The organism is Actinomadura chibensis NBRC 106107 (genome assembly GCF_001552135.1).
In the GTDB taxonomy this organism is placed as follows: Bacteria; Actinomycetota; Actinomycetes; order Streptosporangiales; family Streptosporangiaceae; genus Spirillospora; species Spirillospora chibensis.
Map to the genome: position 1 here is coordinate 55,139 of NZ_BCQP01000041.1, position 57,134 is coordinate 112,272.

Annotated in this window: 51 protein-coding genes and 1 tRNA gene (2 of these 52 running past the window's edge); 45 read left to right on the forward strand and 7 right to left on the reverse strand. The window is 72.1% G+C overall.

Going from position 1 to position 57,134, the window contains the following annotated elements; genetic code table 11:
* Together ACH01S_RS23865 and ACH01S_RS23870 are read right to left on the reverse strand one after the other, a co-directional pair.
* Positions 1-304, reverse strand: partial view of a permease gene (locus ACH01S_RS23865; RefSeq protein ID WP_370671584.1) — the beginning only. It extends 725 nt beyond the left edge of the window; 304 of the gene's 1,029 nt are visible here — the first part of the coding sequence; its start codon is at positions 302-304; the stop codon falls past the left edge of the window.
* Positions 305-405: 101 nt separating this feature from the next.
* The gene (locus ACH01S_RS23870) at positions 406-789 is read right to left on the reverse strand and encodes a Fur family transcriptional regulator (RefSeq protein ID WP_246236471.1); all 384 of its coding nucleotides are present in this window, start codon (positions 787-789) and stop codon (positions 406-408) included.
* 426 nt (positions 790-1,215) lie between these two features.
* Between ACH01S_RS23870 and ACH01S_RS23875 the strand changes: the two genes are divergently transcribed.
* From ACH01S_RS23875 to ACH01S_RS23970, 20 genes are all read left to right on the forward strand, one after another.
* On the forward strand, positions 1,216-2,124 hold the full coding sequence (locus tag ACH01S_RS23875; protein WP_246236470.1) for a metal ABC transporter substrate-binding protein: 909 nt from the start codon (positions 1,216-1,218) through the stop codon (positions 2,122-2,124).
* A 2-nt stretch (positions 2,125-2,126) separates the two neighbouring features.
* Positions 2,127-2,888, forward strand: coding sequence for a metal ABC transporter ATP-binding protein (locus tag ACH01S_RS23880; protein ID WP_067895490.1), 762 nt, complete (start codon positions 2,127-2,129; stop codon positions 2,886-2,888).
* 9 nt (positions 2,889-2,897) lie between these two features.
* A complete protein-coding gene (locus ACH01S_RS23885) occupies positions 2,898-3,776 on the forward strand; it encodes a metal ABC transporter permease (protein WP_246236469.1) in 879 nt (292 codons plus the stop codon).
* Complete coding sequence (locus ACH01S_RS23890; protein WP_067895679.1) at positions 3,773-4,603, forward strand: metal ABC transporter permease; 831 nt, start codon at positions 3,773-3,775, stop codon at positions 4,601-4,603. Before ACH01S_RS23885 ends, ACH01S_RS23890 begins: the two co-directional genes overlap by 4 nt.
* A gap of 84 nt (positions 4,604-4,687) precedes the next feature.
* A complete protein-coding gene (locus ACH01S_RS23895; RefSeq protein WP_083981055.1) occupies positions 4,688-5,467 on the forward strand; it encodes a polysaccharide deacetylase family protein in 780 nt (259 codons plus the stop codon).
* 70 nt (positions 5,468-5,537) lie between these two features.
* Positions 5,538-5,918 (forward strand): VOC family protein, encoded by a 381-nt coding sequence (locus ACH01S_RS23900; RefSeq protein WP_067895492.1) that lies wholly within the window; start codon positions 5,538-5,540, stop codon positions 5,916-5,918.
* A 72-nt stretch (positions 5,919-5,990) separates the two neighbouring features.
* Complete coding sequence (locus ACH01S_RS23905; RefSeq protein ID WP_067895494.1) at positions 5,991-7,181, forward strand: ROK family transcriptional regulator; 1,191 nt, start codon at positions 5,991-5,993, stop codon at positions 7,179-7,181.
* A 157-nt stretch (positions 7,182-7,338) separates the two neighbouring features.
* Positions 7,339-8,943, forward strand: coding sequence for an ABC transporter substrate-binding protein (locus ACH01S_RS23910; RefSeq protein WP_169809341.1), 1,605 nt, complete (start codon positions 7,339-7,341; stop codon positions 8,941-8,943).
* Positions 8,943-9,884, forward strand: a complete 942-nt coding sequence (locus ACH01S_RS23915) for an ABC transporter permease (RefSeq protein ID WP_067895498.1) — start codon at positions 8,943-8,945, stop codon at positions 9,882-9,884. The genes ACH01S_RS23910 and ACH01S_RS23915 overlap by 1 nt, the downstream gene beginning before the upstream one ends.
* A complete protein-coding gene (locus tag ACH01S_RS23920) occupies positions 9,881-11,833 on the forward strand; it encodes a dipeptide/oligopeptide/nickel ABC transporter permease/ATP-binding protein (protein WP_083981057.1) in 1,953 nt (650 codons plus the stop codon). The genes ACH01S_RS23915 and ACH01S_RS23920 overlap by 4 nt, the downstream gene beginning before the upstream one ends.
* Positions 11,830-12,648, forward strand: coding sequence for an ABC transporter ATP-binding protein (locus ACH01S_RS23925; RefSeq protein ID WP_067895500.1), 819 nt, complete (start codon positions 11,830-11,832; stop codon positions 12,646-12,648). The genes ACH01S_RS23920 and ACH01S_RS23925 overlap by 4 nt, the downstream gene beginning before the upstream one ends.
* Positions 12,630-14,225: a carboxylesterase/lipase family protein gene (locus ACH01S_RS23930; protein ID WP_067895503.1), complete on the forward strand. Its 1,596-nt coding sequence runs from the start codon at positions 12,630-12,632 to the stop codon at positions 14,223-14,225. The genes ACH01S_RS23925 and ACH01S_RS23930 overlap by 19 nt, the downstream gene beginning before the upstream one ends.
* Positions 14,222-15,190, forward strand: a complete 969-nt coding sequence (locus tag ACH01S_RS23935; protein WP_083981058.1) for an alpha/beta hydrolase — start codon at positions 14,222-14,224, stop codon at positions 15,188-15,190. Before ACH01S_RS23930 ends, ACH01S_RS23935 begins: the two co-directional genes overlap by 4 nt.
* Positions 15,191-15,243: 53 nt before the next feature.
* Positions 15,244-16,683: a CocE/NonD family hydrolase gene (locus tag ACH01S_RS23940; RefSeq protein WP_067895692.1), complete on the forward strand. Its 1,440-nt coding sequence runs from the start codon at positions 15,244-15,246 to the stop codon at positions 16,681-16,683.
* A gap of 106 nt (positions 16,684-16,789) precedes the next feature.
* On the forward strand, positions 16,790-17,461 hold the full coding sequence (locus tag ACH01S_RS23945) for a GntR family transcriptional regulator (RefSeq protein WP_067895508.1): 672 nt from the start codon (positions 16,790-16,792) through the stop codon (positions 17,459-17,461).
* The gene (locus ACH01S_RS23950) at positions 17,458-18,273 is read left to right on the forward strand and encodes a nitrilase-related carbon-nitrogen hydrolase (protein WP_067895511.1); all 816 of its coding nucleotides are present in this window, start codon (positions 17,458-17,460) and stop codon (positions 18,271-18,273) included. Before ACH01S_RS23945 ends, ACH01S_RS23950 begins: the two co-directional genes overlap by 4 nt.
* Positions 18,270-18,920, forward strand: coding sequence for a DUF2848 family protein (locus tag ACH01S_RS23955; protein WP_067895513.1), 651 nt, complete (start codon positions 18,270-18,272; stop codon positions 18,918-18,920). Before ACH01S_RS23950 ends, ACH01S_RS23955 begins: the two co-directional genes overlap by 4 nt.
* Before the next feature lie 2 nt (positions 18,921-18,922).
* Positions 18,923-20,374, forward strand: a complete 1,452-nt coding sequence (locus tag ACH01S_RS23960) for a 4-hydroxyphenylacetate 3-hydroxylase family protein (RefSeq protein ID WP_067895515.1) — start codon at positions 18,923-18,925, stop codon at positions 20,372-20,374.
* A gap of 17 nt (positions 20,375-20,391) precedes the next feature.
* Complete coding sequence (locus ACH01S_RS23965) at positions 20,392-20,739, forward strand: cupin domain-containing protein (RefSeq protein WP_067895518.1); 348 nt, start codon at positions 20,392-20,394, stop codon at positions 20,737-20,739.
* Between the two features lie 56 nt (positions 20,740-20,795).
* The gene (locus ACH01S_RS23970; RefSeq protein WP_218010370.1) at positions 20,796-21,281 is read left to right on the forward strand and encodes a flavin reductase family protein; all 486 of its coding nucleotides are present in this window, start codon (positions 20,796-20,798) and stop codon (positions 21,279-21,281) included.
* Positions 21,282-21,414: 133 nt separating this feature from the next.
* Here ACH01S_RS23970 and ACH01S_RS23975 read toward each other — a convergent pair whose 3' ends face one another.
* Positions 21,415-21,987, reverse strand: a complete 573-nt coding sequence (locus ACH01S_RS23975) for an HD domain-containing protein (RefSeq protein ID WP_067895523.1) — start codon at positions 21,985-21,987, stop codon at positions 21,415-21,417.
* Positions 21,988-22,558: 571 nt separating this feature from the next.
* On the opposite strand from ACH01S_RS23975, the gene ACH01S_RS23980 reads away from it, so the two are divergent.
* From ACH01S_RS23980 to ACH01S_RS24070, 19 genes are all read left to right on the forward strand, one after another.
* Positions 22,559-23,965, forward strand: a complete 1,407-nt coding sequence (locus tag ACH01S_RS23980) for an ABC transporter substrate-binding protein (protein ID WP_067895526.1) — start codon at positions 22,559-22,561, stop codon at positions 23,963-23,965.
* Positions 23,962-24,951 (forward strand): ABC transporter permease, encoded by a 990-nt coding sequence (locus ACH01S_RS23985; protein WP_067895529.1) that lies wholly within the window; start codon positions 23,962-23,964, stop codon positions 24,949-24,951. Before ACH01S_RS23980 ends, ACH01S_RS23985 begins: the two co-directional genes overlap by 4 nt.
* Entirely contained in the window at positions 24,948-26,870 is a 1,923-nt protein-coding gene (locus ACH01S_RS23990; protein ID WP_067895532.1) for a dipeptide/oligopeptide/nickel ABC transporter permease/ATP-binding protein, read from the forward strand. Before ACH01S_RS23985 ends, ACH01S_RS23990 begins: the two co-directional genes overlap by 4 nt.
* Entirely contained in the window at positions 26,867-27,661 is a 795-nt protein-coding gene (locus ACH01S_RS23995; RefSeq protein ID WP_067895535.1) for an ABC transporter ATP-binding protein, read from the forward strand. The genes ACH01S_RS23990 and ACH01S_RS23995 overlap by 4 nt, the downstream gene beginning before the upstream one ends.
* A complete protein-coding gene (locus ACH01S_RS24000) occupies positions 27,661-28,875 on the forward strand; it encodes an acetyl-CoA C-acetyltransferase (RefSeq protein WP_067895538.1) in 1,215 nt (404 codons plus the stop codon). Before ACH01S_RS23995 ends, ACH01S_RS24000 begins: the two co-directional genes overlap by 1 nt.
* 66 nt (positions 28,876-28,941) lie before the next feature.
* Entirely contained in the window at positions 28,942-29,664 is a 723-nt protein-coding gene (locus tag ACH01S_RS24005) for a TetR/AcrR family transcriptional regulator (protein WP_067895540.1), read from the forward strand.
* Between the two features lie 137 nt (positions 29,665-29,801).
* Positions 29,802-31,904 (forward strand): hydantoinase/oxoprolinase family protein, encoded by a 2,103-nt coding sequence (locus ACH01S_RS24010; protein ID WP_067895543.1) that lies wholly within the window; start codon positions 29,802-29,804, stop codon positions 31,902-31,904.
* A gap of 38 nt (positions 31,905-31,942) precedes the next feature.
* Positions 31,943-34,237 (forward strand): hydantoinase B/oxoprolinase family protein, encoded by a 2,295-nt coding sequence (locus ACH01S_RS24015; protein WP_067895546.1) that lies wholly within the window; start codon positions 31,943-31,945, stop codon positions 34,235-34,237.
* A gap of 36 nt (positions 34,238-34,273) precedes the next feature.
* Positions 34,274-35,983, forward strand: a complete 1,710-nt coding sequence (locus ACH01S_RS24020; RefSeq protein WP_067895549.1) for a (2,3-dihydroxybenzoyl)adenylate synthase — start codon at positions 34,274-34,276, stop codon at positions 35,981-35,983.
* A gap of 118 nt (positions 35,984-36,101) precedes the next feature.
* Positions 36,102-36,689, forward strand: coding sequence for a VOC family protein (locus tag ACH01S_RS24025; protein ID WP_067895552.1), 588 nt, complete (start codon positions 36,102-36,104; stop codon positions 36,687-36,689).
* A gap of 1 nt (position 36,690) precedes the next feature.
* Positions 36,691-36,942 carry a hypothetical protein gene (locus ACH01S_RS24030; protein ID WP_067895555.1) on the forward strand — a complete coding sequence of 84 codons (252 nt, stop codon included), beginning with the start codon at positions 36,691-36,693 and terminating at the stop codon, positions 36,940-36,942.
* On the forward strand, positions 36,939-38,180 hold the full coding sequence (locus tag ACH01S_RS24035) for an alpha/beta fold hydrolase (protein ID WP_067895558.1): 1,242 nt from the start codon (positions 36,939-36,941) through the stop codon (positions 38,178-38,180). Before ACH01S_RS24030 ends, ACH01S_RS24035 begins: the two co-directional genes overlap by 4 nt.
* Positions 38,181-38,205: 25 nt before the next feature.
* Positions 38,206-39,111, forward strand: coding sequence for an SDR family NAD(P)-dependent oxidoreductase (locus tag ACH01S_RS24040; protein WP_067895561.1), 906 nt, complete (start codon positions 38,206-38,208; stop codon positions 39,109-39,111).
* The gene (locus ACH01S_RS24045) at positions 39,108-40,331 is read left to right on the forward strand and encodes a metal-dependent hydrolase family protein (RefSeq protein ID WP_067895563.1); all 1,224 of its coding nucleotides are present in this window, start codon (positions 39,108-39,110) and stop codon (positions 40,329-40,331) included. Before ACH01S_RS24040 ends, ACH01S_RS24045 begins: the two co-directional genes overlap by 4 nt.
* Before the next feature lie 23 nt (positions 40,332-40,354).
* Positions 40,355-41,515, forward strand: a complete 1,161-nt coding sequence (locus ACH01S_RS24050; RefSeq protein ID WP_246236468.1) for an acetyl-CoA acetyltransferase — start codon at positions 40,355-40,357, stop codon at positions 41,513-41,515.
* A complete protein-coding gene (locus ACH01S_RS24055) occupies positions 41,512-41,907 on the forward strand; it encodes a Zn-ribbon domain-containing OB-fold protein (RefSeq protein WP_067895569.1) in 396 nt (131 codons plus the stop codon). The genes ACH01S_RS24050 and ACH01S_RS24055 overlap by 4 nt, the downstream gene beginning before the upstream one ends.
* A gap of 13 nt (positions 41,908-41,920) precedes the next feature.
* On the forward strand, positions 41,921-42,124 hold the full coding sequence (locus ACH01S_RS24060; RefSeq protein WP_067895572.1) for a hypothetical protein: 204 nt from the start codon (positions 41,921-41,923) through the stop codon (positions 42,122-42,124).
* Complete coding sequence (locus tag ACH01S_RS24065) at positions 42,121-42,873, forward strand: maleate cis-trans isomerase family protein (protein WP_067895574.1); 753 nt, start codon at positions 42,121-42,123, stop codon at positions 42,871-42,873. The genes ACH01S_RS24060 and ACH01S_RS24065 overlap by 4 nt, the downstream gene beginning before the upstream one ends.
* Before the next feature lie 47 nt (positions 42,874-42,920).
* Positions 42,921-44,849 (forward strand): FAD-dependent monooxygenase, encoded by a 1,929-nt coding sequence (locus tag ACH01S_RS24070; RefSeq protein ID WP_148344125.1) that lies wholly within the window; start codon positions 42,921-42,923, stop codon positions 44,847-44,849.
* Positions 44,850-44,912: 63 nt separating this feature from the next.
* Here the strand turns inward: ACH01S_RS24070 and ACH01S_RS24075 are convergent, their stop codons facing one another.
* Positions 44,913-45,758, reverse strand: coding sequence for a PaaX family transcriptional regulator C-terminal domain-containing protein (locus tag ACH01S_RS24075; RefSeq protein WP_067895580.1), 846 nt, complete (start codon positions 45,756-45,758; stop codon positions 44,913-44,915).
* Between the two features lie 65 nt (positions 45,759-45,823).
* On the opposite strand from ACH01S_RS24075, the gene ACH01S_RS24080 reads away from it, so the two are divergent.
* The gene (locus ACH01S_RS24080; protein ID WP_174564907.1) at positions 45,824-46,837 is read left to right on the forward strand and encodes an alpha/beta hydrolase family protein; all 1,014 of its coding nucleotides are present in this window, start codon (positions 45,824-45,826) and stop codon (positions 46,835-46,837) included.
* Here ACH01S_RS24080 and ACH01S_RS43760 read toward each other — a convergent pair.
* Positions 46,740-47,246, reverse strand: coding sequence for a hypothetical protein (locus tag ACH01S_RS43760; protein ID WP_148344123.1), 507 nt, complete (start codon positions 47,244-47,246; stop codon positions 46,740-46,742). The genes ACH01S_RS24080 and ACH01S_RS43760 overlap by 98 nt on opposite strands.
* Positions 47,247-47,298: 52 nt before the next feature.
* On the opposite strand from ACH01S_RS43760, the gene ACH01S_RS24085 reads away from it, so the two are divergent.
* Positions 47,299-48,483: a saccharopine dehydrogenase family protein gene (locus ACH01S_RS24085; RefSeq protein ID WP_083981066.1), complete on the forward strand. Its 1,185-nt coding sequence runs from the start codon at positions 47,299-47,301 to the stop codon at positions 48,481-48,483.
* 574 nt (positions 48,484-49,057) lie between these two features.
* On the opposite strand, the gene ACH01S_RS24090 is transcribed toward ACH01S_RS24085, so the two are convergent.
* A tRNA-Leu gene (locus ACH01S_RS24090) sits at positions 49,058-49,143 on the reverse strand.
* 111 nt (positions 49,144-49,254) lie between these two features.
* On the opposite strand from ACH01S_RS24090, the gene ACH01S_RS24095 reads away from it, so the two are divergent.
* The 3 genes from ACH01S_RS24095 (at position 49,255) to ACH01S_RS24105 (ending at position 53,395) form a co-directional block, all read left to right on the forward strand.
* On the forward strand, positions 49,255-50,571 hold the full coding sequence (locus ACH01S_RS24095) for a M20/M25/M40 family metallo-hydrolase (protein WP_067895583.1): 1,317 nt from the start codon (positions 49,255-49,257) through the stop codon (positions 50,569-50,571).
* 134 nt (positions 50,572-50,705) lie between these two features.
* Positions 50,706-51,395, forward strand: coding sequence for a hypothetical protein (locus ACH01S_RS24100; protein WP_067895587.1), 690 nt, complete (start codon positions 50,706-50,708; stop codon positions 51,393-51,395).
* Positions 51,396-51,532: 137 nt separating this feature from the next.
* Entirely contained in the window at positions 51,533-53,395 is a 1,863-nt protein-coding gene (locus ACH01S_RS24105) for a chaplin (RefSeq protein ID WP_083981061.1), read from the forward strand.
* 902 nt (positions 53,396-54,297) lie between these two features.
* Here ACH01S_RS24105 and ACH01S_RS24110 read toward each other — a convergent pair.
* On the reverse strand, positions 54,298-54,483 hold the full coding sequence (locus tag ACH01S_RS24110; protein ID WP_067895592.1) for a DUF5703 family protein: 186 nt from the start codon (positions 54,481-54,483) through the stop codon (positions 54,298-54,300).
* 243 nt (positions 54,484-54,726) lie between these two features.
* Between ACH01S_RS24110 and topA the strand changes: the two genes are divergently transcribed.
* Positions 54,727-57,134, forward strand: the 5' portion of a protein-coding gene (topA, locus tag ACH01S_RS24115) for a type I DNA topoisomerase (RefSeq protein WP_067895595.1). It continues 289 nt past the right edge of the window; the window shows 2,408 of its 2,697 coding nt (coding positions 1-2,408); its start codon is at positions 54,727-54,729; its stop codon lies beyond the right edge, outside the window.

Here is a 57,134-nt window from a genome sequence, read left to right on the forward strand (position 1 = left end):
GCGGCAGCACCCGGCGCCACACCGACGCCGGGACGAACGTGGTGATCGTGGCCGACAGCGCGACCCCGAACACCAGGAACGGCAGCGCCTGCACGCACACCGCCACGAAGATCGTCGCCCACGCGTCCAGCTCGCGTGCGCCGACGGCCGGAGCGACCCAGACCCGGCCGGCCGCCAGCCCGGCCGCCAGGAGACCGAACGCCCACGCGGCACGGGTGCCGGGCGCGGCCGGACCGCGTCGTCCCCAGTCCGTGGGCGGGAGCAGGTCGTCCTCGGCCGCGCGAAGGCCGACATGGTCGCTCATGCCGGTCATCGTTCCAGAGGGATGCCAGGAGACTCCGGCGCCTGCGACCATTCGTGATCGCTCCCGTGTGGCCGACCCGCCGTGCCGGCCGGCGAGGTCGGCTAGGTCGACGCGCAGTCGCGGCACCGGCCGAAGATCTCCACGGTGTGGTTGATCTCGGTGAAGCCCGCCTCGGCGGCGACGTGCTCGGCCCAGCGTTCGATCGCGGGTCCTTCCACCTCGACGCTGTGCCCGCATGAGCGGCAGGTCACGTGGTGGTGATGGGTGCTGGTCCGGCAGCGCCGGTAGAGGGTCTCGCCGGACTCGTCGCGGAGCGCGTCGACCACGCCGTCCTGGCTGAGCACCTGGAGATGGCGGTAGACGGTGGTCAGCCCGATGCCCTCACCGCGGCGTCGCAGCTCACTGTGGATGTCCGTGGCGCTGCGGAACTCGGACAGGTCCGCCAGCACCCGGGAGAGGGCGGCGGCCTGCTGCGTGCCCCGCACCCGCGTTCCGCCGCGGGACGCAGGGGCGGCCTGCCGTGTCGGGTGGCGGGAAGCATGGGAAGTCATGGGAGCTGCTCCGGCCGATTGACGGTCCGATCTTCACTTTTTCACATGGTACCAACCGGTTGGATCATCGCTTCGGCCCCGCGGGCGGCGGCCGCACAGACCGTGCGGTTCGATCCGGCCCGGAATCGGACGTGGCCCGGCGGCGAGGTGCTCCCGGACGTCGCCGCATCGGCGGCGCACCAGGTGGCGGGCCCCGCCGTCGCGGACGAAGACGTGCAGGAGCCCGGTATGGGCACATGTCGGGATTGACAATCATTTCCGATAAGACGAACATGGGATCGGTTTTCATTTCTGATCAACCCGCGGGGGGACACGTTGCGTATCCGAGCAGTCGGCCCTGCCCTGCCTGCCCTGGCGGGCGTGCTGGCCGTCGTGCTGGTCGCGGGCACCGGCTGCGGCGGTTCCAGCTCCGCCGACAACGGCGACGGCGGCGGCGCGAAGAAGGTGAAGGTGGTCGCCACGACCACGCAGGTGGCCGACTTCGCCCGCAACATCGGCGGTGACAGGGTCGCGGTCACCCAGATCCTCAAGCCCAACGTGGACCCGCACGACTACGAGCCGTCCCCGGCGGACATCCAGGCCATCGCCGACGCCGACCTGGTGGTGAAGGGCGGCGTCGGCCTGGAGAAGTGGCTGGACCAGACGATCAAGTCCGCCGGCTTCGACGGCCCGGTGGTCGACACCAGCAAGGGCGTGGCCATCCGCAAAGGCACCGGGGAGGAGGCGGACGGCGACCCGCACATCTGGCACAACCCCAGGAACGTCGAGATCATGAGCCGCGACATCGCCGCCGCGTTCGAGGCCGCGGATCCCGCCGACAAGGCGGCCTACGAGGCGAACCTGCGGACCTACACCGGCAAGCTCAGGCAACTCGACGCCTGGATCGCCGGACAGATCGACTCGCTGCCCGCCGACCAGCGCAAGCTGGTCACCAACCACGACGCGTTCGGGTACTACGTCGACCGCTACCGCCTGACGTTCGTCGGCTCGATCATCCCGAGCTTCGACACCTCGGCCGAGCTGTCGGGCAAGCAGCTCAACTCGCTCGTCGCCAAGATCAGGTCGACCGGCGTGAAGGCGGTCTTCTCCGAGTCCTCGCTGCCGCCCAAGACCGCCGAGGCCATCGGCCGCGAGGCCGGAGTGAAGGTCGAGGCGGGCGAGGACTCCCTCTACGGGGACACGCTCGGCCCGGCGGGCTCGGCGGGCGCCACATACCTGGAGATGGAGCGGCACAACACCACCACCATCGTCACGGCGCTCAGGGGCTGACGATGGGCACTCAGGAAAAGGCGCTGCGGCTGGAGAAGGTCAGCGTCGCCTACGGCCCGGCCCTGGCTCTAGAGGAGATCGACGGCGGGGTCGCGCCGGGTGAGGCCGTCGCGCTGATCGGCCCGAACGGCGCGGGCAAATCGACCCTCATCAAGGCGGTCCTCGGTCTGGTGCCCCTGGCCGCGGGACGGATCACCGTGCTGGACGCCTCGCCCGCCCAGGCGCGCCGCGACGTCGCCTACGTCCCGCAGGCCGACACGCTCGATCCGGAGTTCCCGATCTCGGTCGGCCAGGTGGTCCTGATGGGGCGCTACCGGCGGATCGGCTGGCTGCGCCGCCCGAAGGCCGCCGACAAGCAGGCCGCCCACCGCGCCCTGGAGCGGGTCGGCCTGGCCGACCGCGCCCGGCACCGGTTCGGGACGCTGTCGGGCGGGCAGCGCCAGCGCGTCCTGCTGGCCCGCGCGATCGCCGCCGAACCCCGCCTGCTGCTGCTGGACGAGCCGTTCAACGGCGTCGACGCCGTCAGCGAGCAGGCGCTGCTGGACGCGATCGCCGCGCTGAAGAAGCAGGGCGCGGCCGTGGTCGTCGCCACCCACGACCTGGCGCTGGCCCATCTGGCGTGCGAGGGGGTGTGCCTGATCAACCGCCGGCAGTTCGGCTTCGGGCCGACCCGCGCCACGCTCACCCCCGACCGGCTGCGCGCCACCTACGGTGGCCACGCGCTCGAACTGCGCGGCGACCGTGTCATCGTCGCCCACTCCTAGGCGGCGGCCGTGTACCAGTTCTTCGTCGAGCCGTTCACGTTCCCGTTCATGGGCCGGGCGCTGGCCGTGATGATGGTCCTGGGCGCGCTGGCCGGGACCGTCGGCGTGCTGATCCTGCTGCGCCGCCTGGCGTTCATCACCGACGCGCTGACCCATACGGTCTTCCCCGGCGTCGTCATCGGCCACCTGCTCAGCGGGGACGGCGGCATCTTCTGGGGCGCGCTGGCCGCGGGCGCCGCGACCGCCGCGCTGCTCACCCTGCTCACCCGGCACCGCGCCGTCACCGAGGACACCGCCCTGGCGGTCCTGCTGACCACCTTCTTCGCCGTCGGGGTCGTGCTCGTCTCCCGGCAGTCGGGCTACACCGCCGATCTGACCGCCTTCCTGTTCGGCCGGGTCCTCACGGTCACCGGGCAGCAGTTGGCGCAGACCATGGCGGTCGCCGTCCTGGTCATCGCCGCGCTGGCGCTGCTGCGGCGGCCGCTGATCGCCCGCGCGTTCGACCCGCACGGCGCCCGGGCCGCCGGATACCGGATCGGCATGCTGGACCTGGTCACCAACACCATCGTCGCCCTCGTCGTGGTCGCCTCGGTCCGGGCGGTCGGGACGGTCCTGGTCATCGCGCTGCTGATCGTGCCCGCCGCCGCGGCGCGGGCGATGTCGGACCGGCTCGCGCTGATCGTGCCGCTCGCCGCCGCCCTCGGCGCGCTGGCCGGCTGGACGGGCCTGGCGATCAGCTACGACGCCTCGATCCACCACGGGCTGCGGCTCGCCTCCGGCGGCACCGTCGTGCTCGTCCTCATCGCCTGCTACGCGGGCGCCCTCGCTGCGGGAACGATCCGGCGGCGGTGGCGCGTCCGCCGACCCATTCCGGGGAACGCGGCATGACGGCGGTCGACCGGGCGCTCCTCGAAGCCGTCCTCCTCGGCGTGGTCGGCGGATTGATCAGCGTGCAGATCGTGCTGCGCCGGCTGCCGTTCTTCACCCTGGCCATGACCCACGCCACCTTCCCCGGCGTCGTCCTGGCCGCGGTCGCGGGCATCGACCTGTACGCGGGCGGCGGCCTGTTCGGCGTGCTGATCGTGCTGGGGGTGCTGGCCCTGTCCCGGCGACCGGCGCAGGCCATGAGCACCGCGATCGGGATCATGCTGTCGGCCGGGTTCGCGCTCGGCGTCGTCCTGCTGTCGGCGCGCGACGGCTTCTCCAAGGACCTGACCGCCTACACCGTCGGCCAGATCCTCACCGTCGGAACCGGCGACCTGATCGCCGTGACGGTGGTCGGCGGCATCGTCGCCGCCCTCCTCCTCGGCGCGGGCAGGCAACTCACCTTCCGCGCCTTCGACCCCGGCGGGTACGCCGCCGCCGGCTACCGCCCGGCCCTGACCGACCTCGCGCTGCTGCTGACGGTCGAGGCGGTGATCGTGGTCGCCGTGCCCGCCGCCGGCGCGATCCTGTCGGTGGCCGTCCTGGTCGGCCCGGCCGCCGTCGCCCGCCTGTGGACCCACAACATCCCGGCCATGACCGCCATCGCCGTCGCCGCGGGCGCGGCCAGCGGGCTGATCGGCGTGCGGATCTCCACCCACTACGACGTCGCCGCGGGCGGCGCCATCACCCTCGTCACCGGAACCCTGTTCGTCTCGTCCCTGGCCGCGACCACGGCATGGAACGCGGCGGCCACCCGCCACCGGCGCCGTCAGCCCGCACCCTGCTCATGAAGCGATTCGGCGCGGAAGCGGCAAACCCGCCGGGTTCCTGGGCAGCCTTACAGGGCACGCCCCTCGGACGATAAGGACACCGGAATGGACCGTCGCCAGGTGCTCACCATGCTCGCCGCCGCCACGGCAGGAGTCGCGGCCGGGGCGACCCCCGAACTGTGGCGTCGCGGAGGGCATCGGTCCGCGCACGCGGCGGGGGCGGGGCGGACGCCGCCCCCACCGCCCGATCCAGGGTTCGTCCCCGCCGGGAAGCTGAGAGCGGTCACCAATCCGATCCGCTCCCTGCACGACCTGACTCCGGCCGCCCCACCGAACGCGGTGGCCCTGACCATCGACGACGGGCCGCACCCGTACTGGACGCCCAAGATCCTGGACGTCCTCGCCGAGCATGACGTACCCGCGACCTTCAACATGATCGGGATGCAGGTGCCGGGGAACGCCCGGGTCGTCCAGCGGATCGTCGCGGCGGGGCACCAGATCGCCGATCACACGCTCAACCACCCGCTCGACCTTCCGGCGTTACCCGTGCCGCGCATCCGGCAGGAGATCGCCGAGGCGCACGACCGGATCGCCCAGGCCGCCTCGGCGGCCCCGCGGTTCTTCCGCGCCCCGGGCGGCGCCTGGTCGCGGCAGGTCGTGGACATCGCGACCTCGCTGGAAATGATCTGCGTCGGCTGGGGAGTCGACCCGCGCGACTGGGCCCGTCCCGGAGTCCCCCACATCACCGCCGACCTCGAAACGGCCAAGCCGGGCGACATCCTGCTGTGCCACGACGGTGGCGGCGACCGCTCCCAGACCGTCACGGCACTGCGCACCGTCCTGCCCGCCCTCAAGCAGCGCGGCCTGACCTTCGTCGCACTCTGAGACACCCCCACCAACGGGGCAGCCGTGCCGAGGTCGTCAGTTCGGTGCCCGTGCTGGCAGGTTGGTGGGCATGGACATCAACTGCGTGATCGTCGACTCCACCGATCCGGAGCGGCTGGCGGCCTTCTGGAGCGAGTTGCTCGACCGGCCGGTCGCCGGGCGGACCGGGCCGTACGTCTGGCTCGAACGCGGGAACGGGCTGGGCGTGGGATTCCAGCGCGCCGACGGCTCCAAGGCCGGGAAGAACCGGCTCCACCTGGATCTGGAGTCGGAGGACCCGGCCGCCGAGCAGGCCAGGGTGGAGGCGCTGGGCGGGCGGCGGCTGACCGAGTACGACCCCGGCGGCTTCCTCGTCATGGCCGATCCCGAGGGAAACGAGTTCTGCGTCATCCCCAAGGGCTCGGTCGAACTGGACGACGAGGGCCGCGCCCACTACCTGCCAACCGACTAGCGCTCGTCGAACCTGGCACCGGGGCTACCCTTTCAGTTCAAAGCCTGTGGACATGAGCGAAGGGTTTGCGGCATGGTGCCATCTGGCGGGGCGCTCGCCGAGCTGCGGCGGACGAACCTGGAGAAGGTCGTTTCCGCACTGCGGCAGGGCGGTACGTTGTCGCAGTCGGAGCTGGCGAGGGTGACGGGGCTGTCGGAGGCCACCGTCTCGAATCTCGTCCGTGTACTCGTCGAGGACGATCGGGTCAAACTCTCGAAGGGACGGCGGAACGGCCGGAGCGTGAACCTGGTCGAGCTGGACGCGGCGGCCGGGGAACTGGCGCTGGCGGTCGCGGTCGGGCGCGAGGCGATCACCGCGGCGGCGGTCGACCACGAAGGCTCGGTCCTGGTCGAACGGTCGCGCCCGCGGGTCCCGGAGTCCCCCTACGGCGAAGAGCGGGCGACGATCGTGGAGCTGGTCGAGGCCGTGCGCGCCGCGGACGGGGTGTCGTCGCGGCCGCTCGCCGGTGTGGGGCTGGCGCTGTGCGTGTCCATCGATCCCGTCTCGGACACCGTCCCGGCGGGGTTCGGCGGGCAACTGCCGGCGTTCGATCCGTCCTGGTACGGCGCCGACGTGACGGGCGAGCTGGGCGAGGAGACCGGCCTTCCCGTCCGGCTGATCAACGACTGCGACGCCGCCCTGCTGGCCGAGGTGCGGTGGGGCGCCGCGCGCGGCTGCCGGGACGTGCTCTACCTGCATCTGAGCTCGGGGGTCGGCGGCGCGATGCTGCTCGGCGGGCTGCTGTACCGCGGCGGGGCGGGCGGGATCGGGGAGCTCGGGCACTCGTCCACCGACACGAGCGGCAGGCTCTGCCTCTGCGGGAACCGCGGCTGCCTGGAGACGAAGGTCGGCGGCGAGGCCCTGCTGAGCCATGTGGCGGACCTCCACGGAGACGACCTCACGCTCGACCGGCTCGCCGAGCTGGCCCGCTCGGGCGACCCCGGCTGCGCCCGGATCGTCACGGACGCGGCGCAGGACATCGTCACCGGGCTGGCGAACGTCGTCGCGGTGCTCGCGCCCGAGCGCTTCGTCCTGGGCGGTGCGCTGGCGGCCGCCGGTCCCGCGCTGCTGGACCCGGTCAGCCGCGGGATGCGGCGGATGGCGAGCCCGCGCAACTGGCGCGGGAGCGTCGTCCTGGCCGAACTGGGCGGCCATGCCATCGCGCGCGGGGCGGCGCGGTACGCCTTCGACGGCGCCGACCTTTGCCTTCAATCTTTGAAGTGATTTCCTAGTTCAAACTCTTTATCCATTTAGAGCTTGCGGTTTCTGCCGCACGCGCCTTACGGTGTGCGAACAGTGAGTTTGGCGCGCTGCCAGCCGTATTTGTGCTGGTCATGCGCGCATGGCAACTCATCGACTGCCTTCAAAGTATGGAGAGATCGTGGTCGGTACACCGAAGACCCACCGACGCGCCGCGCCGCGCCCTAATCGCCCGGCGGGCGTGCTGGGCGGCGCGCTGCTCGTGGCCGCGCTGGCGACCGCCTGCGGGGGAGCGGGCGGCGGATCCGCGGGCACGCCCGCGCGGCAGAATCCCGAGACGCTGACCATCGCGGTCGCGGCCCCGCCGCAAAGCCTGAATCCCGCGCTGGCGGGCAACGGCGACCCACTGATCATCCCGGTGGAACTGGCGTACGACCCGCTGATCTACCTCAAGTCCGACGGAAGCCTCGCCCCCGGTCTGGCGACCGCGTGGAAATTCGTCGGCTCCGGCAACAAGGTGTTCGAACTGACGCTGCGCCCGGACGTGAAGTTCGCCGACGGATCGAGCCTGACCGCGCAAGGGGTGGCGGACTACTTCGCCTATTTCGCCAAGGCGGGAGGTCTCGGCGCGTCCCGCGTCCAGAACTTCGAGAAGGTCACCGTCACCGGACTGCTCGGCCTGCGGATCGAGCTGAAATCGGCGAATCCCGAACTGCCCTACATCCTCACCCAGGGTTTCGCGATCGGCGACGTGATCAGCCCGCTCGGGCTCAAGGACCCGAACAGACTCGGCACCTCGACCGCCGGAGCCGGGCAGTACGTGCTCGACACCGCCGGAAGCGTCACCAACCAGACGTACGTGTTCACCCCGAACCCGAATTACTGGAACCGCGCGGCGATCAATTGGAAGAAGGTCGTCGTCAAGGTCATCCCCGACTCCAACGCCGCCCTCGGCGCGATGCGCACCGGGCAGGTCGACTACATGATCAGCGACACCAAGGGCGCCGACGCCGCGAAACGGGCGGGCTTCGACGTCACCACCTGGCCGTACCTGTTCGGCCACATCCAGCTCCTCGATCGCGGCGGGACTCAGGTCAAGGCGCTCGGCGACGTCCGCGTCCGGCAGGCGCTGAACTACGCCGTCGACCGGAAGGCGCTGGCGAAGGCGCTTTTCGGGAAGTACGCCGCCCCGAGCGACCAGATCCTCCTGCCCGAGGCGGACGGATACGACCCGTCCCTGAACGGCCGCTACCCCTACGATCCCGCCAAGGCGAAGAGCCTCCTCAAGGAGGCGGGATATCCGAGCGGATTCTCGATGGTCATGGCGGCCTACAACCTCCAGCCCGGCGAGACCGACGCGGCCCAAGCCGTCGCCGGCTACTGGGCGAAGATAGGCGTCAAAGCCAAGATCGACGTCCCGGTCAGCATCAGCGCCTACACGAGCGGGCTCACCGGCAAGAAATACCAGGCGCAGATGTTCGAGTACGGCGGACTGCCGATGTATCTGGTGGCCGACCAGTTGCTCAACACCGGCAGCCTTTTCAACCCGTTCGGCAACTCCCACCCCGAAATCACCAAGCTGATGCGCGAGGGAGCGGCCGCGGACGACGAGTCGCGTCCGGCGATCTACAAGCGGCTGCAGAAGGTGCTGGTCGAGCAGGCGTGGTTCGTTCCGTTCGCGAGCATCGACAAGGTCACGGTCGCCCGTCCCGGACTCCAGGGCGTCACGACCGCGCCGCGGGCCCTCGACCCGAACCCGGTGTTCTTCACCGCGGCCAGGCGATGATGAAACGCCTTCTGATGCGCAGACTCCTGCTGTCCGTGCCGTTGCTGTTCGTGGTGTCGGTCGTGGTCTTCGTCCTCCAGTCGCTGATTCCCGGAGACGCCGCGAGCCAGCTCGCGGGGCTGCAGGCGACGCAGGAGGACGTCCTGCGGCTGCGGCGGCAACTCGACCTCGACGAGCCGATTTGGGCGCAGTACTGGCATTGGCTCGACGGCGTCTTCCACGGTTCGCTCGGCACCTCGCTGACGAACAAGGAGCCGGTCACGACCGCGCTGGGCACGCGGCTGCCGGTGACGCTCTCCCTCGTGCTCGGCGCGACCGTCCTCGCCACCGTGCTCGGCGTCGTCCTCGGTGTCGCCAGCAGCCGGGCGGGCTCCCTCGCCGGACGCGCGGTCGACCTGCTCAGCGTCGGCGGCCTCGCGGTCCCGAGCTTCTGGCTCGGCCTGCTGCTGATCTCGCTGCTGAGCGTCCGGCTCGGGCTCCTCCCGGCCACCGGATACGTCAGGTTCGCGGACTCACCGGACGGGTGGGCGCGCTCGCTGCTGCTCCCGGTCGGCGCGCTCGCCCTGGGCGGGGTCACGGCGGTCGCCAAGCAGACGAGAGAGGCGATGCTCGACGTCCTCGGCCGTCCCCATATCGACAATCTGCGGGCGAACGGCGTCCCCGAACGGCGCGTCGTGTTCAAGCACGCGCTGCGCGGCGCGGCCATTCCGATCTGCACGATGTCGAGCATCCTGCTGGTCGGCGCGCTCGGCGGCTCGGTCGTGATCGAGCAGGTCTTCGGGCTCCCCGGGCTGGGCGGCCTCGCGGTCAGCGCGACCGGTTCCAAGGACATTCCAGTGATTCAAGGTGTCGCCGTGTATTTCACGCTGCTGGTCGTCGCGGCCAATCTCCTGACCGACATCGCGTACGCGCTGATCGACCCGCGGGTGCGGGCGTCATGACCGTCCCGTCCGGCGCCGAGCCCGCCGGCGCGCCGTCCGGGCGCCCCGGTCTGGCGCGGCGGCTGCTCCGCCACCCGCTCGCGGTGGGCGCGCTGCTCTACCTGGCCGCCGTCGTCGTGCTCGCGATCTTCGCCCCGGCCTTCGCCCCGTACGGGCCGCAGGAGGCCGACCTCACCCGCGTCCTCGCGACGCCGACGGCCGACCACTGGCTCGGCACGGACTCGCTGGGACGCGACATCGCCTCCCGGCTGATGTTCGGGGCGCGTCCGGCGCTGACCGGCGTGCTCGTGACCGTCCTGGTCGCGGCCGCCGTCGCGATCCCGACCGGGCTGGCGGCGGCGCTGTCGGGCGGCGCGGACCGGATCGTGTCACCGCTGGTCGACCTGCTCATGTCCATCCCGGCGATCGTGGTGCTGCTGATGGTGCTGGCCACCTTCGACCAGGAGCTCGCCGCCGCGATGGCGGCGCTCGGCGTGCTCACCGCGCCGGGGCTCGTCCGCGTCGTCCGCGCCGCCGCGCTGACCGTGGCGGGGGAGCCGTACGTCGCCGCCGCCCGCGTGTACGGGTTCGGCCGGCTCGCCATCGCGCTGCGGCACGTGCTGCCGCGCGTCACCGGCCCCGTCCTCGTCAACCTGTCGCTCGTCGCCGCGACCGCGCTGCTCACCGAGACCGGGCTGAACTTCCTCGGGCTGGGCGTGCACCTGCCGGAGGCCAGCTGGGGCGGCATGGTCGCCGACGCCTCCGCCGCGATGAACCAGCAGAACTGGATGCTGGTCCCGACCGGCGCGGTCGTCGCGGGCACGGTGATCGCGCTGGTGCTGCTCGGCGACGGCGTCCGCGACGCGACGGCGGAGGGATGGGCCCGCCCGGCCGCCCGCGCCCGCGTCCGATCACCCCGGGCCGCCGCGGCGGGACGTGAGCGCGGCCCGCGGCCGGGCAACGCCGCACCGGCGGACGGCCCGCCGATCCTGCTGCGCGTCGACGGCCTGACCGTCGCCGTCCCCGTCCCCGGCGGGCGGACGGCACGGGTGGTCGACGACGTGTCGTTCGACCTGCGGGCAGGCGAGACGCTGGGCATCGTCGGCGAGTCGGGCTGCGGCAAGACGATGACCGGACGCGCCGTCCTCGGCCTGCTGCCGGACGGCGCGCACGTCACCGCCGGTTCGATCCGGATCGACGGCGCCGACGCCACCGCCATGGGCCGCCGCGAGCGCGCCGGGCTGCGCGGCTCGACGATCGCGTTCGTCTCGCAGGAGCCGATGGCGGCCCTGGACCCGCTGTTCACCGTGGGCGGCCACATCGCCGAGGCCGTCCGCGTCCATACCGGCGCCGGACGGGCCCAGGCCAGGCGGCGGGCCGTCGAGCTGCTCGCCCAGGTCCGGCTGCCCGAGCCGGAGCGCGTCGCGAAGGCGTACCCGCACCAGCTGTCCGGCGGGATGGCGCAGCGCGTCGCCATCGCGCTCGCGCTCGCGGGCGGTCCCCGGCTGCTGATCGCCGACGAGCCCACCACCGCGCTCGACGTCACCGTCCAGGCGGAGATCCTCCGGCTGCTGCGCACGCTCCAGCGGGAGACGGGAATGGCGATCCTGCTGATCAGCCATGACTGGGGCGCGGTGGGCGAACTCTGCGAGCGGACCCTCGTCATGTACGCCGGACAGGTCGTCGAGTCGGGGCCGACCGCGACGATCGTCACGGCGCCGCGGCACCCCTACAGCGAGGGGCTGCTGGCCGCCAACCCGCAGCTCGGCACCCCGGGCGTGCCGCTCCACGTCATGCCGGGCGGCGTCCCCGCGCCGGGCGAATGGCCGCCCGGCTGCCACTTCGCCGCGCGCTGCCCCTACGCGACCGACGCGTGCACCGCGCACCCGATCGCCGTGGCGGGGACGGGCGACCACCGCAGCCGCTGCGTGCGCGCGCTGCCCACGCACGTGATCGAGGCCAAGCCATGACCGGACCGCTGCTGTCGATCGACGGCCTCACCGTCCGCTACCCGCGCCGGCGCGGCGGGCCGGTCACCGCGCTGGACGGCGTCTCGCTCACCGCCGGGCACGGGCGCACCGTCGGCCTCGTCGGAGAGTCCGGCTCCGGGAAATCGACGCTCGGCAAGGCGATCCTCGGCCTGGTCCCGGTGGCCGGCGGCTCGATCACCTTCGACGGCCGCGACATCACCCGGGCCGGTCGGCGCGAACGCCGGGAGCTGAGCGCCCAGATCCAGGTCGTGTTCCAGGACCCGTACGGCTCGCTGAACCCGGTCAAGCCGATCGGCCGGACGCTCGGCGAACCGCTGCGCGCCCAGCGGACCATCGGCACGCGCGCCGTCCGGGACCGGGTGCTCGACGCGCTGGAACGCGTCGGCCTGCCGGCCACGGCGGCGGACCGCTACCCGGCCGAGTTCTCCGGCGGCCAGCGGCAGCGCATCGCGATCGCCCGCGCCCTCGTCATGCGGCCGCGGCTGATCGTCTGCGACGAACCGGTGAGCGCCCTCGACCTCTCCCTGCAAGCGCAGATCCTCAACCTGTTCAACGAGCTCAAGGCCGATCTGGGCGTCGCCTACCTGTTCATCTCGCACGACCTCGGCGTCGTCCGGTACCTCGCGGACGACCTGGTCGTCCTGTACCGCGGCTCGGTCGTCGAGTCCGGCGCCACCCGGTCGGTGTACGACCATCCCCGCGCGGACTACACCAAGCGGCTCATCGCCGCGATCCCCCGGGCCGCGCAGGCCATCCCGCACGAGAAAGCCCCTTCATGCAGCAGCGAGTCATAGCCGACACCACCTCGGGGAAGGTCGGCGGCGTCCGGCACCGCGGCGTCGCGTCGTTCCTCGGCGTCCCGTACGGCGCGCCCACCGGCGGCCCGGCGCGGTTCCGCCCGCCGGAACCGGCGAAGCCCTGGACCGGCGTCCGCGACGCGACGGTCTTCGGCCGCGCCGCGCCGCAGAACGACATCCGGCTGGCGGCGACCGGGTCGTGGGTGGAGGCGATCGACTACTTCTACCCGCGGACCGGCTCGGCGCTCGAAGGCGTCCCGATGGGTGAGGACTGCCTCGTCCTCAACGTCTGGACGCCGGAGGCGGCGCCGCCGGGACGGCGGCCGGTCATGGTCTGGCTCCACGGCGGCGGCTACCAGCACGGCGCCGGATCGGAGTCGATGTTCCTCGGCGACCGCCTCGCGCGGCTCGGCGACGTCGTCGTGGTCACCGTCAACCACCGGCTCGGGATCTTCGGCTACCTGGCCCTGGACGCGCTCCTCGGCGCGGAGTTCGAGCACGCCGGGATCGCCGGGCTGCTCGATCTCGTGCTCGCCCTCGAATGGGTACGCGACAACATCGACGGCTTCGGCGGCGACCCCGGCAACGTCACCGTGTTCGGCCAGTCGGGCGGCGGCGACAAGGTACGCACCCTGATGTCGATGCCGTCCGCCTCCGGCCTGTTCCACAAGGCGATCATCCAGAGCTCGCCGGGGCCGCTGGCGACGTCCGCCGACGCCGCCCGCGACCTCGCCGAGCAGGCCGTCCGCCTCTCCGGGCTGGGCCGGTCCCGGGCCCGGGAACTGACCACCTGGGACACCGGGTCGCTCCTCGAACTCCAACGCGCCCTCACCGGGGACGTCATGGGCGGCTTCACCCTCGACCAGGACCTTCTGGACGCGGCCCAGGCGTCCTTCGCGCCCCACCTCGACCCGTCGCCCGCTCCGGACGGCGCCGGGGTTCCCGTCCTCGTCGGCCACACCAGCCACGACGCCTCGCTCATCCTGTGCAACGCGCCGGAGTACGCGACGTTCTCCGATTCCCAACTGCGTGCTTGGACGGAAGGCCGGTTCGACATCGGCGCCGACGCCCTCGCCACCGCCTACCAGGACCGCGTCGGCCCGGAACCGGCGCGGCTGCGCCTGGCCCGGATCGTCACCGACACGACCTTCGCACCGACCGCGATCAACCTCGCCTCGCACCTGTCCACGAGCCGGACCGTCCTCCAGCCCCCGCCCGCCGCCATTCAACCGACGAGCTCCGCTCGGCCGCCCGTCTACTGCTACGAGTTCGCCTACCGGACGCCGATCCTCGGCGGGCTGCTCGGCGCGACGCATAGCCTCGACCTGCCGTTCGTCTTCCACAACGCGGAACTGTCCCCGCTCGCGGGCGACCGCGGCGACCGTCGCGACGTCTCCACGCGCATGGCGTCGGCGTGGACGTCCTTCGCGCGGAACGGCGAACCCGGGCACGCCGACATCCCGGCCTGGGAGCCCTACACCCCGGAAACGAGAGCGACCATGCACATCGACAGCACCTGGAGCCTGGAGACCGGCCAGGACCCGCGCGACCTTCCGTCCAGGACCCGCGCATGACCGGCGCACCCCTCCTGCCAGGGCCCCCGCCGGGTGAGCCGGGCCCGCCGCCGCGTCCCCGGCGGATCACCGGCGCGGCACCGCCCCACGACCTGTACGCGGACGCCGTGGTGGCGCGCGTCCCCGGATACCGCGACCTGACGCTCGACCTGCTGCGTCCGGTCGGCGCGGAGCCGGTCCCGCTCGTCGTCTGGATCCACGGCGGCGCCTACCTCGGCGGCACGCACCGGGAGATGCCCCCGCCGCTCCGGGCGGCCCGCCTCGACGAGCACCTGCTCGACGCCGGTTTCGCCGTCGCGCACGCGAGCTACCGCTTCAGCGGGGAGGCGAAGTTCCCCGCCCAGATACTCGACGTCCGCGCGGCGATCCGGTGGCTGCGCCGCCATTCCGGCGAACTCGGAATCGACGGGGCGCGCTTCGGCGTCTGGGGCGAATCGGCGGGCGGCCACCTGGCGGCCCTGGCCTGCCTCGCGCCGGACGCCGCGTTCACCGGCGCCGACGACGGAGCCTCGGGCGGCGCGGCCGTGCAGGCCGGGGTCATCTGGTACGCGCCGAGCGACTTCCGCACGATGCAGGGGCAGTCCGGGCCGGACGCGGTCATCGACCACGACGCCGCCGACTCGCCCGAGAGCCTGCTGCTGGGCGCGCCGGTCCCCGCGGCGCCGGACGCCGCCCGGGCCGCCGGTTCGGTGACCTACGCGCACGCCGGAGCGCCGCCGCTGCTGCTCGCGCACGGAGCCGCGGACCGGGTGGTCCCGGTCGGGCAGAGCGAGCAGTTGCACCGCGCGCTCGACGGGTGCGGCGCGGACAGCCGCCTCACGATCGTCCCCGGGGCGGACCACTGCTTCCTCGGCGTGGACGTCGAGCCCCTGGTCGCGCAGGCGGTCGCGTTCTTCGCCGAGAAACTGGGCGAGGCCCCTGCGGGGGAAGTCCCACCATTGAGCGAAGGTGAGGGTTCGCGTTGACGGAGACCGTGCATTCCCGCCGGATTCCCCGACCGCTCCTGCTCACCGTCGAGATGAGCGACGGAGCGCGCCTTTCGGCGCTCCGCTATCCGTCGTCGACCGGCGAACCGGCCCCGGCGGTTGTGGTGATCACCCCGTACCGCAAGGAATCGGCGATGCACATGGAATTGCTCGCCCGCCCCATCGCCGAAGGCTACGAGGTGCTCGTGGCGGACGTCCGCGGCTTCGGCGGCTCCACCGGAACCTACAGCGGTGTCCTATCGCCGCGTGAGATAGACGACGGCGTGGAACTGCTGGAATGGATCGCCGCCGCCGATTTCTGCACCGGCCGGACCGCGATGGTCGGAGGCTCCTACTCGGGGCTGAACCAGCTGCTGATCGCGCAACGCGAACCGAGGGGCCTGCGCTGCGTCGCGCCGTGGGTGGCGCCCGCCGACACCTACCGCGACATGTGGAAACGCGGCGGTATCCCCTCGCACACCGCCTGGGGCGCGGGCGTGTTCCTGAACAGCCAGCGGCCGGAGGCCCGGGCGGACATCCTGCGAGCGTTCTACCAGGACATCGTCGGCGCCGAGTTTGACGGCGACCTCTTCCGGGACAGTTCGGCGGACCTTTCCTCGATCCGCGTTCCCGCCTTCTTCGGAACCGGCTGGTTCGACTATTTCCTGGCGGGGACCGTCCGCGCGTTCCGGTCGCTGCCCGGCCCCAAGCGCCTGCAGATCGGCCCGTGGAGCCATGAACCGTTCCTCACCGAGGAACGGCGGCTGGAGTTGTCGCGATGGCTCGGCTATTGGCTGCGCGACATCGGCGAGGACCCCTGCGCGCCCGACGACAACGCCGTCCTGTGGTGCGTGGGAGCGGACGAATTCCACCGGCGCGGAGGATGGCCCGCCGCCTCCGACATCGACTGGTGGCGATGGACGCCCGTCGACGAACCGACCGCGATACCGATCCTGCCGTCGATCACCAGCGTGCCGCCCCCGCCCCCCACTGAGGTTCACCTGATGGTGGACGTCTCGACCAACTCCGGCTGGCGGCTGTGGGGAGAGGCCGCCACGTTCGACTCCGAAGCCTGCCGGGAGCCGGTGCGCCTGCTCGGACCGGTGGCGCTGCACGCGGTGCTGGCCGCCGAGGGCTGCTCCGACTTCGACCTCAACGCGCGACTGTCGATCGTGAAGCCCGACGGCGGCGTCCGGCAACTGACCGAGGGACGGCTCCGCGCGTCGCACCGCGCGCTAGACGAGGATCGCAGCGAGCATGCGCCCGGTGGCGAGATCGTCCTGCCCTGGCATCCGCACGAGGCGGCCGAACCCGTGCCGGACGGCGAACCGGTGCGGCTCGTGGTCGAGATCTACCCGGTCCACCTCCGACTGGCGCCCGGAGAACGGCTGCGGCTGGGGCTGACCCTCACCAGAAGCGACGACAGCGACGTCCCGGCCGAGGCGATGCTCCTACCGGAGACCGTCGTCCTCCTCCCGCGCAGCACGTCCTGACCGGAGACGGGCTGAACGTAGTCATTCCCATCGCCTGCTTGGAGGCCGTATGCGCTGCGGAAAGGGGTCCTTGCACCCATGTCGACGTGTTGTATACATTACGTCTATGAGTCGCACACAACAGGGCCGTTCTCGGGAGAGCGCGCAGGACACGACGTACCGGTGGCTGAAGCGCCATATCGGGTCGCTGCCGCGGCAGGAGGGGACGTTCCTCACCGAAGCGGAGGTGTGCGAGGCGACCGGGACGTCCCGCACCCCGGTGCGGGAGGCTCTGCTCCGGCTGGAGACCGAGGGCTTCCTGAAGATCATGCCGAAGAAGGGCGCCTTCGTCCCGCCGGTGTCGGACGCCGAGATCGAGGCCGTCATGCAGGCCCGCGAGCTGGTCGAGGACTGGTGCGTGCAGCGCGCCGTGCCGTTCGCCGAGGAGCTGGCGCCCGAACTGGCCGAGCTGGTCGCCCGGCAGGAGGGCCTGCTGGACGACCCCGTCGAGTTCATCGAGTGCGACCGGGCGTTCCACCGCGCGATCGTCCGGAGGGCCGGGAACCCGGTGCTGGCCGAGTTCTACGAGTCGCTGCGCGACCGGCAGGTGCGGATGGGCCTGCGGGCGATCGCGGCGGCCGAGGACCGGGCGCGGGTCGTGCTCGCCGAGCACGGCGCGATCGTCGAGGCGATCCGGTCCGGCGACCCGCTGCGGGCGGGGCAGGCCCTCGCCGCGCACCTGGACGGGACGCTCACCGTCCTCCGCCTCCCCTCGGTCGCGAACTGGGACGGGCGATGACCCGCGTCGCGCTCGTCCAGGTCGAGAGCCCCGGGACGGAGCCGCCCGCGCGGCGCAGGGAGCGCGTCGGGCGGATGGTGGCGGACGCCCGCGGCGCCGAGCTGGTGCTGCTTCCCGAGCTGTGGCTCCCCGGCTACTTCGCGTTCGACCGGTACGCCGAGCTGGCCGAGCCGCTGGACGGCGACACCGTCGCCGCGGGGCGGGAGTGGGCCCGTGACCTGGGCTGCTTCCTGCACCTCGGCACCGTCCTGGAGCGGACGCCCGAAGGACGCCTGCACAACACCGCCGTGCTGATCGACCCGGCCGGGACGGTCGTCCACACCTACCGGAAGATCCATGTGTTCGGGTACCGGTCCCGGGAGGCCGACCTGCTCACGCCCGGCGACACGGTCGGCACGGTCGCCTCCCCGCTCGGCACGATGGGCGCCACCACCTGCTACGACCTGCGCTTTCCCGAGATCTGGCGGGCGCTGGTCGACGCCGGAGCCGAGGCGGCGGCGGTGCCCGCCGCGTGGCCCGCGCGGCGCCGGGGCCACTGGCGGCTGTTCACCGAGGCCCGCGCGGTCGAGCAGCAGATGCTGATCCTCGCCTGCAACGCGGTGGGCGTTCAGGAGGACGTGCCGCTCGGCGGGGCGTCCCGCGTGGTCGACCCGTGGGGGACCGTCCTCGCGGAAGCGGGCGACGCCGAAGAGATCCTGCGCTGGGTCGTCGACCCGGATGTGGTGAAGCGGACCCGGGAGGAGTTCCCCGTCCTGCGCGACCGCCGCGCGTCCGTGCGCGTCCAGGCCGAGGTCGCGGAGGCCGGCCGGTGAGCGGGCTGACGTTGCGGGTCGGCGCGGACGAACTGCCCTGCTCGCCCCGGCACCTGATCGTCGCCGGATACACCGGACGCGACGAGACCGCGACCCGTGCGCACATCGAGGAGCTCGCCGCGATCGGCGTCCCGGAACCCCCGTCCGTCCCGGCGTTCTACCCGCTCGACCCGGGCCTGCTGACCGGCGGCCCCGCGATCACGGTGCCCGGCGGCAACACGTCGGGGGAGGTGGAGCCGGTCCTCGTCCGCCGCGCCGGACGGCACTACCTCGGCGTCGGCTCCGACCACACCGACCGCGACCTCGAACGCGCCGACGTCGCGGCCGCGAAGGCCGCCTGCCCGAAACCCGTCGGCGACCGGTTCGTGGAACTGCCCGGGGACGACGCGTGGGACCGCGTCCGCGTCGAGTGCAGCGTCGACGGCCGTCCGTACCAGTCCGGCACCCTCGCCGAGCTGCGCACCCCCACCGACCTGCTGGATCGGCTCGCCGCCGAGTTCGGCGACCTGGACGGAGACCTGGTCGTCTTCGCCGGGACCCTGCCGCTGCTGGACGGCGGGTTCGTCCCCGGCCGCCGCTGGCGCCTCTCCCTCACCGTCGACGGCACCACCCTGACCTGTGACTACAAGACAGAACGGAGGGCGTAGCGATGCGCACCGGAGCCGAGTACCTCACCGCGTTGAAGGACGCACGCGAGATCTACCTCGACGGCGAGCGCGTCGCGGACGTGACGGACCATCCCGCGTTCGCGCCGATCGCCGCGACGATGGCCGAGCTGTTCGACCTCGCCGCCGACCCGGCCAACAAGATGACCTGCCACGCGCCGGAGACCGGCGCGGAGGCGAACCTCGTGTTCACGATCCCGCGCAGCCGCGACGACCTGACCGCGCGGCGGCACGCGATCGAGACGTGGGCGCGGCACACCCGCGGCTGGGTCGGCCGCAGCCCCGACCACGTCGGGTCGTTCCTCGCGGCGTTCGCCTCGGCCCCCGAGTCGTTCGCCACCGAGCGGCGCGACCTGTCGGCGAGCGTGACCGGCTACCACCGGCGGCTCCTGGAGGAGGACCTGTACGTCTCGTACGCGATCATCCCGCCGCAGGTGTCGCGGGCGACGACCGCGCACGCGTGGGACGGCGACTTCGTCCAGGCCGGCGTCGTCGAGGAACGCCCGGACGGCGTCGTGGTGCGCGGCGCGCAGATGCTCGCCACGGGCGCCGCCGTCGCCGACGAGATCTTCGTCTCCTGCATCAAGCCGCTCACCCCGGACGACCGCGACTTCGCCGTCGGCTTCACCGTCCCGGTCTCGGCGGACGGGCTGAAGCTGTACTGCCGCCGCCCGTACGCGACCACCGGCAGCCCCTACGACTACCCGCTGTCCACCCGCTACGACGAGACCGACGCGCTCGTCGTCCTGGACGACGTGTTCGTGCCCTGGGAGCGGGTGTTCGTCGACCGGGACGTGGACGGCCTGCGCCGCCAGTTCTTCACCACCGGCGCGCACGTCCTCGGCAACTGGCAGGCCCAGATCCGGTTCACCGTGAAACTGCGCTTCGTCGCCGGGCTCGCCGGGAAGATCGCCGACGTCAACGGCGTCGGCCGGATCCCCGGCGTCCAGGAGAAGCTCGGCGAACTGGCCGGGCTGGCGTCGCTGGTCGAGTCCGCCGTCCTCGCCGCCGAGTACCGCGCCGCGCCCGACGGGAACGGCATGTGGCGGCCGGACGCCCGCGCCGTCTACGGCGCGATGGGCCTGCAAGCCGAACTGTACCCGCGCGTCCTGGCGATCCTGCGCGACCTCGCGGGCGGCGGGGTGCTGCAACTGCCGTCCAGCGTCGCCGACCTGCACAACCCCGCGACGCGCGCGGACATCGACCGCTACGTCCAGTCGCCCGGGGTCGAGGCCGTCGAACGGGTGAAGCTGTTCAAGCTCGTCTGGGACGCGATCGGATCGGAGTTCGCGGGCCGCCACCACCAGTACGAGATGTTCTACGCCGGCGCCCCGTTCGTCGCGAAGGGCTACGCCTACCGCAACTTCGGCTACGACCAGGCCATCGCGGACGTCGACGCCTTCCTGGCCGGCTACACCGACACTTCCGCCGCCTGACCCGTCCGGAGACCACCATGGCCAAGCCCGAACACGAGTTCTTCCCCGCCGACAAGATCGGCTTCACCCCGTGCGAGGGGGACGTCCCGCAGCTCACCGAGCGCATCCTCGCCGCCGACGCCGCGTCCGGTGTCGCGACCCGGATGCTGCGCTTCGAACCCGGCACCGACACCACCCCCAACGGCGTCCAGAAGCACGACTTCTGGGAGGAGGTCTACATCCTCGAAGGATCGATCACCGACCTGCGGCTCGGGGAGACGTTCACCCCCGGGATGTACGCGTGCCGCCCGCCCGGCATGGAGCACGGGCCGTGGCGCAGCGACGACGGATGCCTCACCTTCGAGGTCCGCTACCGCGTCCGATGAAAGGCACCGCCATGTCCGCAACCGCAGGCCCCACGGATGTCGTAGACCCGGCGACGATGCGCCGCGTGATGGGCCGCTTCGCCACCGGCGTCGCCGTCATCACCGCCCTGGACGGGCGCGGCGACCCGCACGGGATGACCCTCAACTCCCTGACCTCGGTCTCCCTGGAACCGCCGATCCTGCTGGTCTGCTTCAACACCCGCGCCCGCACCGCCGTCGCGGTCGCCGAGTCCGGACGCTTCGCCGTCTCGATCCTCGCCGCCCGCCAGGAACCCATAGCGCTGCGGTTCGCCGGACGGGGCGAGGACCACTTCGCCGGCCTGCCGCTGACCTACGGCGAACACGACGTCCCGGTCGTCCCGAACGCGCTCGCACACCTCGAATGCACCGTCGACCGCACCGCCAAGGCCGGCGACCACATCGTGGTATTCGGCGCGGTAGAACGAACCTGCGACCGAGAAGGCCCACCCCTAACCTTCCTCAGCGGCCACTTCGGCGACTACACCCCTAAAAACCACAACCCCCACCCCTGGACCTTCTAACCACCCCCCAGGAGAAGACACCGCCGACGGACGCCCACGCGGAAGGACCAGTAACGGGGTGCAGCAGGCACGGTGCGCTGGCTGGCGCTGCGTGGGTGATCGGCGCTCCAGCTGTTTGGTGGGTGGGGGCGGGTTAGTAGGCGGCCTGGATGCTGGAGCCCGCTTTTGGCTGCTTGAAGACGCGGTGGACCATGTCGCTGAAGTAGTCGAGGTCGAGCGAGTCGTATGACGGGTCGAAGCAGTTCTGGTCGTAGCGCTCGCAGAACACTACGCAGTCGGCGTAGTAGGGGTGGTCCTTGTACTTGTCGCGGGCGTGGCGGTCGGCGCCGATGTGGTGGGCGTAGTAATAGGCCTGGAACAGCGGGTGCTTCTCGATGATCCAGGCGATCCGCTCGGAGACGAAGGGACGCAGGATGGAGGCCACGAACGGCCCGTGGCTGTAGGGGGCCAGTTCGTCCCCGATGTCGTGGACCAGGGCGGCCACGACGTATTCCTCGGGGCGGTCGTCCCGCAGTGCGCGGGTGGCCGACTGGAGGGAGTGCTCAAGGCGGGTCACCCGGCTTGGCCCCTGGAAGTCGCCGAGAACGCGTACGGCCGCGAGAATGCGCTCCGGCAACTTGGCGGCGTCCGCGCGGAAGTCGGCTTCAATCAGCTCGATGTCGTGCGCGGTCATGTCCTTCATGCGCGTGTAGCTGACCATTTCCATGGCGATTCCATCCTCGCTCGAACGGACGTGGATGCCGGAGCGGCAACGAATGGCGGCTTGAATCGACGGGTCTTTTCGGCAGGCGGCCGCCGCCCCGGTCAGGGCTTTTCTTCCCCGGCCGTCCTGCCCGGGGAGCGCTCTTCGACGCAAAGGTAGATTATTCGACACCATGTGGCAACCCCCTCGCTTGGGGTTCGTTCGCTGTTCGTGCGTTGGGGGGCTTGCCGGGGGAGTCGATCGGCTGCGCTCCGGCCCTCGGGCCGTCGAAGCCATGGTCACGGCGGTTGTGCGATCGCGTCGCCGACCCTTGACCGGTCAGTGGGCTGACACTATCGTCGATTTTCCAACGCAACCGTCATGAGGTGAGGGCCGCATGCGAAACAAGGTCAACCGGCGGACGGCATCGGTGTGGGGCTCTGGAGCATGCGTCGCCTTTCTGGCCCTCGCCGGGTGTGGCGGTCAGGGATCGCCGGGCGACTCCGGGGGGAAAGTCGGCGATCTTTCGATTCGGCTTGAATCCGACTGGGACTCGCTGGATCCGGCCAAGGCGCAGGGCACCTACGCCTTTCAGGTGATCGAGTCGCTGTACGACCGGCTCGTCGCGATCGGGAACGGCAAGGTCGTGCCCTACCTGGCGACGTCGTGGAAACAGACCCCCGACTCGGTCACCTTCACCCTGCGGTCCGGGGCGACCTGTAGCGACGGCCAGGCCCTGACGCCGGGTGTCGTCGCCGACTCGCTGAAGCGCCTCGGCGACCCCAAGACCAAGGCGCCGTACGCGCGACTGGTCTTCGGGTCGGCCGGCTACACCGTGACCTCCGACGACAAGGCGAACCAGGTCACCGTGCGCACGGCCAAGCCGTACAGCGACCTGCTGGAGGGTCTGGCCCAGCCGATGGCCTCCATCGTCTGCCCGGCCGGGCTGAAGAAGCCGGACGCGCTCGGTGCGACGCCCGCCGGAAGCGGGCCCTACACGCTGACCAAGTCCGTCCGCGGCTCGCAGTACACGCTGACGGCCCGGTCCGGGTACGGGTGGGGCCCGCAGACCGGCAAGGCGCACTACTACCCCCGGCAGGTCACCTTCCGGGTGGTGTCGAACCAGAGCACGGCCGCCAACCTGCTCACCACCGGCCAGCTCGGCATCGGTGCCATCTCCGGTGCCGACATCCAGCGCCTTCAGTCCAACAGGTCGGTGACCAGGACGTCCCAGCTCACCAACGGGTCCTACTTCCTTGTCTTCAACCAGGCCGCCGGGCGCCCCGGCGCCGATCCGGCGGTCCGCAGGGCGCTCGCGCTGGCGGTCTCCGCCTCGTCGTTCAACAAGGCGGCGATGTACGGGACCTCGGCCGAGGCGCGCAGCGTGTTCAGCCCGATGATGCCCTGCTACAAGGCCGTGATGCCCGGCCCGATGGCGGCCGACGTCAACGCCGCCAGGCGGGCCCTGACGGCGGCAGGCTGGTCCGGCGGCTCGGGCATCCTCAGCAAGGCCGGGAAACCCCTGCGGCTGAAGCTGGTGGGGACCGCCGAGATCGGGCCGGGCTTCGAGTACGTGCAGGCCCAGCTGCGGTCGGCCGGCGCCGATGTCACGCTGCGCGACGGCGACACGAAGACGCTGGCCGAGACGCTCTTCGGCACCGGCGACTGGGACGCGACGGTGTACCCGTTCACGCCCCCTGCCCCCACCCCGAGCGCGCTGAGCCTGTTCGTCACCGGACCGGCCGCGCCGAACGGCACCAACTTCGCCGCGATGAAGGACCCGTCCTACGACGCCGCGGCGGCCAAGGCCCTCTCGGCGCTCGGCACGGAGCGCTGCGAGGCGTGGGGTGAGGCGCAGAAGGCGCTCCACGACAACGCGAACGTCTTCCCGCTCGTCCACCTCAAGACCCACTGGTTCAGCTCGGTCCCGGTGCGCTTTGGGCTGGCCGACGGGGCGACCACCCTGGACATCCACACCGTCACGACGGCGGCGGGATCGTGAAGGCGGCCGCGCCCGCCGACGCGCGCCGCCGCTCCCGCGCCGCCAGGGTCACGGGCTTCGTGGCGCCCAAGGTCGCCCATCTCATGGCGGTCCTCTCGGGGCTGGTCGTGGCCACGTTCCTGCTGCTGCACCTGACGCCCGGTGATCCGGCCGTGCGGGTGGCGGGGCTGAACGCCACCCCGCAGCGGCTGGCGGACGTCCGGCACGATCTCGGGCTGGACCGCCCGCTGCTCGCCCAGTTCGCGTCCTACATCGGCGACGTGGCGAGATGGCGGCTCGGGAACTCGTTCCAGACCGGCGAGCCGGTGAGCTCGATCATCGCGGCCCGGCTGCCGGTCACGCTGGAGATCGTCGTCGGCGCGATGGCGCTGACGTTCGGGATCGGCATCGGGATCGGCGTGTGGATGGCGGCGATCACCCGCGAGGGCCGCCATCGCCGGGTCGAGTCGGGCTTCTCCGCGACGACGTCGCTGCTGGGATCGATCCCCGAGTACGTGGTCGGCACCGTCCTGGTCCTGGTGTTCGCGGTGTGGCTCGGCCTGCTGCCCGTCGCGGGCGCCGTCTCGTGGCAGGGATACGTCCTGCCCGTGCTCGCCGTGGCGTTCGCGCCGACGGCGGTGCTCGCCCGCATCGTCCGCGTCGAGACCCTGGACGTCCTGGCGCAGAACTACGTCCGGACGGCCCGGGCCAAGCACCTGTCCGTCCTGCGGACCTACGGGCTGCACGTCCTGCCGAACTCGCTCACCGGGGCCCTCACCGTCGGCGGGCTCATCTTCGCGAGCCTGCTGGGCGGGACGGTCGTGGTCGAGAACGTCTTCGCGGTCCCGGGCCTCGGCAGCAGCCTGGTCCAGGCCGTGCAGGTCAGGGACTACCCGCTGGTGCAGGTGACCGTGCTGGTGCTCGGCTTCTCGATCGTGGTCGTCAACCTCTGCGTGGAGGCGGCGTTGAGCATGCTGGACCGGCAGTCGTCGCTGAGGCGGTCATGACCGGGGCGGGGGCGTCGCGGACGCGCTGGCGGGCGGTCCGGCAGGCGCCCGCCGGAGTCTTCGGGCTCGCCGTGCTCGCCCTGCTCGCCGTCCTGGCGGTCGTGGCGCCGATGGTGTGGGACGTCCAGGCCCACGAGGTGCGTCCCGACCTCGGCCCCACCGGGCCCTCCTCGGAGCACTGGCTGGGCACCGACCGCCTGGGCCGGGACGTGCTCGCGCGCGTGGCCTTCGCGACCCGGACGTCGATGGAACTCGCCCTGCTCGCCACCGCCATCGCCGCCGGCGCCGGGCTCGCGCTCGGCGGGCTCGTCGCGGTGCTCGGCCCGAGGACGCAGGTCGTGGGCCGGCGGCTCATCGACGGGCTGCTGGCGTTCCCGCCCATCCTGACGGCCATCTTCCTGACGGCCGTCTTCGGAACCGGCGCGGGCGGCGCGGCCGTCGCGGTCGGCGCGGCCGCGGTGCCGTACGTGGCCCGGATCGTGAGCACGCTCGCGACGAGCGTGACGGGACGGGACTACGTCGCGGCGGCGCGCGGCGCCGGGCTGGGACGGGCGCGCGTGTTCGGCCGGCATGTGCTCCCGAACATGGCCGACACCCTGGTGGTGAGCCTGTCCGTCCTCGCCGCGCAGAGCCTGGTCTTCGTGTCGTCGCTGAGCTTCCTGGGCGTGGGCGTCCAGCCGCCGCAGGTGGACTGGGGATCCATGCTCACCGAGGGCGTGCAGGTCCTTTACGTCGATCCGCTGGCCGCGGTCGCCCCGGCGACCCTGATCGCCCTGACCGGGCTCGCGCTCGGGCTCTTCGGCGAGGCGCTCGCGCGCGCCCTCAACCCGGTCGTCTGGACGGTGGACGCGGCGCCCGGCGGCCGGGTCAGGCGGTCTCCGCGTCGCGCCGAGGAGCGGCCGGCGCGGTCCGCCGCCGAGGACGACGACAGCGTGCTGTCGGTGCGGAACCTGACGGTCGAGGTCCCGACACCGGCCGGAAACGCCGAGCTGGTCAGCGACTTCTCCCTGACGGTCAAGCGCGGGGAGACGGTCGGCATCGTCGGCGAGTCCGGCTGCGGCAAGTCGATGACGGTGCTCGCGATGGCCGGTCTGCTCCCCTACCCGGCCCGGCCGCGGGGCGCGGGCCTCCGGCTGGGCGGCGACGACGTGACGTCGCTGCCCCGGCGCGCGGCCCGGACGGTTCTCGGGACGAGGCTCGCGCTGGTCTTCCAGGATCCGATGTCCGCCCTCAACCCGGCGATTCCGGTCGGTCGTCAGCTCGTCGAGGGCGTGCGGACCCACACGGGGATGGGCCGGAGCGCGGCGCTGGACCGTGCCCGGACGCTGCTCGCCGACGCGCGCATCACGAACCCCGCGCGGCGGCTCAAGCAGTATCCGGTGGAGCTGTCGGGTGGGACGAGCCAGCGCGTGGTCCTCGCCATGGGCCTGATGACGGAGCCCGACGTCGTGCTCGCGGACGAGCCCACCACCGCGCTCGACGTCACGGTGCAGAGCCAGGTGCTGCGGCTGCTGCGGCGGCTGAACACCGAACACCGGACCGCGATCGTCCTGGTGTCTCACGATCTGCACGTCATCAAGGGACTGTGCCACCGCGTCGTCGTCATGTACGGCGGCCGCGTGGTCGAGCAGGGCCCGACCGCGCAGGTGGCCGGACGGCCGCTGCACCCGTACACGAAGGCGCTGCTGGCCTGTTCGGTGGACATGGAGGCGGACGTCGACGCGCCGATCGCCGCGATTCCCGGGCAGCCGCCCGACCTCAAGGAGCGGCCGGTGGGCTGCCCGTTCGCGCCCCGGTGCCCGGCGGCGATGGCTCGATGCGAGAGCGAGGCGCCGCCGCTCGTGGACTTCGGAGAACGCCGCGTCGCGTGCTGGGCCGTCGACACCGGCGCCGGGCTTTCCCCTGGGAGGGGCGAATGAGCGGGTTGGAATTGCGGAACATCAGCGTCCGGTACGGCAGGGGACGCAGGTCGGCCGTCGCGGTCCGGGATGTGAGCCTTCGCGTGCCGGCGGGCGGCCGGGTGGGCCTGGTGGGCGAGTCGGGCTGCGGGAAGTCCAGCCTGGCGCGCGTGGTGGCCGGGCTCGTGGTGCCCAGCGCGGGCGAGGTGCTGCTGGACGGACGCGTCGTCCGGACGGCGGGCAGGCGCTCCGGCGTCTGCCGCGAGATCCAGATGGTCTTCCAGGACCCCTTCCGGTCGCTCAACCCGCGCATGCCGGTCGGCGCGGTGATCGCGGAGGTGGCGCGCGGCGGCGCGGCCGATGCCGGGGCCGCGCGAGCCGAGGCGGGGCGGCTGCTCGACCTGGTCGGGCTGCCGGAACGCTCGGCCGGGGCGTACCCGCACGAGCTGTCCGGCGGCCAGCGGCAGCGCGTGGCGATCGCGCGGGCGCTGGCCGCCCGACCGCGCGTCCTCGTCCTGGACGAGGTGACCTCGGCGCTGGACGTCTCCGTGCAGGCCCTCGTCCTGAACCTGCTCCGGGACCTGCACGCCCGGCTCGACCTGTCGTACCTCTTCATCTCCCACGACCTCGCCGTCGTGCGCTACATGTGCGAGACGGTCAACGTCATGTACGGGGGAGAGATCGTCGAGCACGGCCCGCGCGACGGCGTGCTGCACCGGCCCACCCATCCCTACACGCGCCGGCTGCTGGCGTCCATGGCGGACGATCCGACGGCCGCGGACATCGTGCCGGCCGCGGCGGTGGAGTCGTGATGCGCGACGCGGTGATCCTGGCGGCGAAGCGGACGCCGATCGGCCGGGCGGGCAAGGGCGCGCTGCGCGACGTCCGGCCCGACGACCTCGCGGCGCAGATCGCGACGGCCGCGCTGGCGGCCGTGCCCGAACTCGATCCGGCGCGCCTGGACGACCTCCTGCTGGGATGCGGCAGTCCGGGCGGCGAGCAGGGGTGGAACCTGGGCCGGATGGTCGCGCTGCTAATGGGACACGACAACCTGCCGGGCACGACCGTCACGCGTCACTGCTCGTCCAGCCTTCAGACCACGCGGATGGCCATGCACGCCATCCGCGCGGGCGAAGGAGACGCCTTCCTGTCGGTGGGCGTCGAGTGCGGGAGCCGGTACGTCCACGGCTACGCCGAGAGCTCCGGTGAACCCAATCCCGTCTATGCCGCCGCGCGCGAGCGCTCGGAGGCCGCGGCGTCGAACGACTTCGCCTGGCGCGACCCGCGGGCGGGAGGAGACCGTCCTGACGCCTACGTCGAGATGGTCCAGACGGCCGAGTACGTGGCCCGGCACCGCGGGATCGGCCGCGAGGAGATGGACCGGTTCGCGCTCCGCTCGTTCCAGCGGGCCGAGAGGGCGCGCGACACGGGGTTCTGGGCGGCGGAGATCACCCCGGCGCGGCTTCCGGACGGGAGCCTGGTGACGGCGGACGACGGCCCGCGCCGCGGCGTCACCCTCGACGCGCTGGCCGGGCTCAAGCCGGTGCTCGGTCCGGGCGGCCGCGTGACGGCGGGCAACGCCTGCCCGGTCAACGACGGCGCCGCCGCCCTGCTGATCACCAGCGCCGACCTCGCCCGGAGCATCGGGGCGGAGCCGCTGGCCCGGGTCGTGTCCACGGGCGTCTCCGCGCTCAGCCCGGAGATCATGGGCCTCGGGCCGGTGGAGGCGTCGCGGCGGGCGCTCGCCGCGGCGGGGATGTCGATCCGGGACGTGGATCTCGTCGAGCTGAACGAGGCGTTCGCCGCGCAGGTGATCCCGAGCATGCGGGACCTGGAGATCGATCCGGAGCGGCTCAACGTCCACGGCGGCGGGATCGCCATGGGCCACCCGCCGGGGATGACCGGCGCGCGGCTGACCGTCACCCTGCTGCACGCCCTCGCCGAGGCGGACGCGACGGTCGGCCTGATCACGATGTGCGTCGGCGGCGGCCAGGGGATGGCCATGATCGTCGAGCGGCCGTCCTGATTCTTGACACCTGTGTCGAGTCTTAGACTCTTCTCTTTCCGCCGAAGAAGAGGAGACCGAGCCGCCATGGCGAACCCCGAGGAGCCATCGCAGTCGCGCAAGGAGCTGGTGGCGAACCAGCTCCTTGAACGCGCGGCGCAGTTGTTCGTCGAACGCGGCGTCGCGGGGACGAGCGTCCGTGACATCGCCGATGCCATGGGCCTCACCCGTCCGGCGCTGTACTACTACTTCCCCAGCAAGGAGGCCCTGCTCAAGGAGTTGGTCTCGGGGGTCACCGGGGTCGGCGCGGCCGAGATCCAGCGGTTGCGGAGCCGTACCGACCTCACCCCCACCGAGAAGCTGACGTCGCTCGTCCGCAGCACCGCCGAGGGCATCGCGCGGAGCCCGGTGAGGTTCCGCGTGCTGGAGCGCAACGAGGCCGAACTGCCCGAGGCGATCCTCGCCGAGCACCGCAAGAGCAAGGTGCGCATCCTCGACGAGCTGTCGGGGATCATCGCCGACGGCGTCGCGAGCGGCGAGTTTCGGCCGGTCGACGAGCGTACGGTCGCCTTCGCGATCATCGGGATGACCAACTGGATCGCCTGGTGGTTCCGGGAGGACGGGCCGAACACGCCCGAGGAGGTGGCCGACGAGATGGTCGCCATGGTCACGCACGGCCTCCTCCGGCACGGGGACCGGGCGCCGGAGAGCGACGGCGTCGCGGGCGCCCTGGGGCTGATCCGCGAGGACCTCGCATACCTTGAGCGCGTACTCGCCGCTCAGGGCGAGACGGACGCGTCCCGCGAGTGATTCGGCCCGCGGATGGGACATGCCGCGAGCGAGGCGGCACGAGGCCGCCCGTGAATCTATTGACGAGAACGTAAAATAGTTGTCCAATGTGTCGGAGCACTTCTGGACATCCGCAGCTCTGACACGAGGACGGTGCAATGCCCTACGTCATCGGCATCGACGTCGGCGGCACCTTCACCGATGGGATCGCGGCCGACGAGACCGGCACCGTGATCGCGGCGAAGGCGCCGTCGACACCCCCCGACTTCTCGGTCGGGTTCGAGAACGTCATCGACCAGCTCGCCGAGCGGGCCGGCCGCACGGTGCGCGAGCTGCTCGCGGACACGGCCTACCTCGCCCACGGCACCACGGCCGCCCTCAACGCGCTGGTCACCGGCAACGTCGCGCGCGTCGGCTTCCTGACCACGCGCGGCCACCGCGACTCGATCTACATCATGAACGTCGAGGGGCGCTATCTCGGCCTCCCGCCCCACGAGGTGCAGGACACGCTGAACACGCGCAAGCCGGACCCGCTCGTGCCCAAGCGGCTGGCCCGGGAGGTCACCGAGCGGGTCGACCGCTCCGGGAACGTCGTCGTCCGCCTGGACGAGGACGACGCGCGCGCCACCATCGCCGAGCTCATCGCCGAGGGTGTGGACGCGATCGCCGTCAGCCTGCTGTGGTCGTTCCGCAACCCCGGCCACGAGAAGCGGCTGAAGGCACTGATCCACGAGCAGGCCCCCGGCATGTACGTCAGCCTGTCCAGCGAGATCAGCCCGCGCATCCGCGAGTTCGCCCGCAACGCGACGACCATCATGAACGCGCAGGTCGGCCCGGCACTGCGCCGGTACCTCGAACCGCTGGAGAGCCGCCTTAAGGCCAAGGGGCTCGCCGGACCGCTCCTGGTGATGCAGGGGTCCGGCGGCACCGTCACCGCCCGCCACGCCCCGGAGATCGCCATCACGACCGTGGGGTCGGTGCTCACCGGAGGCGTCACCGGCGCCGCCCGGCTCGCCGAGCAGCTCGGGCACCGCAACGTCGTCTCGACCGACGTCGGCGGCACGACGTTCCTCGCCGGACTGATCGTGGACGGCGAACCCGAGGCGACGACCGGCTCGGTGCTGAACCAGCATCCGATCAACACGCCCACCCTGCGCGTCCACGCCATCGGCTCCGGGGGCGGGGCGATCGCGTCGGTCGACTCCGGCGGGAACCTGCGGGTCGGGCCGGGCAGCGCCGGAGCCTGGCCGGGGCCGGCCGCCTACGGGCAGGGCGGCCTCGACCCGACGGTCACCGACGCCGACCTGGTCCTCGGGATCCTCAACCCGGACAACTTCCTCGGCGGCCGCAAGACGCTGTCGCCGGAGCTGGCGGCCAAGGCGCTCACCGAGCGGGTCGGCCGCCATCTCGGGCTCGACGCCGAGGGCGCGGCGGCCGCCGTCTTCACGGTGCAGAACTCGCAGACGGCCGACCTCGCGCGCAAGGTCGTCGTCGAGGCCGGCCACGACCCGCGCGACTTCGCGGTCTACGCGTTCGGCGGCGCGGGGCCCATGCACGCGTTCGCCTACGCCGCCGAGCTCGGCGTCTCCGAGCTCGTGGTGCCGCTCGGGCACAGCGCGGGCGTGTTCTCGGCCTACGGGCTGGCGGCGACGAACATCGTGGTCTCCGCCGAGCTCAGCGACCCGGCGGTCCTGCCGATCGATCCGGCACGGGTGCAGGGCAACTTCGACCGGCTCGAAGCGCGGGTACGGGACGTCCTCGCCGCGCAGAATCTCGACTTCGTCGAGGTCCGCGTCCGCCGGGAGGTCGACGCCCGGTACACGCCGCAGCTCGCCGAGGTCCCGACCCGGGTGCCCGGCGGGCCGCTCGACGAGGCCGCGGTCGACCGGATCGCCGACGACTTCGAGTCGGCCTACGCGGCCCGCTTCGGCGAGGGCTCCGGGTATCGCGAGGCCGGCGTCCAGCTCATCACCTACCGGGTGCACGGGACGGGAATCCTGCCCTTCACCCCGACGATCCCGCACGCCCCCGCCGCCGACGGGAGTTCGAGCGACGTGGCGATCACCGGGCGCCGCCCGGTCCTGCTCGACCTCCAGCGCGGCCGGCAGGACACCGCGATCTACGACTACCGGCGGCTGCGCGCCGGACACGTGCTGACCGGCCCGGCGATCGTCGAGGTGCCGACCACCACCGTCGTCGTCCCCGCGGAGACGACGGCCCGGGTCGACCACCTCGGCAACCTCGTCATCGACCTGGCCTGACGGCATCGACCTGGCCTGACGGCCTGGAGGCATATCCCATGACCCCACCACTCAAGATCACCGGTGCCTCGGCGTTCACCAGCCGCCCGATCGCACCGGACGAGCTGCGCCGGAGCATCCCGTCCTCGCTGCGGCTCCACGACGTCCCGCCGGAGGCCGGGGACGAGATCGGCCCCCTGACCTACGAGGTGATCCGCCACCGGATCTGGGCGATCACCGAGGAGATGGGCGACACCCTCAAGCGCATGTCGGGGTCGATCTCGGTCACCGAGGTCAACGACTTCGACTTCACCATCTGCGACGAGATCGGGCAGGAGGTGCAGGTCGGCCTCTACAACACCGGCCTCGTCGCGTCCATGGACCTCGCCATCTACTGGACGCTGCTGCACCGCAGCGAGAGCCCGGGGATCGAGGAAGGCGACATGTTCCTCTGCAACGACCCGTGGGTCGGCGGGGGACTGCACCAGAACGACGTCGCCATCCTCGCCCCGGTGTTCCACGACGGCAGGCTCTTCGCCTGGACGACGGCGATCTGCCACGTGGAGGACCTCGGCGGCAGCGCGCCCGGCTCGTTCTCGCCGACGGCCACCGACGTCTTCGCCGAGTCGCTGCCCACCCCGCCGGTCAAGATCGTCCGTGGCCACCGGCTGCAGCAGGACGTCGTCGACCTCTACCTGCGGCGGTCCCGCGTCCCGGAGATGGTGGGGCTCGACCTGCGCGCCAAGATCGGCGCCAACAACATCGCCAGGGACCGGCTCCTCGCGCTCATCGACCGGTACGGCCCGGACCAGGTCAAGGCCGTCATGAAGCGGATGATGGACGACTCCGAGCGGCGCCTGCGCGCCAAGCTGACGTCCCTCCCGGACGGCTCCTGGTCCAGCGTCGGCTACCAGGAGCAGTCCGGGCTCGGCGACCGCGGCATGCACAAGATCGCGCTGACCATGACCAAGCGCGCGGACCACCTGACCTTCGACTTCACCGGCACCGACCCGCAGACCGGCATGATCAACTGCCCCTACTCCGGCATGCGCGCGGGCGTCATGTTCGCCCTGCTGCCGATCCTGGCGGGCGACATCCCCTGGGCGGCCGGGGGGCTCATGCGCTGTTTCGACATCGTCAGCGAGGAAGGCACGATCAACAACGCCACCTTCCCGGCCGCGGTGGCGAAGGCCCCGGTGGGCCCGGCATGGGCGTCGTCGAACCTCGTCGCGGACTGCCTGGCGCGGATGCTCGACACCGACGAGGACCAGCGGCCGCGCGTCCAGTCGGTATGCGCCGGAACCTACGACGGGTGCGGCCTGATGGGCGTCGACGAGGAGGGGCAGCCGTTCTTCGGCGGCTTCGCCGACTCGATGGCCTCGGGCTACGGGGCGCAGGTCGACGCCGACGGCGTCGACACCGGCGGCCTGTTCGTGATCCCGATGGGCCGCGCGCCGGACGTGGAGATGACCGAGTTCAGCCAGCCGCTGCTGTACCTGTGGCGGCGGGAGGAGGCCGACACCGGAGGGCCGGGACGGCAGCGCGGCGGCGTGAGCGGCTCGATCTGCGCCGTCCCGCACGGGGTCGGCGGGCCGATGCTGGCGATGTTCACCGGGGCGAGCAAGGCGGCGTCGATGAGCCCGGGCCTGGCCGGGGGATACCCGGGCGGGACCCAGCTCGACATCGTGGTGCACGAGAGCCGCGCGCACGAGGCCCTGCGCGCCGGTGAGATCCCGCAGAGTCTCGACGAGCTCGCCGGGACCCGGCAGATCGTCCAGGCCCACGACGAACTGCGGGTCGAGCCCGCGGGCGCCATCTATCTGCAGTGGGCCGGTGGCGGCGGGTACGGCGACCCGCTGCGCCGGGACCCGGCCTCGGTCGCCGCCGACCTCGCCGCCGGGAAGATCTCGGCCACCGCGGCGCACGAGGTGTACGGGGTCGTCCTGGACGAGTCGTCGCTGGAAGCGGACCACTCCGCGACGGCGGCGCGGCGGGCCGAGCTGATCCAGCGGCGCCGTACCGGCGCGGGATCCCCGGACCGGCGGGCGCGGACCTGCGGGGTCCAGGGAGCACGCCCCCTGGACGACAACATCGCGGTGCTGCCCGCTGAGGGCGGTGAGCCCGAGCGGCTGTGCTGCAGGCACTGCGGCGAACTGCTCGGCGAACGCGACGGCGATCACCTGTCCCGGCTGCCGCGGCAGGTCACCGGACCCGAGGGCGCGGGCCCCGGCGCCTGGCCGGACGCCTCGACGTACGTCGACGACGAGGTCGTGTTCCGCCAGGTCTACTGCCCCGGCTGCTTCACCGCGCTGCTGACCCAGGTCGTACCCGCGCGGCAGCCCCTCACCGGCTGAACGGCGACCACCTACCCGTGTGATGTGAGGAGTCCGATGACCACCGCTGACCCGTCCAGCCCGTCCAGCCCCTCCAGCTCCTGCGCCGCCGATGTCGTGCCGTATCCGGACGAGTTCGCGCGGCGCTACCGGGAGGCCGGCTACTGGCGAGCGCTCACGCTCGCCGAAGAGCTGCACGAGACCGCCGAGCGCTTCGCCGAGCGCGAGGCGGTCACCTCCGACACCTCCCGGCTCACCTACCGCGAGCTCGACCGGGCGGCCGACCGGTTCGCGGTCGCCCTGCGGCGCCTCGGCCTGCGGCCGGGCGATCCGGTGATCTTCCAGCTCGGCAACGAGGTGACCACGGTCGTCGCCTACTTCGGCGTGCTCCGCGCCGGGCTGGTGCCGATCTGCAGCCTCGCGCAGCACCGGTCCCGGGAGATCGGATACCTCATCCAGCACACCGGAGCCCGCCTCCATCTCGTCGAGCATCGCTTCCGCGGTTACGACCTGCCCGGCTTCGCCGCCGAGATGGCCGCCGGCAACCCGTCGATCAAGGCCGTCGTCGTGTTCGGCGGGCCGGGCCTTGAGGGCCAGCACCGCTACGAGGAGCTGGTCCAGGCGGTGGACGCCGACGAGGCCGCGGCGACCGTGCGCACCTGGCGGATCGACCCCGAGTCGGTCGGTGTCTTCCAGCTCTCCGGCGGCACCACCGGCGTGCCGAAGCTGATCCCGAGACTGCACTGCGAGTACGCCTACAACGCCCGGGCCTGGGCCGAGACCTGGGGCTTCGGGCCGGGCTCGGTCGTCCTTCAGGCGACCCCGATCATGCACAACGCCGGTATCACCTGCGCGGTGAACGCCGCCCTGCTCAGCGGTGCGCGGCTGGCGCTCGCGCCGCGCGCACGCCTGGCGGAGCTGACGCGGGTCATCGCCGCGGAGGGCGTGACCGACACGCTCATGGGGGCCGGGCTGGCCACCGAGATCAGCGAGCATCCGGACCTCGCCGGCATGAGGTTCGGCTCGGTCCGGCGGATGTTCTTCGCGCCGTCGATCCCGTCGATCGCGAGGCAGGCGGAGGAGATGTTCGGCTGCCCCATGGTGCCGCTGTACGGCACCGGCGAGGGCATCTTCCTCACGGCGGACGAGTCCGAACCCGAGGCGGCCCGGCACGGCACGTGCGGCCGCCCCCTCTCGCCGCTGGACGAGGTGCGGCTGCTGCGACCGGGCACCGAGGAGGAGGTCCCGGTCGGCGAGATCGGCGAGCTCACCGCGCGCGGCCCGTACACGATCCGCGGCTACTACCGGGCCGCCGAGCGCAACCGGACGGCGTTCACCAGCGACGGGTTCTACCGCACGGGCGACCTGGCCCGGGCGCACCTCATCGACGGCACCCTGTACTACTCGCACGAAGGCCGCATCACCGACAACATCAGCCGCGGCGGCGAGAAGATCCACGCCGACGAGCTGGAGGCCCTCCTGGTCGAGCACCCGGCCGTCGCGGAGGTCGCGGTGGTGGGCATGCCGGACCGCATCCTCGGTGAGCGCGTGTGCGCGTTCGTCGTGCTCTCCGCGGGCAGGGCCGCCCCCACGGTGGCGGACTTCGCCGAACTGCTGCTGGCGAAGGGGCTGGCCAAGTACAAGCTGCCCGAGCGGGTCGAGGTGGTCGAGGAGTTCCCGCGGACCAACGTCGACAAGATCTCCAAGAAGGACCTGCGCGAGCTCATCGCCGAGCGCCTGCGTGAGGAGCGGGCCCAGACCGGCTGAGCCCGCCTCGCGGCTCCCCGCTTCCCGGCACACGCGGCCGATCGGCTGGGGTCCAGGCCGCTTGACGATTTGACGTATACGTAGAATAATCGACAAGTAAGATGAGAGGAGGGCGGCAATGCCCGGAACGCTGCAGGCAAGGCTCCGCGGGGTCGACCACGCGGCATACGTCACCACCGACGCGGCGGGGACGATCCGCTTCTACCGCGACGTGATGGGGCTCGGAACGCCGCACATCATCACCGCGAAGGGCTGGGGCCCGAAGGGCCATCCGGACTTCGTGCACTTCTTCTTCGACATCGGCGACGGCGACCGTCTCGCGTTCTTCTACTACTTCGGAGCCGATCCCGACCCCGACGCACCCCGCCCCGACTACCACCTGGCGGTCCACGTACGCACCGAGCGGGACCTGCTCGACTGGCGCGCGCGGTTCGAGGAGCACGGGATCCGCGTCATCGCCCAGGTCGCCCACGAGACCATCGAGTCGATCTACGTGCGCGACCCCAACGGCATGATCTTCGAGGTCACCCGGCCGCTGCGCGAGCTGGACGAGCGCGACGAGCGGGACGCCCGGCTGTCGCTCGAAGCGCTGCTCGACGTCCTCGGCGAGGACGACCCGACGCTGGAGAAGGTCTGGCGCCGCAAGGCCGAACTCGTCGAGAAGGCCGAACTCGTCGAGGGCCACGACGAGAAGGACGAGGGCTGACATGACCGCGCTCTACGTACTGGACGTCCCAGAGTTCGCCCCGCTGGCCGACGCCGCCACGGCGGACTCCCCGATCACCCGCACGCGGGTCGGCGCCTACCTCAAGGTGGCGGCGGACGGCGAGATCGTGATCGACCGCGCCGCGACGAGCTTCCGCGACGCCGTCTGGTTCAGCGTGCTCGGCGGCGGCTTCAGCGGCGACCTACTGCGCTACGACGCGGACGAGATCCGCATCGCGCCGGCACGGCGATGACGGCATCGGCTCCGGCGTCCGCCCGCCCGGTCCTCAACGGCGACTGGTACCCGGACACGCCGCCCGCGCACGCGACGCAGAGCAGCCACGTGCTGTTCACCGCGGACGGGGCGGCCGTGACCGGCGTGCTCTACGAGGTTCCGGGCGCCCGGACGGTCGTCACGATCATGCACCCGCGGGCGGACGCCTCCCGGCACTACCTGATCCCGTCCCTGCTGGACCGCGGGTTCTCGGTATGGACGCAGCTCGGCCGGTCCGGCGGCGGCGACCTGCGGCTCGTGCACGAGAACGCGTTGCTGGACATCGCCGCGGGAATGGCGTTCCTCCGCGAACGGGACTACCGGCACATCGTGTGCCTGGCGAACTCCGGCGGGGCGAGCCTGTACACGTTCTATCTGGACCAGGCGGCGCGCGACGCCTCCGAACGGATCGCCGTGACGCCGGGCGGACGCCCGGTCGGGCTTCCGGACGCCGACCTGCCCGGGGTGGACGGCATCGTCTACGTCGCTCCGCACCCGGGCCAGGGGGCGCTGCTGCTCGGATGCGTCGACCCGTCCGTCACCGATGAGAGCGACCCGCTCTCCGTCGACGGCTCGCTGGACCTCTTCGATCCGGCGAACGGGTTCGCCCCGCCCCCGGCGAGTTCCAGCTACGACCCGTCGTTCCTCCAGCGGTACCGCGATGCCCAGCGCGCGCGGATCGCCCGCATCGACGCGTACGCCCGCGAGTGCATCGACCGCCGCCAGGCGGCCCGAGCCCGCTTCAAGAAGGGCGGCGGGGCGGCCGACCAGCGGCTGGCCACCCATCAGCCCGTCGTCCTCGTCCACCGGACGGACGCCGACCCGAGGACGGTCGACCTGAGCCTCGACCCGTCCGACCGCCGGTACGGCTCGGTCTGGGGACGCCGCCCGCACGTGACCAACTACGGGCTGCTCGGCTTCGGCCGGATGACCACGCCCGAAGCCTGGCTCTCGACGTGGTCGGGCCTGTCCAGCAAGGCGGACATGGCCCGGACGGCGCCGAGCGTGACCTGCCCGGCGCTCGTCGTCGAGTACACCGGCGACAACTGCGTCTTCCCGAGCCAGACCAAGCGGATCGTGGACGATCTCGGCTCGCGCGACAAGACCCACGTGCGCGTCCGCGCCGATCACTTCGGCGGGCCGATCGAGCCCGGGACCGCCTTCGAGAAGGCCGACCCGATCGTGTGCGACTGGCTCTCGGCCCGATTCGCCACCTGACCACCCGACGAACTCTGGAGACCCTGTGACCACGCTTGACGGCCGCGTCGTCATCATCACCGGCGCCGGGCGCGGCCTCGGCCGGGCCCACGCCCTGCTGGCGGGCGAGCTCGGCGCACGCGTCGTCGTGAACGACCTGGGCGCCGACCTGCACGGCGAGGGCGCCGACCCGTCCCCGGCGGCCGAGGTCGTCGCCCGGATCCGCGGCCGCGGCGGTCAGGCGGTGCTCAGCGGCCACGACGTCTCCGACTGGGGCCAGGCCGGAGAGCTGATCGAGCTCGCGTTGGACACCTACGGCCGTCTCGACGCGCTGGTCAACAACGCGGGGATCCTGCGCGACCGGACGCTGGCCGCGCTCAGCGAGGCCGAATGGGACGCCGTGGTCCGCGTGCACCTCAAAGGACACGCCGCCCCGACCCACCATGCGCTCGCCCACTGGCGCAGGCGGGCGAAGGGCGGCGAGGCGGCCGACGCGAGCGTCGTGCACACCACGTCCATCGCGGGATTCGCGGGCAACGTCGGACAGGCCAACTACGCCGCGGCGAAGCTGGGCGTCCTCGCGCTGTCGAGGTGCGTCTCGCTCGAAGGCGGACGGTACGGCGTGCGCTCCAACGCGGTGTCCCCCGGCGCGCGGACCCGGATTACGGCGGGCATCGACGACGACACCGTTCCGGCCGAGGGCTTCGACGCCGCCGCGCCCGAGAACGTCTCCCCGCTGATCTGCTGGCTGGCGTCGGCCGGCTGCCCGGCGGACGGCCAGGTGTTCCACTGCTCGGGGAGCGAGGTCGCCGTGGTGTCGATGCCGCGCGTCACGTCCCGGGTCCGGGCCGAGGGCCGCTGGACCGTGGAGGCCCTGGCCGAGGAGCTGCCGGGACGCCTGCTGACCCCTCCCGACATCGACCACTTCCTCGATCCGGCGAGCCCGTCATGAGGACGCTCTACCACGGCGCGGAGATCTTCGACGGGACCGGCGCCGCCCCCCGCGCGGGCGACGTCGTCGTCGAGGACGGCAGGATCGTCGCCGTCGGCGCCGGGCTCGACGGCGACACGGGCGTCGACCTGACCGGCCACGCGCTGCTCCCCGGCCTGATCGACTGCCACGTCCACGTCATGGTGAGCGAGTACGACGTCGTGCGGCTGCTGGAGGCGCCGTACTCGCTCCAGTACTACTCGGCGGCGCGGAACCTGGGGCTGCTGATCGACTGCGGGCTCACCACCGTGCGGGACGCGGCCGGGGCCGACCTCGGCACCAAGCGGGCCGTCGACCTGGGCCTGGTGCGCGGTCCAAGGCTGCGGATCGCCGTCACCATGCTGAGCCAGACCGGCGGGCACGCGGATCCGTGGCTGCCGTCGGGACACCGCGTCCCGGTGCCGCCGGGGAACCCGGCGCTGCCAGACGGAGTGGTCGACGGCGTCGACCAGATGCGCACCCGGGTGCGCGAGCTTGTCCGGGCGGGCGCGGACTGGGTGAAGGTCGCGTCCTCCGGCGGCGTCATGTCCCCGGGCACCGATCCGCGGCGCCCGCAGTTCAGCCCCGAGGAGCTGCGGACGGCCGTCGCCGAGGCGTCCGCGGCCGGGCTCGGCGTGATGGCCCACGCCCAGGCCACGGCCGGGATCCGCAACGCGGTGCTGGCCGGTGTGCGCTCCGTCGAGCACGGCATCTACCTCGATGACGACGCCGTCTCGATGATGCTGGAGCGCGGCACGGTGCTGGTACCGACGCTGATCGCGCCGTACAGCGTGCTGCACGCCGTCCAGAACGGCGCCGCGGTCGGCGAGTCGGCGCTGTCGAAGGTCCAGGAGGTGATCGAGGCGCACCGCGACTCCTTCCGCCGGGCCGTCGCGGCCGGGGTGCCGATCGCCATGGGCACGGACGCCATCGGCTACCCCCACGGCCGGAACCTGGAGGAGCTCGCGCTGATGCGGGACGGCGGGATGTCCCCCGCCGAGGCCCTGGCGTCGGCCACCTCGGCCGCCGCGTCGCTCCTCGGGCTGCGCGACGAACTCGGAACCCTGGAGCCCGGCAAGCGCGCCGACCTGGTGGTGGTCGAAGGCGACCCGCTGGAGCTGGACACGCTGCGGGACCGGGTGCGGGCGGTCGTCAAGGACGGAGAGCTCGCCGCCGGGCGCCTGCCCGGCGGCGAAGCCTGACCTGATCTATGAGAGGGGACAACGTGACCAGGAAGGCATGGGGCCGTCGTCCCGTGTACGTGGCCGGAGTCGCCGAGACGGCACTCGGCGAGGTCCACGGCCAGACCGAGCTGTCGATGTTCGCCCTCGCCGCGCGCGAGGCGCTCGCCGAGGCCGGCATGACGCTCCGCGACGTCGACGGCGTCTTCGTCAACTACATGGGCGAGGAGGGGTCGGTGCGGGTCGCCGAGTACCTCGGGATCACCGCGCCGCGGTACGCCGACTCCTCCGACCTCGGCGGCGCGGCGTTCGAGGCGTTCGTCCACCACGCGATGCTGGCGGTGTCGGAGGGACGCTGCGAGGTGGCGCTGATCGGCTTCGCGTCCCGGCAGCGGACGCGCAGGCAGCGGAGGATGTCCGGCGAGGCCGACTCGGCCGATCTGACCGCGCAGTTCGAGACGCCCTTCGGGCTCCCGGCGCCCATCGGCCACTACGCGATGATGGCCGCCCGGCACATGCACCGGTACGGCACCAAGCCGGAGCACCTCGCCGAAGTGGCGGTCGCGGCGCGGGCCTGGGCCCAGCGCAACCCCAAGGCGTGGGCTCGTGATCCCCTCACGATCGACGACGTGCTCGCCTCGCGCATGATCTCCACCCCGCTGCGCCGGCACGACTGCTGCCTGGTCACCGACGGCGGCGCCGCCGTGGTCGTCACGCACGAGGGCCGGGCCCGCGACGCGGCCAAGCGGGCCGTCAAGGTGCTCGGCGCCGGCGAGAGCCACACCCACTGGCACCTGGCCTCGATGCCCGACCTCACCACCTCCGCCGGGGTCGTGTCCGCGCGCGAGGCGTTCGGCATGGCCGGGATCACCGCCGCCGACGTCGACGTGCTCGAACCCTACGACTCGTTCACCATCACGGTGCTGATGGCACTGGAAGACCTCGGATTCTGCGCCAAGGGCGAGGCCGGAGCGTTCGTCGAAGGCGGGACCCTCGCCCCCGGCGGACGGCTTCCGGCCCTCACGTCCGGCGGCGGCCTGTCCTACAACCATCCGGGCGCCCTCGGTGCCCTGCTGCTGGTCGAGGCGGTCCGGCAACTGCGCGGCGAGGCCGGAGACCGGCAGGTGGACGGCGCGGAGATCGCGGTGGCGCACGGCGTCGGCGGCTACAACTCGACCGCCTCCACGGTGGTGCTGGCCCGATGAGCGGTGACGAGACCTACGGCGATGCCCTCACCGCCCCCTTCTGGGACGGCTGCCGCCACGGCGAACTCCGCATCCAGAAATGCGCGGAATGCGGAGCCCACCAGTTCTACCCGCGCCCGTTCTGCCTCGCCTGCGACGGCTCCGACGTCCGCTGGGTCGCCGCCGCCGGGACCGGTGCCGTCCACTCCCTGACCGAGGTGCGCGTCCGCGTCCTGGACGGGCTCGACCCGCCGTACCTGGTCGCGGTGGTCGAGCTCGCCGAGGGGCCACGCCTGGTCAGCAACATCGTCGGAGGCCCGGCGGCCATCGGAGACCAGGTCCGGGTGACCTGGCGCGACCGCCCCGGCGCTCCGCCCCTCCCCGTCTTCACGACGGTCCCGGACAACCAGTGAAAGGCATGACCCCATGACGATCCGACTGGCGAACGACGCCGACGCGGACCAGATCCCGATCACCCTGGCGAGGGCATTCGTCGACGACCCGTGGATCGACTGGACCGTCGACGCCAACGACCGCCACCAACGGCTGGTCGAGCTCTACACCATCTACGTCGCGAACTTCGGACGCTCCATCGGCGGGGTGTACCGCGCGCGGGAGCCCCGGTCATGACCGCGCGGTACCGGCTCGGCCTCATCGTGCCGAGCTCGAACACGACGATGGAGACCGAGATCCCCGCGATGCTCGCGCGCCGCCGGTCCCTCGTCCCGGACGAGGAGTTCACCGTCCATTCGAGCCGCATGCGCATGCGGCACGTCACGGCCGAGGAACTCAGCCGGATGAACGCCGGCGGCACCCGGTGCGTGAAGGAGCTGTCCGACGCCCGCTGCGACGTCTACGCCTACGCCTGCCTGGTGGCGATCATGGCACCGGGCGGCGGCTACCACCGTCGCGCCGAACGCGACCTGGCCGAGACGGCCGCCCGGAACGGGTCGCCGGCCCCGGTCATCTCCAGCGCCGGCGCGCTCGTGTCGGCGCTCGGCGTGCTCGGCGCGAGGACGGTCGCGATGGTGACGCCCTACGTCGACTCGCTGACCGGGTTGGTACGCGACTACCTCGCGGCCGAGGGCATCGCCGTCCGGGACGCGCTGAGCCTCGGCGTCGCGGACAACCTCGCAGTGGGCCGGCTGGACCCGCGGGACCTCGTCGGCCACTACCGCAAGCTCGACCTGACCGGCTGCGACGCGCTCGTCCTGTCCGCCTGCGTGCAGATGCCCTCTCTGCCGGTCGTCCAGCAGATCGAAGACGCCTGCGGCCTCCCGGTCGTGACGGCCGCGACGGCCACGGTGCACCAGATGCTGACCGGGCTCGGGCTGCGTCCCGTCGTCCCCGGCGCCGGGCGCCTGCTCGGCGGGACGTGACCGCGCCCGACACGCGCGCTCGATGTTCAGGTCGGAATGGAGAAGAGTTGTCAACGAAAAGCGTGGCCTGCCTCGGCGGGGGCCCGGCGGGGCTGTTCTTCGCGCGCCTCGTCCGTCTCATGGATCCGAGCTGGGACGTGACCGTCTACGAGCAGCACCCGGCCGACGCGACGGTCGGGTTCGGCATCGGCCTCGGCGACCGCACGATGGCGAACCTGGCCGAGGTCGACCCCGACACCCACCGCCGCCTCGCCGCGGCCGGCGTCCCCGGCCACGGGATGGAACTGCGCCATCGCGGAACCACCATCCGCTGGGGCGAGCAGGGCGGCACGGCGATCGCGCGGCAGGCCCTGCTCACGACCCTCCGCGAGCAGGCCGCCGACGCCGGAGCCCGCATCGTCTTCAACCGGCGGGCGCACCTGGCCGAGCTGAGGTCCGCCACCGTCGTCGTCGCCGCCGACGGCGTCCACAGCGACACGCGCGCCGCGCTCCAAGAACAGCTCGACGTCGACGAGGGTTCCGGCAGCGCCATGTACATCTGGCTCGGCGCTGACCTCGATCTCGACGCGATGACGTTCAGCTTCGTCGAGAACGAACACGGATCCTGGGCGGCGCACGCCTACCCCTACGCCCCCGGGCTCGCGACCTTCCTGGTCGAGACCGACGAGCGAACATGGCGCAACGCGGGCCTGGACGGGTTCGACACCGCCGCGGCGGCCCCCGGCACCAGCGACGAGGCCAGCCGCCGCTACCTGGAACAGGCGTTCGGCGCGGACCTCGGCGGAGCGCGGCTGCAGGCGAACAACTCGCGCTGGGCCCGGTTCCGCAACATCCGCTGCGGGCGCTGGAGCGCCGGCAACGTCGTCCTCATCGGGGACGCCGCACACACCGCCCACTTCTCGGTCGGATCAGGCACCACCCTGGCCATGGACGACGCCATCACCCTGGCCGCGGAACTCACCACCCAACCCCACACCGGGCTGGCCTTCGAGCGGTTCGAGGAGCGGCGCCGCCCGATCGTCGAACGGCTCCAGATGCGGGCCGAGGCCAGCCAGCTCTGGTGGGAGACCATGGGCGGGCGCCTCGACTGCGACGCCGCCGACCTCGCCTTCCACTACCTGACCCGGACCGGCGCGCTGTCCTTCGACCGCGTCCGGGCGTTCTTCCCCGACTTCGCGCGGACCGTCCGCGCCGGCTTCGACGACGCCGTGGCGGCGACGACCGGGGTGGGCGACCGCACCGACGACCCGCTGTGCAGCCCGATCCGCGTCCGCGACGACGTCCTGCCCAGCCGGCTGGTCGTCACCAAGCCGCCCCTCCGTGTCGACCCGGCGCGCGATCACGACGCCAAACTCACGTTCTTCGGCGGCCTGGCCCTCTGCGGCGCCGCCGCCGTCATCGCCGACCTCACCGCCACGAAGTTCGACGCCGGCTCCTGGCGCGAGATCAATCGGCGCGTGTCCGCCCTGACACCGGCCATGCTCGGAGTCCGGATCGCCGCCGACGACCAGGCGGCGCACGACAGGGCCGTCGAGGCCGAGTTCCGCCTCATCGAGTTCGACCTCTCCGCTTCCTCGACCGACCTGGACTCGCTGCGCCGCCTCGCCGACACCGTCAGCGTCCTCCGCAAGGACAGCGCGCACCTACGCCTGGTCGCCGTGGACCTGGGCTGGCCTCGGACGACGCCGTACCGAACCGGCGCCGACGCGCTCGTGGACGCCCTGGAACACCTCGCCGACGCCGGTCTGGACATCGTCCGGCTCCAACCGGCCGCCCCCGACGCCACGGCGCAACTCGCCACCGTCCAGTTGGCCGAGCAAGTACGCCGCGCAACGAGCCTGCGCATGCTTGTCGGCGGACCCCTCTTCACCGGAGAACAACTACGCACCGAGATAGTCGCGAACCGCATCGATCTCGCCGAATCCTGGCCGACCCCCCTACCCCGACTCCACACCGCCGACACACCGCCCCGCTGACTTGGCGAAGGGGGGCGTCAAGGGCGGCCAGGTCGCCTCGTCGCTCTGGTCGCCCATGCCGGTTCAGGTTGTGAGCGAGCGCGCGACCTCGGTGTAGGTCTCGTACAGCCGCAGTGCGTTCTGGGGTGGATTGTCCAGGAGCTGCGCCCAGCATCGTGCGACCAGGTTGCGCGCCTCGACGCCAGGCCAGGGGTGCGGCAGGAGCTCGGGCGGTAGCAGGGGGTCGGGCTCCATGGCCTGGGTGAACTCGGCGGCCAGTTCGATGGTGATGGTCAGCCGCTCTCGCTCCGGCGGGCCGGCGCGCAGCCGGGACAGGTGCTCCGCGGCGACCCCGGCGAGGCGGGTGTGGCGTTCGGCGATCTCGTCCAGCGGCCAGAGCGCGCGGGCCAGGGCGCGGGCGTCGCGCTCGGGGCCGACGCGGAGGTCGCGGCTGGTGAGAAGCGTGGTGTGGTCCTGGACGCCGAGCCTGGCGGCCTCGGCCTCGACCAGGTCCTCCCAGGCGTTGGGGGACACGTACAGGCCGCCCTGGACGGGGGCGCCGCCCAGGTAGACGATCGTCTCGCGGAGCGCGTCGCGTGCGGCGCGCGCCGGCTCCGGGATCGCGAAACCGGCGAGGTGCCAGGTCCCGTCCCACGGCGCGTCGCCGCGGTCCTGCCGGTACATGAGCCGCACGAACTCGACGTCGGGCTCGATCCGCCGCCGCGTCTCGGCGGTCGCCCGCAGGAGGGCCTTGCGCCCGCGTCCCTCCTGGACGAACCGGCCGTCGGTCACCAGCCGCTTGATGGACAGCCGCACCTGCTGGTCGGTCATCCCCAGCAGCCCGGCCACCGCGTAGAGGTCGCCGCAGTCCACGGTGCCGTCCGCGCGGACCATCGCCTCCACCAGCACCCGGCTCGGTATCTCCCGCATGGCGGCAAGTATAGTACGCTCGTTTTCAAAACGATCGTATTAATGATGAACGAAACGAGGTGGACGTGCGCAAGCGGATCTGGGTGCCGCCGCTGGCCGTCCTGGTGCTGGTCACCGCTGCCGCCGGCTGGGTGATCCACCAGAACGACTACGACCTCGGCGAGCGGAAGGTGACGATCACCGGCGGCGCGCAGCCGCTGAAGGGGGTCCTGGCCCTGCCGACCCGCGGCCACGGCCCGTACGGGCTGGTGGTCTTCGTCCACGGCGACGGCCCGGTCGACGCCACCCACGACACCTTCTACCGGCCGATCTGGGAGGCGATGGCCAAGGCCGGTTACGCCTCGCTGTCCTGGAACAAGCCGGGCGTCGGCGGGGCGCCGGGCAACTGGCTGCACCAGAGCATGCGGGACCGGGCGGACGAGACGCTCGCGGCGATCGAGTGGGCCAAGCGGCGTCCCGACATCGACCGGGGCAGGATCGGGTTGTGGGGCGCCAGCCAGGCCGGATGGGTCATGCCCAAGGTGGCGAGGCGGACGCCCGACGTGAAGTTCGTCGTCGCGGTCTCGCCCGCGATCAACTGGCTCCGGCAGGGGCGCTACAACCTGCTCGCCGAACTCCGCGACCGGCACGTCTCACCGGACGAGGTCAGGGCGGAGATCGCCGAGAGCGATCGCATGCGCCGCGCGCTCAAGGACGGCCAGACCTACGAGCAGTACAAGGCCGCGGGCGGTGACGTGCGGGGGATGTCGCGGGACCGGTGGACGTTCGTCGCGAAGAACTACACCTCGGACGCGTCCGCTGACCTGGCCGCCGTGCGGGTGCCGGTGCTGCTCGTCCTCGGGGGCCACGACATCAACGTCGACGTGGCCGACACCGAGGCCGGATACCGGCGGACGTTGCGCGCGCCGGGGCAGTTGCGCGTCCTGCGCTATCCGGACGCCACCCACTCGCTGGTGCGCAAGGACATCGAGGACTCCGGCTTCAGGACCGTCGTGACCGCCATCGCCGCGCCCAGGTCGCTGTTCGTCCGGGGATACCTGCGTGACCAGCGCCGGTATCTGGAACGGCGCGGCGGTTGACCGCCACCGCCGTCCGCGTCAGCGACACCGCGCCGCCGATCGCGCCGGCGAGCGTCAGCCAGAACCAGAACGGCGTCCAGGTGGCCGGGATCGGGACGAGCAGCGCGATGAGCACCGGATAGGACAGCACGAGCACGCGGAGCCGCCGGTCGTCACCGGCGCGGCGGCGCATCGCGGGGCCCGGGCGCAGGCCGCGGACCATGACCGCCCGCCAGGTGTGCAGCGCGGTCCCGTACAGGACGAGGAGCATCACCAGCCCGGCGAGCTGGACCCAGTCGGGCACCCTGCGCTGATCCGGCGTCGAGACCGGCAGGGTGACCGCGGCGAACAGCACGGCGCCCGCCCCTTCCACGACGGTCAACCGACTCGCGGGCCGCTCGCGGAACAGCGCGATCACCGATGTGCTCATAGTTGTCACGATCGTATAGAAATCGAACGTTCATGCAATGATCGGAGCGGCCATGAAGATTCTCGCCCTCGGCGGGCCCGGTGCGATGGGCCGGGTCGCGGTCCGCACCGCGACCCGCCTGCCCGGCGTCCGGGAGATCATCGTCGCCGACCGCGACCTGGACGCGGCGCGGCGGCTCATCCGCTCCCTGGCCGGTTCGCCGGTCACGCTCAGGGCGCGCAAGGTCGATGTGACCGACGAGGGCGAGCTTGACGCGTTGCTCGACGGCGCGGACATCGTCCTCAACACCGTCGGCCCGTACTATCGCTTCGGCCCCGCCGTACTACGGGCGGCGATCCGCACCCACACCCATTACCTGGACATCTGCGACGACTGGGAGCCCACCCTGTCGATGCTCGATCTCGACGGTGACGCCCGTGCGGCAGGGGTGTGCGCCGTGGTCGGCATGGGCGCGAGCCCCGGCGTCAGCAACCTGCTCGCGGCCAGGGCGGCGTCGCGCCTCGACACCGTGACCGACATCTACACCGCCTGGCCGGTCGACGTCCCCGGCTCCGGCGCCGACGACACCGAGTTGCGCGGACGCGACGGGCGTCCCCTCGCGGCCGCCGTGCACTGGATGCAGCAGATCAGCGGGACGATCGCGGAGGTGCGCGACGGGGAGCTCGTGAAGCGCCGGCCGCTCCGGCCGGTCACGCTCGACCTGCCCGGCGGCCGCGGGGGCACCGCCTACACCGTCGGACATCCCGAGCCGGTGACCCTGCGACGCACCCTCCGGCCGTCCGGCGACTCCGCCAACCTCATGGTCATCACCCCCGGGACCGTCGCCTACCTGGACGTCCTGCGCCGCGACATCGACGCCGGGCGGCTCACCAACGAGACGGCCGCCGCCGACCTCGCCCGACCCACGATGCTCCGCGCCATCCGGGCCGCCGTCCGCGCGACCAGGTTCAGGGGCCCCGGGTCCCTGCCGATGTTCTTCGCCGCCGCGACCGGCACAAAGGACGACCGTGCGACCACGGTCCTGACCCAACTGACCCAGGCGGGCACGCTCATGCAGAACATGGCCGAGGCCACCGGAATCCCGGCCGCACTGGGCCTGTCCCAACTGGTCGACGGCACCGTCACCCGGCCCGGCGTCCACCCACCCGAAGCGATCATCGACCCGGCCCGCTTCTTCACCGACCTGACCCAACACGCCCCACCGGCCAAGGCAATGACAGAAATCGCACACGGGTAGCCGGGGACGGCTGGCACGAGCGAGTCATCACCAAATGGCAAAGATATTCCGGCATGAGGAGCGCAGATCATGGCTGCGAGGCCATTGAGCGCACCCGGGAGGAAGGCCGAGGTGGACTCTCCCAGCGTGGGCTGAGCGGTCGGGGAACCGCCACGCGACACAGCCGCGGCAGGACGGATCACGGTTCGCGTACTACGTGCGGATGTCGACCGAGGATCACCAAGACCCGGTACGTCGCGGGCGCACCAGCATGATCAGACCACCAAGCTGGCAAGTAAGCACGAGCGAATTGTGGCCGAGCATTTCGATATCGAGCACACTCGGGCGCTGCCCTGGGCGCGTCGTTCTGAGGCCCCCGCGTTGCTGGCGGCGATCGACAGGAAACGCTGACACCACAACGCTTCACGGCGTTGGACTCGCCGTTTCTGGCACGCGGGTCGCGGCCCGTGTGCTCACGGCATACAGCGACGGCGGACGGGAGTGATCAAGTGGCGAAAGGCCGACCCTCAGGTGCAGACCGGCGCCGAGGGGCGCTCTGGAATGCCGGGAAATGCTCGGTTATGTCGAAACTGTGTGTCCGAGGGGGGACTTGAACCCCCATGCCCCGTGAAGGGCACTAGCACCTCAAGCTAGCGCGTCTGCCTATTCCGCCACCCGGACCGGTTGCAGGCCGCAGTGTGGCTGCGGCGGGGTTCACCATACCAAAGGTGGCGAGTCGCGGCGAAGTCGATCGGCGGGGCACCATGGGACGGTACGCGACTACACGAGGTGATGACTGTGGCCCAGGGGCCGACCGCTGAGGACGAGGTCGTCCGGCTCTGCCAGGAGCTGATCCGGATCGACACGAGCAATCCGGGGGATCATTCGGGGCCGGGGGAACGGGCGGCGGCGGAGTACGTCGCGGAGAGGCTGGACGAGGTCGGGCTGGAGTCGCGGATCTTCGAGTCGCATCCGGGGCGGGCCAGTCTGGTCGCGCGGATCGAGGGGGAGGATCCGGGGCGGGACGCGCTGCTTCTGCATGGGCATCTGGACGTCGTGCCCGCGCGTAAGGAGGACTGGTCGCGCGATCCGTTCGGGGGCGAGATCGCGGACGGCTGCGTGTGGGGGCGCGGGGCCGTCGACATGAAGGACATGGACGCGATGATCCTCGCGGTCGTCCGGCAGCGGCTGCGGGAGGGGCGCAGGCCGCCGCGGGACGTGGTGCTGGCCTTCCTGGCGGACGAGGAGGCCGGGGGCAAGTGGGGCTCGGGGTGGCTGGTGAAGGAGCATCCGGAGCTGTTCGAGGGGTGCACGGAGGCGGTGGGCGAGGTCGGCGGGTTCAGCCTGACGGTGCCCGGCGACCGGCGGATGTACCTGATCGAGACGGCGGAGAAGGGCATCGCGTGGATGAACCTGACTGCCAAGGGGACGGCCGGGCACGGGTCGATGGTGCATCCGGACAACGCGGTGACGGCCGTGGCGGCGGCGGTCGCGCGGCTCGGGTCGCACGAGTTCCCGGTGCGGCTGACGAAGACGGTGCGGGCGTTCCTGGAACGTGCCTGCCTGGCGTATGGGGTGGAATTCGACCCGGATAATCCGGAAAAGTGCCTTTCGGAGATCGGTCCGCTGGCGCGAATGATCGGCGCGACGCTCCGGAACACGCTCAATCCGACGCGGTTGGACGCCGGGTACAAGACGAACGTCATTCCGCAGTCGGCGACGGCTCAGGTCGACGGGCGCTTTCTGCCCGGGCACGAGACGGAGTTCTTCGCGACCGTGGACGAACTTCTCGGGCCGGACGTCGAGCGCGATTTCGTCCATCACGACCAGGCGCTGGAGACGGAGTACGAGGGGGCGCTCGTCGCGGCCATGGAGGCCGCGCTGATCTCGGAGGACGCGGGCGCGCTGCCGGTGCCGTACTGCCTGAGCGGCGGGACGGACGCCAAGGCGTTCGCCCGGCTCGGAATGCGCTGCTACGGCTTCGCGCCGCTGAAGCTTCCCCCGGAACTGGACTTTTCCGGAATGTTCCACGGAATCGACGAGCGCGTTCCGGTGGACGGGCTGCGCTTCGGCGTCCGGGTCCTTGACGCATTTCTTGATCGGTCTTGAATCGGGCCCGCCATTGCACTCCGTAGTGCTATCGTCACACTGAACGCTTTTCGTCCTGGGTGGTCCCACACGCACGGCCCAGGCGAAAAGTGTTCATTTCCTGCGGACGATCTGGGTGCGACGGGGGTTCTTCGGTGGCAGGCGGCGCGGCGTGGCCGGGGGCGGTATCCGTCCTCGCGCGTCGCGCCGTCCGCCGGGTCCTCGTCCTGGCCGGGCTGGTGGTCGCCGGCTGGCTGCTCGGCTGCGCCGCGCAGGCGGCGGCCCACGCCGACGAGCTGCCCGCGGTCCCGTCGCGGGTCGTCGCGGGGACGCCGGTCCTGGGCTCCGCGGTCGAGACCGCGCCGCGCCCGGTCGGGCACGTCGTCCAGGAGGTGTCGGAGAAGGCGCCGGTCGAACGGGAACCGGTGACGCTCGCGCCGCCCCCGCCTCCCTTGGAAAGTCCGGCAATTTCCGGGATCTCGGAGACTCCGCGTCCCGCAGCGAAAGCGCATGAGAGCAGGGCCGTCCCCGCGGGCCACTCCGCCCCGGCAGCGCCCCTGATTCAGCAGCGCCGCGCCGTGAAGATCGGCCACGTGGCGCCTGCCGCCGGTGGACGCGCGGCGCACCGGATCGTCCGGCAGCATCCGGCGCCGATGCGCGCCCCCGCCCCGCCCGGCGACCACTCCACGATCGGCGGCACCGCCTCGTCCGGTGTCATCGCGGGCTTCCCGAACGTCCTCGCATGGACGCCGGCTCCGCCGCGGGCCTCGGTCCCGCGCGCGCTCGGCGCGCTTCCCCCGGCCGTCCGCACCGCCGCGGACGAGCCGAGCTTCGCGCCCGACTGATCACCGAGCACAGTCTCCGGGCCCGCCCCGCGCCTTGACGGGGCCAGGTCCGGGACGTGTCGTGCGCTCTGCGCGGCACGTCACCCCCCTCACAACGAGACCTTCAGTCTCAACCCCCAACCAATGAACGGAGCATCATGCGAACGTGGGCTAAAAGCACGTCCCGGGCCGCCGTGCTCGCCGCGGGCGTCGTCGCCCTCGGCGTCAGCGCCCTCCCGGCGAACGCCTTCGCCGACACCACCGACGGCAGCGGGAGCGTCCTCGGCGGCAACCAGGTGAACGCGCCGATCTCCGCGCCCGTCGACGCCAGCGGGAACGGCGCCGCCGTCCTCGGGAAGTCGCTCGCCGGCTCCGGCGGCGGCGCGAAGGTCCGCCAGAACGGCGGCGGTGGCGGGCAGCAGACGGCCGGCACCTTCGGCGTCGGGTCCGGTAACCAGGTCAACGCGCCCGTCAACGCCCCGGTGAACGCCTGCGGCAACAGCGCCGCGGTGATCGGCAGCGCGGTCGCGGGCTGCCAGGGCGGCGCCAAGGTCGCCGACGGCGGCGGCCAGAAGACGGACGGGACGGGCGGCGTCATCTCGGGCAACCAGGTGAACGCGCCGATCTCCGCCCCCGTGGACGCGTGCGGCAACGCGGCGGCGGTCATCGGCGTGGCGGGCGCCGGATGCAAGGGCGGATCCGTCGTCAAGGGCGGCGGCGCCGGGTCCGGGCAGTCGACGTCCGGCGTGTTCGGCACCGGGTCCGGAAACCAGGTCAACGCGCCGATCAGCCTGCCCGCCGACGTCTGCGGCAACGCGGTCGGCAACGCGGCCGCGGCCTGCGAGGGCGGCGCGTCCACCGGCAGCGGCGGCGGCTCCGGCGCGCCCACCGCGCCCGGCGGGCAGACCACCGACGGCACCTTCGGCGTCCTCGCCGGAAACCAGGGAAACGCGCCGGTCGAGGCCCCGGCGGAGGTGTGCGGCAACGCCGCCGCGGTCGTCGGGCAGGCCGCCGCGCTCTGCACGGGCGGCGCCCACACCCACGGCGGGCACGGCGGCGACCAGCACACGTCCGGGGTGGACGGCGTCCTCGCGGGAAACCAGGGCGGCGCGCCGGTCACGGCCCCTGCCGACGTGTGCGGGAACGCGGCGGCGGTCGTCGGCGTGGCGGCCCCGCTGTGCGTGGACGACCCCTACCAGAACCCCACCCAGGACCCGTACGACAACCCGTACCGCCGGACGTCCGGCGTCGTGGACGGTTCGCTGCAGAACGTCGCCCTGATCGACACCGTCGCCGCTCTGAAGTCCGTTGACCGGCAGGAGCCGACGGCCGTCTCCCTGCTCGACACCGGATCGCCCAAGCAGGTCGGGAACCCGCTCCCGAAGAACGGCCCCCTGACCATGAACGGCGTCGTGCTGCAGAAGGACGCGCTGGGCGAGGCGGTGGGCGGCCTCTCGGCGGGACAGGGCAGGGCGGCCCGGCTGACCGGCGGCACGCCCGGGACGAACGGCCTGCCGAAGCCGGGCGGCCTGATCGACAGCCCCTTCGGCATCCTGCCGAAGAAGCTGTCCGACGTGGGCGGCGCCGGTGGTCGGCAGGCGGCGGGCGGCACGTCCGGCCTGCCGAAGGTGGACGGCCTCGTCAAGAAGGGCGCCCTGTCCAAGGGCGCCGTGCCGAAGGGCGCGCTGCCGAAGAGCGGCGGCGCGACCCGGGCGGGGCTGCCCAAGGGGCACCTGCAGGACGGCGCGCAGCCGAAGGGGACGGACCTCGGGGCCCTGCTGGCCGCGAAGCGCCACGTCCCCGGCGTGCCGAGCGGTGAGGCGCTGCCCGCGAAGCCCGTCGTCCCGGCGACGACCGAGATCGGGCCGATCAAGAAGGTCTCGGCGGTCGAGCCGATCGAGAAGCGGCACGGGTCGAGCTGGACGGTCGCCGCGGCCGGGATGGTCGCGTTCATGGCCGGTGCGCTGACGCTGGTCCGGCGGACGCCCGCGCACCGTTCGGCGTCCGTCCGCCGCCGGTAGGACGGTCCGCGGCGCGCGCGCCGCGGCACCGGGGCCGCCGGGAGGCCGGTGGCCGCCGGAAGGTCCAGGCCCACCGCCACCCCCTCCCGGCGGCGCCTTCCTCCCGGCGGCCCACCCCACCTCCCGGCGGCCCACCCGCACCCAACCCCGCCCACAACCCCACGGCCACATCCCTGAGCCACAACCCCGGCCACACGCCCTGGGCCGCACCCACGTGGGCCACAACCCCCCGGCCACAACCCCAGGCCACATGCCCTGGGCCACAATCCCCTGGGCCACAATCCCCCGGGCCTACAGCTCCCCGGCCACACCCGCTGGGCTACAGCCCTCCGGCCACAACCCCCGGCCACAACCCCCAGTGCCACACTCCCCGGCCACACCCGCTCGCTACAGCCCCCCGGCCACAACACCCCCGGCCACAACACTCGGGCCGCAACCCGCGGGGCGTAGGCGCGTGCTGTGGGCGTTTCGTGGGGGCTCGTGCGTCATGAGCGCCTTGCCGCAAGGGGTACAAGCACTCTCCGTTGGTGCACACCCCGCGCCCGGTTGCGCCTCCAAGGCGTGTACCACTTGGGGGAGCGAGCCCGGTTACCTTTCGGTGGGGCGCGTCTGTCCGTGCCATCACTGCGTTCCGGCAGGTAGTGGCGTTACCTCGGTGGGATATTCGTGCTACCGCGACGCACGTCCCAGAAGGCGAAGCCCGGCCGCCGCCACCACGCGACCCCACCGCCATGACCGCCTGTGGTTACGGAGCGGAGTCGCGCGACGCCCGGGCCGGACGCCGTCCGGAATGCGGCGAGCCCTTCCGGCGTTGCCCTTCACGGGGCTCGGGACGTCCGACGGCACGGTGCGCCGAAGTGACCGTACGTAGTGCTACACTCCCGGCGGACTGCCGGGAACGGTCAGAACGTGCGGACGACGCGGATGACCTTGCGGCGGAGTTGAATACGGCGGCGGCCGTCCGGGTAGAGGCGCAACCGATCGATTTCCCAGCCGCCGCGCTCTGCGTGCTCGGTCAGGATCTGCCGGGCGGTGTCACGCGTGGTGCCGCGGGGCAGTGACAGGACGAGGTAGGTGTACTCCGCCATTGCGACCATTATTACTGGTCTACCGCGTGTCCGGCACCGTACGGTGGCGACCCGGTCCGCGCGGCCTCCGGCGGCATGTCATCCTGTCTGAGGCGCGCGGCGGTGAGAATCCCGTCCGCCTCCTGGGGCGGTGAGGTGGACGGAGACGCCCGGCGGGCATGAACGCGCCGTCCCGGGACGTTGTACGAAGCCGGTAAGAAAGAGCCTGTTCAAAAGGACCGAGACAGCGAGGTTGGAGCGACTGTGCCAGCCAAGAACGGCACCGCGGATCGTGGCCGGGGCAACGGCGCCGGTACCCGTCTGGTGATCGTCGAGTCGCCCGCGAAGGCGAAGACGATCGCGGGGTACCTGGGCCGTGGCTACATCGTGGAGTCCAGTATCGGCCATATCCGGGACCTCCCGGGGAGCGCCTCGGAGGTGCCGGCCAAGTACAAGGGCGAGCCGTGGGCGAAGCTGGGCGTGAACGTGGAGCGGGAGTTCGAACCGCTGTACGTCGTCAACTCCGACAAGCGCCAGCAGGTCCAGAAGCTCAAGAAGCTGCTCGCCGAGGCCGACGAGCTCTACCTCGCGACGGACGAGGACCGGGAGGGCGAGGCGATCGCCTGGCACCTCCAGGAGGTGCTGAAGCCGAAGGTCCCGGTGCACCGGATGGTCTTCAACGAGATCACCAAGGACGCGATCCAGCGCGCCGCCGCGAACCCGCGCGAGCTGAACATGCCGCTTGTCGACGCGCAGGAGACGCGCCGCGTCCTGGACCGCCTCTACGGGTACGAGGTCAGCCCCGTCCTGTGGAAGAAGGTCATGCCGAAGCTGTCGGCGGGCCGGGTGCAGTCGGTGGCGACGCGGCTGGTGGTCGAGCGGGAGCGGGAGCGGATCGCGTTCGTCCCGGCCCACTACTGGGACATCGCGGCCCAGTTCGACACCGGCAAGGACGAGGAGCCCAAGGTCTTCAAGGCCGGGCTGGTCTCGGTCGACGGCAAGCGCGTCGCGCAGGGGCGCGACTTCGCCTCCGACGGGACGCTCAAGACCCGTGACGCCCTCCACCTGGACGAGCCCGCCGCGCGCGCGCTGGCCGAGCGGCTACGCGACCGTCCGTACGAGGTCACGACGGTCGAGCGCAAGCCGTACACGCGCCGCCCCTACCCCCCGTTCCGGACGACGACCCTCCAGCAGGAGGCGTCGCGCAAGCTGAACTTCTCCGCGAAGTACACGATGTCGGTGGCGCAGAAGCTGTATGAGAACGGCTTCATCACCTACATGCGAACCGACTCGATCACGCTGTCGGAGACGGCGATCACGGCGGCGCGGCGGCAGGCGGCGGCGCTGTTCGGCGGCGAGTACGTCCCGGACAAGCCGCGCGTGTACGCGTCGAAGGTGAAGAACGCGCAGGAGGCGCACGAGGCGATCCGTCCGGCGGGCGACACGTTCCGCACGCCGGGGGAGACGGGCCTGTCCGGCGACCAGTTCCGGCTGTACGAGCTGATCTGGAAGCGGACGATCGCGTCCCAGATGAAGGACGCGCTGGGCCAGTCGGTGTCGATCCGCGTCGTCGGGAACTCCACCCAGAACGAGCGCGCCGAGTTCGGCGCGACCGGAAAGACGATCACCTTCTACGGGTTCCTGAAGGCCTACGTCGAGAGCGCGGACGACCCGTCCACCGACCGGGACGACCAGGAGCGCCGCCTGCCGAACCTGGCCGAGGGCGACCCGCTGACCGCGAACGCCGTGGACGCCGAGGGCCACTCGACCCGCCCGCCCGCCCGCTACACCGAGGCCAGCCTGGTCAAGGAGCTGGAGGAGCGGGAGATCGGGCGGCCGTCCACCTACGCCTCGATCATCGGGACGATCATCGCCCGCGAGTACGTGTTCAAGAAGGGCACCGCGCTCGTCCCGTCGTTCCTGGCGTTCGCCGTGGTGAACCTGCTGGAGCAGCACTTCGGCAACCTGGTCGACTACGACTTCACCGCCCACATGGAGGACGGTCTCGACGAGATCGCCCGGGGCGAGGCCGAGCGCGTCCGCTGGCTGACCCGGTTCTACTTCGGCGACAACGGCGAAGAGGGGCTGAAGGAGCTGGTCGGCGACATCGGCGACATCGACGCCAAGGGCGTCAGCTCGTTCCCGATCAAGGGCTCCGACATCGTGGTCCGGGTCGGCCGGTACGGGTCCTACCTCGACCGCGACGGCGAGCGCGTCAACATCCCGGACGACATCGCGCCCGACGAGCTGACGGCCGAGAAGGCCGAGGAGCTGATGGCGCAGCCGTCCGGCGACCGGGAGCTCGGCACCGACCCGGAGACCGGGCACCTGATCGTCGCGAAGTCCGGGCGGTTCGGCCCGTACGTCACCGAGGTCCTGCCCGAGCAGGCGCCTCCGGCGGAGGGCGAGAAGAAGCGGCGCACGAAGAAGGCCGACGCGCCGAAGCCGCGCACCGGTTCGCTGTTCAAGTCGATGTCGCTCGACACGATCACGCTGGACGACGCGCTGAAGCTGCTGTCGCTGCCGCGCACGCTCGGCGAGCTGGACGGGGAGAAGGTCACCGCCCAGAACGGACGCTTCGGCCCCTACATCAAGCGGGGCACCGACAGCCGTTCGCTCTCGTCCGAGGAAGACCTGTTCACGGTCACGCTGGAGCAGGCGAAGGAGCTGTT

What these genes read in the sequence shown, in the direction of transcription:
- ACH01S_RS23960 (WP_067895515.1), top strand. Translation starts at nt 18,923, where the DNA reads ATGCGCACCGGAGCCGAGTACCTCACCGCGTTGAAGGACGCACGCGAG.
- ACH01S_RS24000 (WP_067895538.1), top strand. Translation starts at nt 27,661, where the DNA reads ATGCGCGACGCGGTGATCCTGGCGGCGAAGCGGACGCCGATCGGCCGG.
- ACH01S_RS24010 (WP_067895543.1), top strand. Translation starts at nt 29,802, where the DNA reads ATGCCCTACGTCATCGGCATCGACGTCGGCGGCACCTTCACCGATGGG.
- ACH01S_RS24065 (WP_067895574.1), top strand. Translation starts at nt 42,121, where the DNA reads ATGACCGCGCGGTACCGGCTCGGCCTCATCGTGCCGAGCTCGAACACG.
- ACH01S_RS23945 (WP_067895508.1), top strand. Translation starts at nt 16,790, where the DNA reads ATGAGTCGCACACAACAGGGCCGTTCTCGGGAGAGCGCGCAGGACACG.
- ACH01S_RS24025 (WP_067895552.1), top strand. Translation starts at nt 36,102, where the DNA reads ATGCCCGGAACGCTGCAGGCAAGGCTCCGCGGGGTCGACCACGCGGCA.
- ACH01S_RS24110 (WP_067895592.1), bottom strand. Translation starts at nt 54,483, where the DNA reads ATGGCGGAGTACACCTACCTCGTCCTGTCACTGCCCCGCGGCACCACG.
- ACH01S_RS23900 (WP_067895492.1), top strand. Translation starts at nt 5,538, where the DNA reads ATGGACATCAACTGCGTGATCGTCGACTCCACCGATCCGGAGCGGCTG.
- ACH01S_RS24105 (WP_083981061.1), top strand. Translation starts at nt 51,533, where the DNA reads ATGCGAACGTGGGCTAAAAGCACGTCCCGGGCCGCCGTGCTCGCCGCG.
- ACH01S_RS24005 (WP_067895540.1), top strand. Translation starts at nt 28,942, where the DNA reads ATGGCGAACCCCGAGGAGCCATCGCAGTCGCGCAAGGAGCTGGTGGCG.
- ACH01S_RS23975 (WP_067895523.1), bottom strand. Translation starts at nt 21,987, where the DNA reads ATGGAAATGGTCAGCTACACGCGCATGAAGGACATGACCGCGCACGAC.
- ACH01S_RS24075 (WP_067895580.1), bottom strand. Translation starts at nt 45,758, where the DNA reads ATGCGGGAGATACCGAGCCGGGTGCTGGTGGAGGCGATGGTCCGCGCG.
- ACH01S_RS23915 (WP_067895498.1), top strand. Translation starts at nt 8,943, where the DNA reads ATGAAACGCCTTCTGATGCGCAGACTCCTGCTGTCCGTGCCGTTGCTG.
- ACH01S_RS23890 (WP_067895679.1), top strand. Translation starts at nt 3,773, where the DNA reads ATGACGGCGGTCGACCGGGCGCTCCTCGAAGCCGTCCTCCTCGGCGTG.
- ACH01S_RS23925 (WP_067895500.1), top strand. Translation starts at nt 11,830, where the DNA reads ATGACCGGACCGCTGCTGTCGATCGACGGCCTCACCGTCCGCTACCCG.
- ACH01S_RS24020 (WP_067895549.1), top strand. Translation starts at nt 34,274, where the DNA reads ATGACCACCGCTGACCCGTCCAGCCCGTCCAGCCCCTCCAGCTCCTGC.
- ACH01S_RS23920 (WP_083981057.1), top strand. Translation starts at nt 9,881, where the DNA reads ATGACCGTCCCGTCCGGCGCCGAGCCCGCCGGCGCGCCGTCCGGGCGC.
- ACH01S_RS23880 (WP_067895490.1), top strand. Translation starts at nt 2,127, where the DNA reads ATGGGCACTCAGGAAAAGGCGCTGCGGCTGGAGAAGGTCAGCGTCGCC.
- ACH01S_RS24085 (WP_083981066.1), top strand. Translation starts at nt 47,299, where the DNA reads ATGAAGATTCTCGCCCTCGGCGGGCCCGGTGCGATGGGCCGGGTCGCG.
- ACH01S_RS24035 (WP_067895558.1), top strand. Translation starts at nt 36,939, where the DNA reads ATGACGGCATCGGCTCCGGCGTCCGCCCGCCCGGTCCTCAACGGCGAC.
- ACH01S_RS23990 (WP_067895532.1), top strand. Translation starts at nt 24,948, where the DNA reads ATGACCGGGGCGGGGGCGTCGCGGACGCGCTGGCGGGCGGTCCGGCAG.
- ACH01S_RS24055 (WP_067895569.1), top strand. Translation starts at nt 41,512, where the DNA reads ATGAGCGGTGACGAGACCTACGGCGATGCCCTCACCGCCCCCTTCTGG.
- ACH01S_RS24030 (WP_067895555.1), top strand. Translation starts at nt 36,691, where the DNA reads ATGACCGCGCTCTACGTACTGGACGTCCCAGAGTTCGCCCCGCTGGCC.
- ACH01S_RS43760 (WP_148344123.1), bottom strand. Translation starts at nt 47,246, where the DNA reads ATGAGCACATCGGTGATCGCGCTGTTCCGCGAGCGGCCCGCGAGTCGG.
- ACH01S_RS24015 (WP_067895546.1), top strand. Translation starts at nt 31,943, where the DNA reads ATGACCCCACCACTCAAGATCACCGGTGCCTCGGCGTTCACCAGCCGC.
- ACH01S_RS23995 (WP_067895535.1), top strand. Translation starts at nt 26,867, where the DNA reads ATGAGCGGGTTGGAATTGCGGAACATCAGCGTCCGGTACGGCAGGGGA.
- ACH01S_RS24095 (WP_067895583.1), top strand. Translation starts at nt 49,255, where the DNA reads ATGACTGTGGCCCAGGGGCCGACCGCTGAGGACGAGGTCGTCCGGCTC.
- ACH01S_RS23940 (WP_067895692.1), top strand. Translation starts at nt 15,244, where the DNA reads ATGAGCGACGGAGCGCGCCTTTCGGCGCTCCGCTATCCGTCGTCGACC.
- ACH01S_RS24045 (WP_067895563.1), top strand. Translation starts at nt 39,108, where the DNA reads ATGAGGACGCTCTACCACGGCGCGGAGATCTTCGACGGGACCGGCGCC.
- ACH01S_RS24060 (WP_067895572.1), top strand. Translation starts at nt 41,921, where the DNA reads ATGACGATCCGACTGGCGAACGACGCCGACGCGGACCAGATCCCGATC.
- ACH01S_RS23905 (WP_067895494.1), top strand. Translation starts at nt 5,991, where the DNA reads ATGGTGCCATCTGGCGGGGCGCTCGCCGAGCTGCGGCGGACGAACCTG.
- ACH01S_RS23935 (WP_083981058.1), top strand. Translation starts at nt 14,222, where the DNA reads ATGACCGGCGCACCCCTCCTGCCAGGGCCCCCGCCGGGTGAGCCGGGC.
- ACH01S_RS23930 (WP_067895503.1), top strand. Translation starts at nt 12,630, where the DNA reads ATGCAGCAGCGAGTCATAGCCGACACCACCTCGGGGAAGGTCGGCGGC.
- ACH01S_RS23950 (WP_067895511.1), top strand. Translation starts at nt 17,458, where the DNA reads ATGACCCGCGTCGCGCTCGTCCAGGTCGAGAGCCCCGGGACGGAGCCG.
- ACH01S_RS23965 (WP_067895518.1), top strand. Translation starts at nt 20,392, where the DNA reads ATGGCCAAGCCCGAACACGAGTTCTTCCCCGCCGACAAGATCGGCTTC.
- ACH01S_RS23970 (WP_218010370.1), top strand. Translation starts at nt 20,796, where the DNA reads ATGCGCCGCGTGATGGGCCGCTTCGCCACCGGCGTCGCCGTCATCACC.
- ACH01S_RS23895 (WP_083981055.1), top strand. Translation starts at nt 4,688, where the DNA reads ATGGACCGTCGCCAGGTGCTCACCATGCTCGCCGCCGCCACGGCAGGA.